Source organism: Acinetobacter sp. YH12117 (genome assembly GCF_013418865.1).
GTDB lineage: Bacteria > Pseudomonadota > Gammaproteobacteria > Pseudomonadales > Moraxellaceae > Acinetobacter > Acinetobacter indicus.
Genome location: NZ_VPBF01000010.1, coordinates 1 through 57,671, shown reverse-complemented (window position 1 = coordinate 57,671; position 57,671 = coordinate 1). Strand labels below are relative to the sequence as shown.

Sequence of the window (57,671 nt, the reverse complement as noted above, 5' to 3'; positions counted from 1 at the left end):
TGCAGCACCTTCGCTGGACTCCGAGCTGCAGGTCAATGCCGATAGCCAGCAGCCGATCATTCCGCGTCATGTCCGTCATCAGTTGCAGACTGAACCGGCCCAGCGCGTAGAACCGACTTTGGGCGATGCTGATCTTGCTGCCGCCGAGCCAAACAGCAAAATTGAGCCACAGGCCATGACTGAAACGCAGCTGACTGAGCCGAGCGAAACAGCGCAGGTGAAAACCGAAGCACAGGCCGCGACATCTGTAGATGCTGAACCTGCAGCCAAGACTGAGGTAGAAGCAAAGGCAGAAAATCTGGCAGAACAGGCCTCAACCGAAACTGCCCAAACTGAATCCGCTGCAGCTGCCGCGACTGCTGTAGCCCATGCTGCTGAATCTGCACCAGAATCAGCATTGACTGAACAGACTCAAGCTGGGGTAGATACCGAAAAAACGGAAACTGTGCCAGCTGAATTTAGCCTCAACAGCCAGATTGAAAAAGCCGATATTCGTGAATTTGAAGAAGAAAGCAGTATTCTGGATGCGCATCTGCATGAACAGCAACTGGTAGATGATGAAAGCGCTTTGGCCACTGCAGAATCATTTATTGCCCTGAATATTTTCCCGGAACGCCGGATTTTATCAGGGGAGAAAACCCTGAAAGTGCTGCTTAAATATGGTCTGCGCTTTGGTGAAATGTCCTGCTTCCACCGTTATAACGAAGATGGTTCCAAACTGCTGTTCTCAGTGCTGCAAATTACCGACAACGGCGCCGACGGTTTTGATCTGGAAACCCTGTCGAATGAACAGGTCAAAGGTCTGGCCTTTTTCTTGGCCCTGCCACATAGCGATGTGCAAAATGCCTTTGATACCATGATCAGCATTTCCGGTCTGATTGCCCGTGAAATTGATGGCACCGTGTATGACCAGAACCATCTGGAATTAACCCCGCAATTACGCGAACACTGGCGTCATCAGGCGATTGATTATCGCGCAGGTCAGGCTTCGCTGGCATAACTGAATTGAAACCACAGCCTCCGGTTTCTATAATACGGCCAAGCGACAAAATTTTTTAAGGGCGGGATCACCGCCCTTTTTTATGGTGAACATATGACTCAACATGCAGATGTGGTGGCGCAAATGCGCCAATTGATCCAGATTTTAGCCCAGCATAATCATGCCTATTATGTCTTGGATCAGCCCGTTATTGCAGACAGTGAATATGATCAGCTGTTTCATCAACTTAAAGCCTTAGAACAACAATATCCCGATCTGATTCAGGCCGATACCCCAACCAATAAAGTTGGCGGACAGCCCTTAAGCAAATTTGAAAGCGTCACCCATGCGGTACCAATGCTGTCATTAGGTAACGTGTTTAACCAGGATGAACTGTTTGCCTTTGCCCGCCGCGCCGAAGAGCGTTTACCCAACCAGACCATTCAATATGATGTCGAGCTGAAATTTGATGGGCTGGCGATTTCCTTGTGGTATGCCAATGGCGTGCTGGTGCGCGGCGTGACCCGCGGCGATGGCGAAACCGGTGAAGATATTACTCACAATGTTAAAACCATTCGCAACCTGCCGAAAATCTTATCTTCAGCGGAGTACAGCATTCCGGAGTTTCTGGAAGTGCGCGGTGAAGTGCTGATGCCCAAATCGGGTTTTGAAAAACTCAATGCCGCTAATCTGGCCAAAGGCGAAAAGACCTTTGCCAATCCGCGTAATGCTGCGGCCGGCAGCTTGCGCCAGCTGGATCCGAAAATTGCGGCCTCACGTCCACTGGCGTTTTATGCCTATGGCATTGCCCAGTGCGTGCCGCATCATGGCCTGAACACCATGTCCGAAAGCCTGGACTGGTTACATCAGCTTGGTTTTGCTGTGGGTGAGCGTCATTTTGTTTGTGACAGCATTCAGGCCGTGCAAGAAGTCTATGAGCAGATCAATCAGGAACGCTCGCAGCTGAGTGTTGAAATTGACGGCATGGTAATTAAAGTCAATGACCTGAAACAGCAGCAGCAGCTTGGCTTTTTAAGCCGCGAACCGCGCTGGGCCACTGCTTATAAATTCCCGGCAGTCGCCGCGCTGACTACAGTTGAAAATATTCACTGGCAGGTAGGCCGTACCGGTACTTTGACCCCGGTGGCGCGCCTGAATCCGGTGGCAGTGGGTGGGGTGACAGTGTCTAATGTCACCTTGCACAATATTGGTGAAATCCATCGTCTAGATGTGCGGATTGGCGATACGGTCAGTGTCTATCGCAGCGGCGATGTGATTCCGAAAGTTGAAAAAGTCTGGCCGGAATTTCGTCCGGCGGAGGCTGAAACCGTACAGCTACCTGCCTGCTGTCCGGTGTGTGATTCGCCGGTGGTGATGCCGGAAGGCGAAGCGTTGGCACGCTGTTCCGGTGGCCTGTACTGTGCAGCGCAGCGGATTGAGGCCATCCGTCACTTTGTTTCGCGTAAGGCCATGGATATTGAAGGTCTGGGTGATCGTTGGGTGGAATCATTACTGCATCTGAATCTGCTCAAAGATGTTTCGGACATTTACCATCTGCATGAACATCGTGAGGCCTTGCTCAAGATTGAAAAGATGGGCGAGAAGTCGGTACAAAACCTGCTCGATGCAATTGAACGCAGTAAAAAAACCACGCTGGGTGCCTTTATTTATGCCTTGGGGATTCGAGGTGTCGGCGAAACCACCGCGCGGATGCTGGCCAATACCTTCCAGACGCTGGATGCCTTACGTGTTGCCAATCTGGAGGCGCTCAAGAAAACCCCGGATGTCGGCGATATTACCGCAGAATGGATTCTGGACTTTTTCCAGGCACCGCATAACCTGGAAGTGCTGGACCGTTTACTGGCGGCCGGTATTCACTGGGATGCACCGCTGGCGCCGACCCGTCAGCCGTTAAATGGTGAAAGCTGGGTCATTACCGGTACTTTAAGCAAAATGGGCCGTGATGAAGCCACTCAAATGCTACAGGCGCTCGGCGCCCGGGTAAGTGGCAGTGTCTCCAGTAAAACCAAGTGTCTGGTGGCGGGTGAAAAAGCCGGTTCCAAACTGGAGAAGGCGGAGAAACTTGGTATTCCGGTCATGAATGAAGATCAGTTTCTGAGCCTGATGGCTGAATATGGCCAGACCCAGGGCTAACAGAACAGCAGGCAACCGCTCTCTAGATTGAGTGGTTGCTGCCTGAATCTGGTGATAGGTCAAAACAGAGAAAGCACAGCAGTAAAATCGTAAAAACCGCAGAAATAAGAACCGTTTTTGATAGTTACAAAATTCTAAATTTGCCGCTTTGTGTGTTTGGGCTGATGAAAAGTGAGACAAATGTGCGCAAGCAATTCTTTTTTATGTGGAAAAGTTTGAATCCAGAACTGTAAATGCACATGCTTCTCATTTTAATTATATAAAAATCATATATTTACACAAATTATCTTTTGCAACTTGGCTTGGCTTTCGCCATAATGAGCGTATTCGTAAGGGAGTAATGAAAATGCGTGGCAATCCAGAAGTCGTAGACTATTTAAATATGTTGATCGGTGGCGAACTGGCTGCTCGTGATCAATACCTGATTCACTCGCGTATGTATGAAGATTGGGGCCTGAGCAAGATTTATGAACGCATCGACCATGAGATGCAGGAAGAATCACAACATGCCGATGCCTTGATTCGCCGGGTTCTGTTCCTTGAAGGCACTCCGAATATGCAACGTGATGATATTGACGTCGGTACCGACGTACTATCCTGCTTAAAAGCCGATTTAAAGCTAGAATATGAGGTACGTGAAAAACTGGCCCAAGGTGTTAAGCTGGCAGAAGACAAGGGCGATTACATCACCCGTGACATGCTGCGTCAGCAAATGTCAGATACCGAAGAAGACCATACTTACTGGCTGGAAAAACAGTTGCGTTTAATTGAACTCATTGGTTTGCAGAACTACATTCAATCGCAAATGTAAGCCCAACCCAACATTGACCCGGCACTGGCCGGGTTTTTTATGGTCGAGATTTGGCGATTTTGATGCAGTGCAGGCGTCGCTATTTTTACTATACTGCGACTAGATGGAAACAAGGACAGCACAATGCAGCAGCGTATACTTTTGATCACCGGATGGGGCGGAGGAACCGGCCTGTTACAGCCTGTACAACATAGCCTAATGCAACACGGCATTCAGGTCGATGTCCTGAACATTTTTAATGCGGCGGATCCGGTACAGTTCCAGCAGCAGCTGGAACGGGCCAAAGGCTATAGCGTGCTGATGGGCTGGTCTCTGGGTGGGCAGCTGGCAACCTTACTGGCCGATGCACTGGCGCAATCCGGACAGGCGCCGCAAGCGCTCATTACTTTGGCTTCGAATCCGTGTTTTGTTGCGCAAGACGCGTGGCCCCACGGGATGGTTCCCGAGACTTTTCAGCAGTTTAAACAGGGCTTTGCCAAAGATGCGGCCGCGACCTTAAAACGTTTTGGTTATCTGGTCTGTCAGGGTAGTGCCCAGAGCCGGCAGGATTTACAGAAATTACAAAGTTTAATCCAGCCGCAATCTCTAACCTTGTTAAAACAGGGATTAGCTTTGCTGGAACAGCTTAATCTGGTGACCATCTTAAAAAATTATCCGGCTCCACAATATCATTTGCTGGCACATGAAGATCAGCTGGTTCCTTGCCAAGTTGCAGAAGATTTACAGGATTTAGCTGCAACAAATCTTCAGGTGGAAGTGATTTCTGGCTCGCATGGCATCCCGTTGTTTGAAACAGATGTGGTTACACAGAAAATTATTGACTATTTAAAGCAACTCTCCTGACCCTTCAGCGGAAATGATAATTCCCGCAATTTCTTTTTCTGTGTGGCGGGAGTAAGATCGAGCTCATGCATATTTTAAACCAGACAGGGAGTCCGGGATGACCGATTTATTTGACCAGCAACATCTTTGGCATCCTTATACTTCCATGACCCAGCCGCTGCCGACCTTCAAGGTAAAGCGGGCTTATGGTGCGACCATTGAACTCGCAGATGGCCGCTGTCTGATTGATGGCATGTCATCGTGGTGGTGTGCTATTCATGGCTATAACCATCCTGAACTGAATCAGGCTGTGACCGACCAGTTACAGCAGATGTCACATATCATGTTTGGCGGTCTGACCCATGATCCGGCCATTGAGCTGGGCAAATTACTGCTGCAAATTACTCCACCGAGTCTGGATAAGATTTTCTATGCCGATTCCGGTTCAGTGGCGGTTGAAGTCGCGTTAAAAATGGCGGTGCAGTACTGGACTGCGCAAGGCCAGCCACAAAAAACCAATTTTATTACTCCACGTTCCGGCTACCATGGCGATACCTGGAATGCGATGTCGGTCTGCGATCCGGTCACTGGCATGCATCAGATTTTTGGTTCAAGTCTGCCGAATCGCTTATTTGTACAGGCACCACAAACCCGCTTTGATGAAGACTGGAACCCGGACGATATGGCCGATCTGGAACAGGCTTTGGCCCAGCATCAGCATACACTGGCCGCACTGATTCTAGAGCCGATTGTACAGGGCGCGGGCGGTATGCGCTTTTATCATCCTGAATATTTGCGTCAGGCCAAGCGTTTATGCGAGCAGTATGGTCTGCTGCTGATTTTTGATGAAATTGCCACCGGCTTTGGTCGTACCGGCAAGTTATTTGCCTGGGAACATGCCGGAGTCGAGCCGGATATCATGTGTATTGGCAAAGGACTGACGGGTGGTTATATGACCCTGTCGGCAACTTTAACCAGCAAGCAGGTGGCAGACACCATCAGTCAGGGGGAAGCTGGCGTGTTTATGCATGGCCCGACTTTTATGGCCAATCCGCTGGCTTGTGCGGTGGCACTGAAAAGTACTCAAGTCTTGCTGGCACAGGACTGGCAGGCCAAGATTCAGCAGATTGAACAGCAATTGAAACAGGCTTTAACGCCACTGGCTCAGCTGAGCCATGTACAGGATGTGCGGGTGCTGGGCGCAATTGGGGTGGTTGAACTGACTACGCCAGTCGATATGCAAAGCCTGCAGCAGCAGTTTGTACAGCGGGGCATTTGGGTGAGGCCATTTGGCAAACTGGTTTATGTGATGCCGCCGTATGTGATTTCAGCAGATGAACTGCACTACTTGCTGACCCAGTTGACCGAGGTGGTTCGCCAGATGCAGGAGAATGCCGCATGAGTTTGCTCGACCATTATGCCCAGCAGCTGGAACAGTTAAAACGCACTGCCAATTTGCGCCAGTTTCAGTCCAATCTGCAACATGGCCGCACGATTCAGATTCACGGGCAGCGCATGCTGAATCTGTCCAGTAATGATTATCTGGGGCTGGCCAGCGATGTCAGCTTGCGTGAAGAATTTTTTGACTTAACCCCCGCAGCCGAGCGCCGTATGAGCGCCTCATCGTCGCGTTTGCTGACCGGGAACTTCCGGGAATATGAGCAGCTGGAAACGAGTCTGAGTCAGGCCTTTGGCCGTGCCGCCTTGCTGTTTAACAGTGGCTACCATATGAATATCGGGATTTTACCGGCACTGGCCGACAGTAAAACCCTGATTCTGGCCGACAAGCTGGTCCATGCCAGCATGATTGATGGCATCCGTTTATCTTCTGCCAAGGCGGTGCGTTACCGGCATAATGATCTGGCACATCTGGCCCGGCTGCTGGAACAGTATCATGATGATGCACAGATTGAACGGATTATAGTCGTGACCGAATCCATTTTTAGTATGGATGGTGATGAAACCGATCTGGCGGCGCTGGTGCAGTTAAAGCAGCGTTATCCGAAAGTGATGCTGTATGTTGATGAAGCACATGCCATTGGCGTACGTGGAGAGCAGGGACTGGGCTGTGCAGAGCAGTATGCAGTGCTGGAACAGATTGATTTTTTGGTGGGGACCTTTGGTAAGGCCTTGGCCTCGGTCGGTGGCTATCTGATCAGCCATCCGCTAATCCGTGACTATTTAATTAACCACATGCGCCCGCTGATTTTCAGTACCGCGCAGCCGCCGCTGAATATGGCCTGGACCCGGTTTATGTTCCAGAAGATGTTGCAGATGCAAGCCCAGCGCCAGCATTTACAGCAGATCAGCCAGGAATTAAAAGTGCAGGTTGAAGCCAAAGGCTATGCCTGTCCATCGACCTCGCAGATTGTGCCGGTAATTCTGGGCGAATCGGAAAAAGCCGTACAAAAGGCACAGCAGCTACAGCAGGCCGGGTTTTATATCATGCCGGTACGTCCGCCGACCGTACCGCAAAACAGTTCACGGCTGCGGATTTGCCTGACCGCGCAGATTCAGTCCAGTGAGCTGGCGCAATGCGTGGCGCTGTTATGATGGACAAGTCAGCGATGTCTGTAAATAAATCACAAGTGGCACGGCGTTTTGCCCAGGCGCATCACAGCTATTTGCAGCATGCGGTGATTCAGCAGCAGATTTGCCAGCAACTGGTTCGGCTGATGCAGTCGCATTTGCCGAGTCGAAAACTGGGACGGGTGTTTGAAATTGGCTGTGGTACGGGGGCTTTAACCCGTGCGCTGGAGCAGCACTTTCAGGTGCAGCAGTTGCTGCTTAATGATCTGTATCCGGAAGTCCAGCAGCAACCGTTTTCTACCTCCCGAACCGAATGGTGGATTGGCGATGCCGAGCAGATCGCTTTTCCAGAACAGCTGGATGTGCTGATCTCGAGTTCAGCCTTGCAATGGATGCAGAATCTGCAGCAGCTGTTTGCCAAAATGGCGCATGCCTTAAAGCCTTCGGGCTATTTGTGTTTTTCCAGTTTTGGTCCGGACAATCTCAAGGAAATTAAAGCCCTGACCGGGCAGGGGCTGGATTATTTCAGCCTGCCGGAACTGCGCTGCTGTCTGGAGTCACAAGGCTTCGAAATTGTGTATTTGTCTGAAACCGTCAAAACCCTGGCTTTTGAACATCCTCGCCAGGTGTTGCAGCATTTAAAAGCCACCGGGGTCACGGGTACCGCTTCCGGGCACCGCTGGACCAAACACAGTTTGCAGCAGTTTTATCAGGCCTATCGGCAGTTTTCCCGGCTGAATGTGGCCGGCCAGCAGGAATATTTACTCAGTTATCATCCGATTTATTGTATTGCACGGAGCACAGGCTAATGGCACAGATCTATTTTGTCAGTGGAATTGATACTGGAATTGGCAAAACCTATACCACCGGTTATCTGGCCAAGGCATGGAATGCTGAAGGGCAGCGAACCATTACCCAAAAGCTGATTCAGACTGGCAATACTGATATTTCGGAAGATATCCAGCAGCATCGGGAGATGATGGGCTGTGGCTGGTTGCCTGAAGATGACAGCAAACTGACCATGCCCGAAATTTTCACTTATCCGGCATCGCCGCATCTGGCCACCAAAATTGATGGCCGTGAGATTGATTTCAATAACATCCGCCAGGCGACAGAGCAACTGGCAGCGCGTTTTGATGTGGTACTACTGGAAGGCGCTGGTGGCCTGATGGTGCCGCTCACCACGGAAATGTTAACGATTGATTATATTGCCGAGCAGCAGTATCCGGTGATTCTGGTCAGTTCAGGACGTCTGGGTAGCATTAACCATACCTTATTAAGTCTGGAAGCGTTGATGGCGCGAGGGCTGTCGCTGTATGCGCTGGCCTATAACCTGAAAGATGAATCACAAGATCCGCTGATTTCTAAAGATACCGCTGAGTATTTAAAAACCTATTTGGCTCGGCATTTTCCAGAGGCAAAATGGATTGAGATTCCAGTTTTGGATTAAAACTGTGATAAAAAAAGCCACTCAATTGAGTGGCTTTTTGCTAGGCAGCTTAAAACTTTCTAAAGCTTTTGTTGCCAAATGGTTTGCGTGGCGCATGTTCATCACGCTCTTGACGGCCAAAGCTGTTGCCATTTGGGTTATCACGGCGGGCAAAGTGTGTGCCATTCTGGTTTTCACGACGTTCACGATTGCCAAAGTTATCATCACGCGGGCCGCGGGTCGAAGACGTTGGCGCTGCTTCATTGTCACGGCGCTGCTGACGCAAGAAACCACCGCGACGTGCTGCCATCGGTTTTTCCTGCATACGTTCATTACGGCGTTTGGCCATACCGTACAGACCGGTTCCCTGACGTGGTTTTAGCTCAACCGCTTTGGTCAGGTTGTCAATGTCGTTCTTGTCCAGTTCCATCCAGCGGCCGGTACGCAGTTCACGTGGCAGAATCACGGTGCCATAACGGGTACGTAGCAGGCGGCTAACTTTTAAGCCCTGAGATTCGAAAATACGACGTACTTCGCGGTTACGACCTTCTTTTACCACCACCTGATACCAGCGGTTGATGCCATCACCACCAATTTCAGAGAAGGATTCAAACTTGGCCGGGCCATCATCCAGTACCACGCCACGCAGCATGTTATTACGGATTTGTGGCGTGACTTCACCCATCACACGGACCGCATATTCACGCTCAATTTCATTGGATGGATGCATCAGGCGGTTGGCCAGTTCGCCATCATTGGTGAACAGTAACAGACCGGTCGAGTTGATATCCAGACGGCCGACCATGACCCAGCGATCATTGGCGATTGATGGTAAATGATCAAACACAGTCGGGCGTTGTTCCGGATCGTTACGTGAACAGATTTCACCTTCCGGTTTGTAGTAAATCAGCACACGGCGACGGATTTCATCTTCAATCTGGAAGCTGACTTTACGACCATCGATACGAAGCTCATCGCCTGGTTCAATACGCTCACCCACCTGGGCCACTTGGCCATTGACACTTACACGACCAGCGGCAATGACTTCTTCCATATAACGGCGAGAACCCAAACCAACGCGTGCCAGTACCTTTTGCAATTTTTCACTCATGACAGCATAACCTTAGAAATTATCATCAACAGTTCACCTATTCACGATCTCGGTGCCTGGGCATCGAGGTGCATGAAAGCTTCCTTGGCATCCTGCAGGGGAGGCAATTGACCGACAGAGGTCAGGCCAAATGCATTTAAAAATTGTGGCGTTGTGACTAACAACGCGGGTCTTCCAGGGAGTTCCCGGAAACCGGATTCCTTAATCCAGTTCCAGTCAAACAACGTTCTGAGAATCTGACTGTTGTTTGATACTCCGCGAATCTGTTCAATATCTGCTCGGGTCACCGGTTGATGGTAAGCAATCACAGCCAGTGTTTCGAGTAAAGACGGGGATAAACGGGTTGGTCGTTCCGGCCAGGCCTGTGCAATCAGGGTACGATATTTGGCCCGTACCTGAAAACGGAAACCTTGAGCAGTTTCAACCAGTTCAATAGACCGGCCATGTTGCAGCATGGCCAGTTGTTGTAAAAAGACTTTTAATTCTGCCTTACTATAGCGTGCCTGAAATGCTTCTTTCAGACGTGCCAGCGATACCGGTGCATCACTGGCAAAAATAATGGCTTCTAGCTGCATCAGCACTTCATGATGCTGTTCATCACTGGACATGTTAAGGGTTTGCTCTGACATTAGGCCTGTGCTCCCTGAATGGCCAGCGGTGCTTCGACACCACTGGCAACAATTGCCACTTTTTGCTGACGGGTCAGTTCCAGAATCGCCATAAAGGTCACGACCATGCCCATACGGCCCTGGCTCGGCTTGAGCAGCTCGGCAAACGCTAGCACTTCACCGCTTTGCAGCTTTGCTTCAATATAGGCAATCCGTTCTTCCAGTAACACCGGTTCCTGCTGAATTTGGTGAATCACTGGTTCGGGGCGGTTAAATACACAAAATAGCGCATCACGTAACAGGCTGGCCTCATGACCCTCATTGCTATACGCCACTTGGCCCAGACTGACATGGGTATTAAAGGTATCACGCTCTAACACCGGCATTTGCCCCAGACGTTCAGCCGCCTGTTTAATACGTAAATAATTTTCCAGCCGGTCAATCAGTTCCTGCTTTGGATCTTTTTCCAGCTCGCTGATGGCTTTGGGTTTCGGCAGCAGCAAACGCGATTTTAAATCGGCCAGCAGGGCAGCCATCACCATATAATCTGCGGTCAGCTCAATATTCAGGGATTTCATCGCATCCATATAAGCCAAATACTGAGAGGCAATCGGTGCGATATCAACCTGTAGCAGGTCAAAGCCGTTTTTTTGAATCAGGTAAATCAGAAAGTCGAGCGGGCCTTCGAAATGCTCTAACAGGATTTCAAATGCTGCAGGAGGAATATATAAATCCTCAGGAATCGTCTCTTGCCACTCATCCAAAACGCGGATGTGCGGGACTTGGTCCATAGCAGGATGCACAGATTGATTCATTACAGTTTTAGGCCACGCGAATTTTCAAAGGCATGAAAAGAGCTTTACATTCGATCTCACATCGAAAAGAAAGCATGGAGTTAATTGCGCGTAGTTTAATGGAAATTGACCATGAAATAAATTACTCAAATGACTAAAAGCGAAAAAAAGCAAAAGTAGATGGCAATTCTGCAGCGAAAAAGCAGGAAAAATCACGTTCAATACAGTAGAAGATATGGCCTAAAAGCGCATACAGATAAGGGTTTTAGCAAGAAAAACTCACCTCAGATCAAGCACGTGATAAAGCGGACTGCTCAAGCTGTTCTAGCAGTTGCTGACACCTTTCGCGGCTGCACAGGTTCTGGCGGCCTAATCTTAAGGACAAGATATAAGCCTCTTCAACACTCGACAACAGATGATATGCCTGCTGTCCGATAGAGAGCACGGCAGCCGGGTTGGGTATTGCATCCAGCAGTAGAACTTCAGCTTCCAGAGACCAGGGCTGAGTCGTATAGATTAGCTGGCTTTTGGGAAACTCGCGAAGGTTGAGCAACAGATAAAATAAATCCATACCGTTTCCTCCTGAGGTGGCGCTGAGCGCTGTTATTCAAACGCGCTCACATCACCAATACCACGGCGGATAATTTCCGGCTGATCACCAGATAAATCGACAATACTGGTGGTGGTTAAAGTCCCCAGGCCACTATCAATAAACACATCAATACGTTTACCAAGTTGCATTTCAATATCATAAGGATCATCCAGTGGATCATCCTGCCCCGGTAAAATCAGGGTGGAGGTCAAGAGCGGTTCATCCAGCTCTTTCAGTAACATTTGGCAAACCGGATTGCTCGGAATACGCAGGCCAATGGTTTTCTTTTTCGGGTGCATCAGACGGCGCGGCACTTCACTGGTGGCCGGTAAAATAAAAGTGGTTACTGCCGGGGTATTGTTTTTTAGCAGGCGATACATGGCATTATCGACCTTGGCATAAGTGGCAATATCGGACAGGTCACAACATAAAATTGCATATTGATGTTTAGGGCCAAGACCACGAATCTGGGCAATCCGTTCCATGGCTGCTTTATTCCCAATCTGGCAGCCAATCGCATAGGCTGCATCGGTAGGATAGACCACCACATCGCCGGCACGAATCCGTTCTACTGCCTGACTAATTAAACGGGGCTGAGGATTTTCAGGATGAACTCTTAAATGCAGCATATTCTTTTCTCCTGATCTGATGATGATTCGCTTTTCAGACCATTGTACAAAGCTCTGTATATCCAGAGCGTTGATTTATGTAATTTAATCAAGCATTTCTCTTGCAAATTCATCGCTATGTAAGCTTTTGCCATGCCGGGTACATAAACAGATACAGTCAATAAAGCGTTTGGCATCGCGTGGCAGTTTGGCTTCATCACGAAAATAACGCTGTACCTGGGCATAAACATTGTCTTTAAAGCAGGCACCATCGCCGCCTTCACCGGTCAGGTTATCTAAAGAAACCCGGAATTTGCGACCAAACGCAGTTGCAAACATCCATTCAATGGCCTGAGGTTTGATTTCCACTTGTTCAAAAAGTGCTTGTTGTTCTTTGGTGCGACCATCCGGAGCATACCAGTAGCCTAAATCGGGCTGTTTACGGCGTTCCTCACCGGCAATGGTCCAGTGACTGATTTCATGCAGGGCACTGTTAAAGAAACCATGCGCAAACTGGATGCGAGCAGGGGTGTCTGCGGTGGCGGGAAAATACTCCGGTTCAAAATCACCACGCACCAGGTTGACATTGTGGTGGGAAAACCAGTGATTAAAGTGTAAGATGAGCCAATCGACGTATTCTGATTCTGTCGATAATTTCAACCAGTCCGAGAGTTGCACTTGGTCAGGTGAAATGTCAGAATCGAGCGTTGAAAGTGTGCTAACGAGTGATGAAACATTCACTTCTGTTTGCGGCTGCAACAGATGCATGACTTAATTTACCCAATTGGTCTGTCTAAATAAGTACAAAATTGTATCTTAATCTTTGACAGAGTACTGATGAATTTGTAGAATTGCCGCCTTAATTATGTCAGCAAATACCTTTCCGGCACAGATTGAGCCGTTTAAATGGGCTGAACAGGGCTTTACATGGTCAGGTACCCTGCCATTGTCTCGCTTTGCTCGTATTGCTCGTGAAGCTGTTGGATCAATTGATGATCAATTGATTAACATAGACTGTAAGCTATCAATGGATGCCTATCATCGCATTGCATGGCTAGATGGTCACGTTGAAACACAAGTTCCAATGGAATGCCAGCGTTGTCTGGAAACCGTTGAGATTGAACTCGTTTCAGATTTTCATCTTGCCCTTGTGGATGACGAATCACTGATAGAGCGCTTGGATGAGGATGCTGATTTCATCGTCTTAGGTGAAAGTGAAGCAACGACGAAAGGTTCATATGATGCACCTGCCACCGCTGATTTACTGGCACTCATAGAAGATGAATTGTTATTGTTGATGCCGTTGTCTCCTAAGCATGATGTTTGTGAGCATAAGCACCAACCCGCTCAAGAAGAAGTTGTTGAAGAAAAACGGGACAATCCGTTTGAAGTTTTGGCAGCTTTGAAGGGTAAACTTAACTAATTTTTGTGTTATACTCATACGTATAAGACAATCGAATTTGTTCTGATCCATTTTTTCGATATTTGTAAGGAGCCATCATGGCCGTTCAGCAAAACCGTAAAAGTCGCTCTCGCCGTGACATGCGCCGTTCACATGACGCTTTAACTGAGAATGCATTAACTGTAGACCAAGCTACTGGTGAAACTCATCGTCGTCACCACGTATCTAAAGATGGTATCTACCGTGGTCGTCAATTATTCGCTAAAGCATCTGCTGAATAATTAATGATGTATTAAGCGTCAAGCTTGATAGAAAAATGGGAGCGTTAAGCTCCCTTTTTTGTTGTTTTTCGCAATTACTTCGCCCGAAAAATAGTGTTAAATTTTCGCACCAACGATCAGCTTACATAAAAAAGAACTGTTGAAGGGGCGTACCCTGTTTAAAACAGCTCTACACGAAAGGATTTTTATATGTCTGCTACACGATTCGAGCAAGCGACAAAAACTGCATTTGTGTTTCCAGGACAAGGTTCACAAAAAGTCGGCATGCTGGCAGAACTTGCAGAACAGTTTGCTGGTGTGCGTGAAACTTTTGCGGAGGCATCGGCCGCAATCGGTTTTGATTTATGGCACATTGCGCAAAGTGGTGAAGGTTTAGATCAAACAGAATTTACCCAGCCGGTTTTATTGACCGCCAGTATTGCATTATGGCGTGTCTGGCTGGAGCTGGGTGGTGTAGCACCCAAATATCTGGCTGGCCACTCTCTGGGCGAATACAGCGCGCTGGTAGCGGCTGGTGCGTTATCACTGGGTGATGCCGTGAAGCTGGTCAATCTGCGTGGCAAACTCATGCAGTCGGCTGTGCCACAAGGCCAGGGTGCTATGGCGGCCATTTTGGGTCTGGGAGATGCCAAAGTGATTGAACTGTGTGCGCAAGCTACCGCACAAGGCACCGGTTCAGTTGAAGCAGCCAACTACAATGCCCAAGGTCAGGTGGTAGTTGCTGGTGATAAAGCAGCGGTAGATGCAGTCATCGCACTCGCCAAAGAAAATTCAGCCAAAGCTATTGCGCTTCCGGTGTCAGTGCCATCGCACTGTTCACTGATGAAACCGGCTGCAGAACAGTTCGCACAAGCTTTGGAACAAACTGCCATTGAGCTACCAAGCATTCCTGTAATACAAAATGTGGGCGCAGCTGTAGCAACTGATGTTGCTCAATTGCGTCAGGCTTTGACTGCTCAATTGTATCAGTCTGTGCAATGGACAAACACCATGCAGTACCTGCAAGACCAGGGCATTCAGTACATTGTTGAATGTGGTCCAGGAAACGTATTGGCGAACCTTGCAAAACGCTTACCTCACATAGAAAAAGCATTCCCGATTGACAGTAACAGTCGTCTGGAGGATGCCTTAAATGCCATTTTAGTGGCTGAAGGGAAAATTGCATGACACAAGAACGCAAAGTCGCATTGGTGACAGGTGCAAGCCGAGGGATTGGTGCAGCCATCGCTCAGCAGCTTATTCAAGACGGTTATTTTGTGGTTGGGACAGCAACTTCTGAAGCGGGTGCAGAAAAACTGAGCACAGGCTTTGGTGAACAGGGTGCAGGTAAAGTCCTGGATGTACGTAATGGCGAGGCAATTGAGGCGCTCATTTCGGACATCGAACAAAACTATGGTCCGGTACTGGTCTTGGTGAACAACGCCGGTATTACCAAAGATAATTTGTTACTGCGTATGTCTGAAGATGACTGGGATGATATTCTCAACATCCATCTGAAAGCCGTTTACCGTTTGTCTAAACGTGTACTGAAAGGCATGACCAAAGCGCGTTTCGGTCGCATTATTAATATTAGTTCAGTGGTGGCACACTTTGCCAATCCGGGACAGGCCAACTACTCTGCGGCCAAAGCAGGGATTGAGGCATTTAGCCGCAGCCTGGCCAAGGAAATGGGCAGCCGTCAAATTACGGTCAACTCTGTTGCACCCGGTTTTATTGCAACAGAAATGACCGAACAGTTAAGTGAAGAAATTCGCAAAAAAATGAGTGAGCAAGTGGCATTAAACCGTTTAGGTGATCCACAAGATATCGCCAATGCAGTGAGTTTCTTGGCTTCTGATAAAGCAAGTTACATCACTGGTACAGTGTTACATGTAAATGGTGGTTTATACATGAATTAAGCTCATGTATAAACTTTCAAAAACTTATAGATTCAATTAAACTAACGGCATTAAAAACGCCACAAGCAATGAGGAGAATTCCTGTGAGCGATATCGAACAACGCGTTAAACAAGCGGTTGCTGAACAACTTGGTCTTAAAGCTGAAGAGATTAAAAACGAAGCATCTTTCATGGATGACTTAGGTGCAGACTCTCTGGACCTGGTTGAACTTGTAATGTCTTTCGAAAATGATTTCGACATCACAATTCCTGATGAAGATTCAAACGAAATTACAACTGTTCAATCTGCAATTGACTATGTGACTAAAAAACTTGGTTAATTAAAGATTTTTAGCAGATGCTAAGAAAAGCCACCCTTTTGGGTGGTTTTTTTATGGCCGGCCGAAATTACATAAGCTTACTTTTATCTAACCAAGCGCAACGCTCTCCTGTGTATTTTTTCGTTATAAAAAGAAAGCACGCAATTCCAAATGATTGATAAAAATCAATTGCATCAAATAAAAGCTGGAGAATAACAATGGGACTTTTTGATTTTGTAAAAGGTATTGGTAAGAAAAACACTGCCCCGGCAGAGCAACAACCGGCAGCACCGGCGGCGCCAGCAGAACCGTCTGCACAGGAAATGGCCAATAAATTATTGGGACATATTAAATCTTTAGGCTTACCAATTAAGGGCCTTTCTGTGAACTACAATGGCAAGACCGATTTAGCCACGATTAAAGGACAGGTACAAAGCCAGGCTGATCGTGAGAAAATTGTACTGGCGGTGGGAAATATTGATCATGTCGCGCAAGTGGATGATCAGATGACTGTGGCAACGCCAGAACCAGAAAGTAAATTCTATACAGTTAAATCAGGCGATACCCTGTCTAAAATCTCAAAAGAATTTTATGGTGATGCTAATCAGTATAATAAAATCTTTGAAGCCAACCGTCCTTTGTTAAAAGATGCGGATGATATTTTCCCTGGACAGGTGTTACGTATTCCGGCTTAAAGATTCAGAATTTTTATAAAAAGACGCGTATCGCATCTTTTTTGTATTCAAGAGGGTGCGAATTTATATTTTTTATTCGCAGATGAATTCAGCTTATTTATAGTGCTGAAAAAATTAAACCCTCTTCGGAGGGTTTAATCATAAACTTTTACCAGCTCAACGCACCGCCCGTCTGATAATCCGTTACACGCGTCTCGAAGAAATTCTTCTCTTTACGCAGGTCCATCATCTCAGACATCCAGGCAAACGGGTTGGTCACACCGCTAAACTGCTCAGGTAAGCCCAACTGGCTTAAACGGCGGTTACAGATGAACTTCAGATATTCTTCCATCATGCCAGCGTTCATGCCCAATACGCCACGTGGCATGGTATCACGTGCATATTCAATCTCAAGCATGGTGCCTTCAAGAATCATTTGAATCACTTCTTGCTGGAACTCGGCGGTCCACAGGTGCGGGTTCTCGATCTTGATCTGGTTGATCATGTCGATACCGAAGTTCAAGTGCATTGATTCATCACGCAAGATGTACTGGAACTGTTCCGCCACACCATTCATCTTGTTACGACGGCCCATTGACAGGATTTGCGTGAAACCGCAGTAGAAGAAAATACCTTCAAGTACGCAGTAGAATGCAATCAGGTTACGCAGCAAAATCTGGTCGTTTTCAGGCGTACCGGTTTTGAAGGTTGGGTCGCTTAAAGACTGGGTGTATTTCAAGCCCCAAGCTGCTTTACGTGCGACTGATGGTACTTCACGGTACATGTTGAAGACTTCGCCTTCATCCATGCCCAAAGATTCGATACAGTACTGATACGCATGCGTATGAATCGCTTCTTCAAACGATTGACGCAAGATGTACTGACGGCATTCCGGGTTAGTGATGTGACGGTAGATCGCCAGAACCAGGTTATTGGCCACCAGTGAGTCAGCAGTCGAGAAAAAGCCCAGTGAACGCATCACGATGGTACGTTCATCTTCAGTCAAGCCATTTTCAGACTTCCACAACGCGATATCGTGGTTCATGTTGATTTCTTGTGGCATCCAGTGGTTGGCACAACCATCCAGATATTTTTGCCAAGCCCATTCGTATTTGAACGGCACCAGCTGGTTTAAGTCAGCGCGGCAGTTGATCATACGTTTGTCATCAACCTGTACGCGTCCTGCACCCATTTCCAGCTCTTCCAGGCCAGGCGCCACGTCAAGCTGTTCTAGGGAAGCAGATGCTCTTGCCAGCGAATCGGTTGAATTTGCTGATCCGCTTCGAGGGGTTGCAGCGGGTTGTGCAGCTGCCACATGCGTCTGTGGTTGCTCTGCAGCAGGTACCACTTGCGGATTAGCCGCTTTTTGCGGTTCGACGGGCGTAGGCTGGTGTTCAGGAGCAGCCGGTTTTTGCGAATCATCTTCGAAATCGTCCCAACTTAGGATAGACATATCAATTCTCTCTTCGTTGCTTTATATCTTTTATTGGACATCTCACGACGAAGGGGAGATGTCTTACTATACGCTTAATTTGTGAAAGCAAAATTAAGTTTTGCCGATGCTTGTTCTAAAAATGTACGTAGAACACGATCCTCAAGACTTATTTTGCTTTCGCTTCTGTTTGCGAATGGCCAAAAAGGCATAGACCATCGGCGTGTAAAAGAAAATAAAGGAAAAGACCAGAACCGCGAGTCCTAACATATAGTTATGAGTCATATGAGGCATGGTCTTTTCCTGTGTTATTTTCAAATACTTTAAAATCCTCCCCAAACCCCTCCTTTAATAAAGAAAGGCCTTCCCGCGTATCAAATCTGATCTTGGGAAGTCCCCCTTTGGAAAAGGGGGATTTAGGGGGATTGAAAATATAATTCAACATTACATTTCTTTCTTAGCAGTAACTACCTCAGTATTTACTTGCTCTTCATTATCTGAGCTATGGAGATTGGAAGCTTGTCCAACAGGACTACCTGTTAGTAGATACATAACTAGTAATACTCGATATATCAATCTTTCAGCTTCTTCAAAAACCACACGTACTTTCTTTCGAAAATCTTTTAACTTCTTCGGCATGTTCACTCCTAACGGAATCAAGCATAACGAATTAGCAAAAGTGAGTTCTTATGCTAACCACTCATAAGAATCAACCATTGCTAATTCGCAATGAAGAGATAAATCTCGGTTGATTCCTAATCTGGCTAACTTATTGACATTCTGCTTATGTTAAAAATGTATACATTGGATAAATTTCCTAAATTACAATTAGATACAATAGTATCTACACTAAAAATAGTGAAAAAATGTATACATTTTTTCATGCCAATAAGTGAAGAAACTTTCTTTAATTAAAAAGCACCTTCTACCAACAAGCTTCAGTATCTTGTTTGGAACTAAATAGTGGTTCCATTGCATTGATTATATAGAACACATCATATGGTGTATAGGGTCTTGAAAAAAACTATATATTGTGTTGGTCGATAAATTACACTTTGAGAAAACAATTAAATAACTTGGGCAATGTAGAGTTTTAAACAACTTTCATATAGTAAGAAAGATACGGTGCTCAAATTGTGTCATCTCAAATAATGTATACGAATTGAAAAAACAATAAAAGTAGTAAAGTAATTAAAAAAAGCGATTGATTAAGAAATTTATAGCAATAAAAAAGGACATATTGTATGGGTTGATATGTCCTTAATTAGAATAATGATTTATTGGACACTATAGACCTCTTGCGAAAGTATCGTTTTACCAAATTTTTGAATTGGCTAAAACCTTATAAAATGTAGCTTTGGGCTGTTTAAATTTTGACTAACGCAAGAAGTCTTATGTATGCATCCTAAGCAAAATCGTCAGCTTAATTATTTTTACGATTGAAGCATAACAGTAGGTATATATTGCCTATCTATCCAATCATAAAGTTGAATATCACAAATCCCATTCAAACGATGTCCCAAGACCATCGCAAATACTGAGGGGGCTTTAATAAAGAGATGCAACTTGGACAATTGATTGTTGGATTTGAAAGAAACTAGAGCTGATTTAGTCTCTCTAACTGCAAGATTCAGAGTTTCAATGCTATCAATCACATTGGTGCTTTCTAAATTCAATCTAGGTAATCCTTTTACGTCAAGACTAGCAGATTCGATATCGTTACCTATAGCGGTAGGGAATCCAATAGTAATAATCGCTTCAGTTTTGCCTTGTTGTTCAAAAGGCTCTATTTTAGTAAAAAAATTTCCTTCATGATGCTGATGATTATTAGTGCGGTAAGAAGTACCGTTATGTTTTCTCCTCAAATTAGAATTCGTGTAAAGAAAATGATCTCAATTGCAAATTTGTTCCGCTTAAAGGAAATAAACGAAGCTGAAGCTTTAGATTCTCTTCTTTCAACGATAGATGGATTTAAGAAGTTCACATAAAACCAATCAGCCTTTGTTCTTCAGCTCAGATATGCGAGCGGGAAACGCCCAAAGCTTCTGATGAATAGCCACCGATTTTGTAGACACCATTTAGTTAGATAATGGCAGAGGACTTTTACAAGTTGGCTGCCTATAATGGATGCTTAACCTCTACTTTTAACTTCGGTTATTTATGGGAGGATTACCCAATTACACCTAAATACTTACTACTTCGATTATTAAATGCATTTAAAGTTCCTTCCAAAATATTAACAGCATGTTGATTTAACTCGTAACTTTCAATAGAACCAGATTTATAATGGATGGAGTAATTATTTTCCCTATCAAAATTAGTATAAATAATTTGCTCTGCATCACATACTATTGCTAGATTAGGGTTATGAGTAACCATAATAATTTGTCTAGTCTTTTTAGCTTCATTAAGAATAGGAACTAACGAGTTTACAACAGTATCGTTATCAAGGTTTTCTTCAGGCTGATCTAGAATGATAGGTGTTTTATCTTTATCTACCAATAAATAGAATATCAATAGCAATGCACCACGTTGTCCAGGAGATAACTTTTCAACTTCTACATTTTGAAAACGTAATGAGTATTTAGATTTAATAAAGTCTAATCCGTATATAAAATTATAAACATCTTTCGGAGTAATATTTTTTTTCACCATCTCAGAGATACCAATCTCCTCATTAGCTTCATTTAATTTATCAATAAGCTGTTCTATAAAATCAATGACTCCTTCCAGTTTTTCTAAATCTTTATCTTGAGATAATTCTTCTAAAGTATGTTTAATCCTATCTGGCGTAAAATCCAATCTACGTTGCAGAATATGAGAAGTTAAATTCTCAAGAAACTCTTCAAAAGAAAAATTTAATTTAGATACAAACTCGAACTTATTCTTTGTATTTATAAAATTATTTTTTTCAATTGATTTCTGAACAGGCTCATAAAGCGACTCTCTTAGTAACTTCTTTGACTCTAAGATTTTATATATTGAGCTTGCGATATTTTTACGCTCATTTTTTTTCTCTGCTAGTTGATTAGGCAAATTATTAAATATTGTAATTTGATGCTGTATCCCATGAAGTGAATCAGGTATAAGTTCATCACCTTCTAACTGTTTTTTCTTCACTTCCCAAGTTTTAAGCACCTCAAGGTAGCTATTATATTTCTTGAATGGCTCTGATAATTCACTATTTATTCTCTGGATAGTTTCATTACACTTCTTAATCGAGGACTCCAATGTACTAATTTCTTTTAATTTGTTAGGGATTTCTTTTTCTAATTCAGCTTTCATACCTAATACTCTTTCCAAATTTGTACTGAACTGAATGATGTTATTTTCAATTCCAAGATTTTCTAAATCTTTACTTATATCCTCATTAAAATCCTCAATATATTTTATTAAAGCATCATTTTTTTCTATTATCTTATTCGTAATTAATATTTTTGCTTGGCTTTCTTTGATATTATCTTTCAAAGTATCAATTTTTTTTGAGAATCCAAGTACTTTTGAATTGACAGATTCCATCTGAATTTTTAAAGCTGATTGCTCTGGAGTTAAGTTTTCACTAGGGCATGGAACTTCAACAGGCTTAATAGATTCATGATCTTGAAGTTCTTGTAGCTTCAATAATCTTTTGTTTTCCAAAAGTTTTCTTACCTTTGGCTGTGATTGAGCTTCGTACGCTTCAATTTCTGAATTTAATTTGTTTAATTTGGCTTTCAATAAAAATAATTGATCATTTAATGAACTTTCTTTTAATTTGATTAATTCTTCAAGATCCGAGCAACCATTTTTTTCTTCCTCTGTTAAATAAGAGAATATAACGGAATTCAATTCTTGTTGAAATTCATTATCTCCATTATCAGGATTACATAGTTTTTCAAAATAAGCTTGAGGTATGTAACGTACTCTTTCAGTACTTTCATGATCAATACTAGCATCTAAAGTTTTTGTATCTTTAGTACCGTTCAACCAAGTTAATGTAGCTTCAAAATCTGATGCAAAACCACCTTTGCCTTTAAATCGTCCTTCTTTAAGGAAGGAAAAGTAATTACTGCTAGATTTAGAGTTCCCTAATAACGAAATAATATCAGCAAGAGCACTTTTTCCACTTCCTTTTTTACCTATTATCGCCACTAAATCATGGCTTAAATTTAATTTAGTTCCATCAATCCACTTGTGATTACACACAGCTGTAGGTTTTTTTACAACTTCAATTTGATCAATAAAGTAACTACCTTTTCCTTTTTTTAACGATTCTTTTTCAGGGACTTCCCCCACATAAATACGATTTTGAGGCTCTAAGGTAGCTTGGATTAGACCAGTAAATGTTGGATCAGCTTTAATCCATGTAAAACAGTTTCCAATTCTATCTTTATCTGATGTTTTTTCTGAAAAATTATGAGCATCACTACAGTCAAGTAATAAATCATTGACGCCATGATCTTGTAATTTCTGCTTAGCTTTATCAAAAGCTTCATAAGATTCTGCTGAAGTGAAAACGATATTTGCCTGATTAATTAGATGTTTTTTGACAGCTATCGAAGCATCAGTCCACTTGAGCTCATCCCATTCTGTTTTTCCAATAGCAATTAAATATTTCCCTTTAAAACAACTTTTATCAAGTACCTCAAGAATTGACTCCGAATGTAAGTTTAAATTATTAAATCCTTCAATTAGATCTGACCCATATTTATGTAATTCTTCATGAGGAACTGATGACTTAATTTGTCGACCCAAATCTTCGACTGATTCTTTTGTAATACTTTGGTGCCATGGTTTTTGTTCTTTTTCTAAAATATATTTCGCTTGTAAGCTATTTAAAAATTGAGATTTTATTTGATCTAAAGGTAAATTTTGTTCATCTGAGAAGATGACATGTAAATTTATGCGATTAAGCTTTTTAAACTCTACACCTGCAAACTCATGTAATCTAAATTCAACTACTGGCAAAATTAAATCAATATTTTTTAGTCTTCCTGAATTTTTTTCTTTTAAAACACGTTCATATCCATCAATAAAGAAATAGTCATTAATACCTATAACTTTAAACTCTTCGGGTAAATTTTCTAAATCCGTTATAAATTTTTCCCAAGTTGCCTCATTATTACCACCATATTTTTGATCAAGAGAAGCAGGCGTGTGTATATGTAAATCCCATTTACGCCATTCTGATCCTTTATTAAACATATTTCCCCCTAAAAAAATAATTAATACAAATTTAAATCTATGCTACTGCTTTATTAAACGCTTCAACCACATTTAAAATATTATCAGCATCACCACCAGTAAACACACCATCAATCCCCTCAAAATGGATTTGACTAAAAGGTGGCTCGTAAAGCTGCTCTGGCTGTAGTGTTCCCCGAATGGTTAAGTGTTCAATGACCATTTCAACAAAACGAATCTGTTTTTCATTATAGGTTGTACCTTGCAAATACTTAGAGAAAGCCGCCTGTACAGCTTGGCGATCCAGTCCAACCAATGAACGAATAAATAATGGTAAACTTTGCTCTGTTCCGAAGCATTCTTCAAACTTTTCTTTGCTTTCAACTTCTTGAGCTTCAAAAACAAATCGCTCAAGCTCTTTTAAATCGGTTGGGGTTAAAGCTAAACCTCGTTTTAATTTGGCAATGGTAATGTGGTTTTCATTAGCTTTAATAAAACTCTCCACACGCTTGCGGTATTGCGCAATATTTACCCCACTTGAAACCACTGGAATATCAACTTCAGTTGCTTCACCGATTTCATCATCTAACATGGAATACACAATCGTAGAGGTTGTTTTTTCAATGAGTTTAACCAAGCCACGGATACGTTTACGCATCGACTCAAGCATAGGGACTGTAATTCCTTCCCAATAGGCTTCAGTTTGTATGTCCTGAATTAACTTAATCTGTGCTGCGACAACAGGAATATTCTCTTTGCTTTCCAGTTTAGAAGCGATTTCAATCACTTTATTCGCATAGGCAAGTACCGCTTTGGCATCCTTATTCAACACAGCAAGTTCAATGTTGTAGCACAACATATCAAACAGCTTGGCTTCTAGTGTTTCTGCTTCTAGTTCATTTGGAAGTTTAGAAATATGTTCTCGCAACGTACCAATAGCAAGATCATCTAAATTGTTCCATGCCTCATCTTTTTGGAATTGCTCAACATACTCAAGCTCATCACGAACAATAAAATTATCTTTGTTCATTGATTTCACTTCAGTTTGTAGGCTTTGTTGTATGTCTTGACGGACGGCTGCCAATTCTTCAGTTTGATAGTCTTGAGCATTCAACAAACTCAAAAGATTTAAACGTGCCTTAAATAGTCGTTGCCCCAAGGGTTCAGCAGTAGATACAGGCGCACCATCAGGATTTTCGTTGAAATACTCAAAGTTTGAGCAGTAATCAAAAATATAGAATTCTTTTTTGTCCATTCCTGGGGCAAAGAGGTCTTTGCAAAGCCGTGTACCACGACCAATCATCTGCATAAACTTCACTTTTGAGCGTACAGCTTTGAAAAAGACGAGGTTGACCACTTCAGGCACATCAATGCCTGTATCGAGCATATCGACAGAAATAGCAATTTGTGGATCAGCCAGCTCTTTTTTACTAAAACTATCAATCAGGCTTTGTGCGTACTTGGTTGAATGCGTGATCACACGGGCGAACTTACCATCATATTGCGGATAGTTTTTGTCAAAGCGTTCTGCAATGAAATTGGCGTGGTTCTGATTGACTGCAAAGATGATGGTTTTACCCAACATATCTCCACCTTCAACCTTGATGCCATTTTCCATCAAGTGCTGCAGCATTTTGTCTACTGTGCCTGTATTAAACAGTTCCTTATTAATTTTTGATGCATTTACTTCTTCAGGTGCGTCATCACCGCCCCAATCCAGCTCATTCCAGTGTTCTTTTTCTTCTTCGGACAACTCATTAAATTTCACACCTTCACGCATGAACTTTAAGGGGACTGAAAAGGCTTTAGGTGGAACTAAATAACCATCGGCAATGGCTTGGTCTAAATCGTAATAATCTGTTGGAACACCACTTTCCAAACCAAAGAGTGCATAAGTATCACGGTCTACTTCATCGCGTGGGGTAGCAGTTAAACCAACCAATAAGCTATCAAAGTATTTAAAAATCTCACCGAATTTTTGGTACACACTACGATGGGCTTCATCGACAATAATCATGTCAAACATGCCTGTACCGTATTTACGTGTGCCGTCTGCATTCACTTCATCAATCAGTCCCATCATGGTTTGATAGGTAGATAAATACACCCGTCCATTTTGATTTTTACTGTCTACTAAATTAACAGGTGCAGAGTCAGGTAAATTGGCTTTAAAGGCATTGGTGGCTTGTACGACTAATGAGGTACGGTCAGCGAGGAATAAAACCTTCTGAATAGCATTGGCTTTCATCAGTACATCAACCAACGCAATTGCGGTACGGGTTTTACCTGTACCAGTTGCCATGATCAGTAAACCTGCACGTTCTTTACGCTGAAATGCGGCTAAAATCGCTTTGATGGCACGGGTTTGATAATAACGCTCAACGATTTCCGCATTGATCGGAAAGCTACCCAAATCTGGATTATTTTTGCGTCTTTCAATTAGGCGTTTTAGTTCAGTTTGCGTGTAAAAACCATGTACCAAACGAGGTGGGCCACCTTGCACATCATTCCAGATACGGGTTTTATAACCGTTGGTGTAGAACATCACAGGACGTTGACCTGTTTGCTGTTCTAGACAATCTGCATAGAGTTTTGCCTGTTGTTGTCCCACTTCAGGATCAACCGATGTACGTTTAGCCTCTACCAAGGCTAAAGGCAAGCCATTGGCATCATACAGTACATAATCGACAGCACCTTTACCTGATGGGCTTGGCATACCTGTAACTGGAACTTCCTCTCTTGCAGTTACACCAATTTCCCAACCTGCTTCTTCTAGTAAAAGATCAATTTTTAGTTTACGAGTTTCGTCTTCTTTGTAGTCGGTATGATCAGGAATCTGACTATTGGCAAGTTTAGCCTGTTCAACTTCAGCACGTTTTTGAGCAAGTTCAGCGTCAATATTGGCAAGTAGTTTTTCGCGCTCTTCCAAACTTGCCGATAATTCAAACAGCTGTTGTTCACGTTCACGCAAGGCTTTGTGTTGTTCTGCAAATGCTTTTTCTTTGGCTTCAACTTCTTTTTGCAGTTGTTCCTGATTCGCTGCCATTTGCTGTGTTTGGTCAGCATTTGGAATCAGTCTAGGATTGAATAAAATGGTCTGAGAGCGATCTTTTGATGGTGAGCCATAATTACGTTCAAACCAGACATAGATCAGGAACAGATGGCTAATGTGTTTAACTGTTTCTTCAGTCGTCAGTTGTTTGAATTTTTTACCGTGTACCGCACTGTTACCCACCATGCGGATGTTATCCATTTTGTCCCAAATGTAGGGTGGGATAATTTCCTTGAATTTTACATCGGTGATGAGGTTATAGAGCGATGGGTCATAAGGCTGAGTGAGTTTTTTATCGTATTGATATAACCAAAGAACAAGGTTTTCCAGCGATGTTCTTGCTGCAGCAATGGCAAATTGTGGGGAAATATACACAAGCTTTTCAGCTTCTTTTGCAGTGAGTGCTAGCTTGCTAAACTCAGGCTCTAAAAACTGAAAGTTGCTCATGTATATACCCTCAAAATATTTTATAAATTTCCGCTAAATGCTTGGTTTTGTAATGATATAAATAACTGATTTTGTACATCTAGTTGTTTATAAAGCTTTTGTTTTTGATCTTCAATGCTTAAAGCAATTTTAGACCATTTTTCCTGTAACTCTTTTGGTGGAACAGGAACTTCAATGATACTTAGCTTTCCAAGATATAATCCTGCCTGTGCAGCTGTATTTCTGCTATTTAAAATCTTTTGTTGCATATAATCTGAAGCAAGGAGATGTAATAAATATTGCGAAATTACAGAATTATTATCAGGTTTTAAGAGCGCAACACTTCTTGCAAGAGAAAACTCTTCCATATCAGGAACAAGACATAGTTTACCTATTGTTGCTCCGACACATACAATCATTAGATCGCCAAATTCAGGTGAACATCTTTTATAAATTCGTTGGTGATCTTCTTCACTAATGTATGAAACTTCAGTTATATCTAAAGTCATATTTTTAGTGATGTTTCTTGCCATTAAATAAAGTTTTCCTGATTCTAAACGTTCAACAGTTCCATGCTCACCATCAGTAATTTTAGTACAAACTTGTTTTAAGGATTTAATTGGAAATCGATTTTGGTATGTATTAGGATCGCCAAACATATCAATAAACGTGGCTTGTAAAAGCTGATCTAACTTTTCAATCGCTTGCTGACGTTTTTGGCGTAACTCGTCCGCTTGATCTAAAATAGAGGTAATTCGGCGTTGTTCTTCAAGTGGTGGGAGTGGGATTTCTAATTCTTTGAGAAATTTAAAATGTCTACTATATCCAGCATCAGGAATTTTGGCATATCTTAAATAATGATATAAATATTTGGGATCACAGTCATCTTTAGGCTTCAAGACTTTGACACCATCTGCTCCCATTGCAAATGGAAAATCTACAAATTTAATAGCTTTCGTATGATCACCAAAAATTACTACAGGTAAATCAGTACTTTTTACCAAGTACTCTTGATCATTTATGTAACCTGCAATAAATTTTTTACCTTGATCAACAACAGGGTATTGCCCATCAAGCAAAAAAAGTTCTTGGGGAAGCTTTTTATTTCCACCTGATTTATCTTGAACAATATCAGTAAATTTTTTTAATCGTAATGTCACTTAAGCATCTCCTTAAGCGTAACCATTCCTTTTAAAATATCCTGCTCAAGTACTTCTAAATCCGCCAAAATTTTACTTGGTGCTTCATATTCCACTTGCTCATACACCACTTCTTTATAACGGTTAATCGACAAGTCGTAACCATTGGCAGCAATATCGGCTTTATCCACCAAAAAACTTTGCTCAGTCGCTTTACGATCTGCTTCAGCATCCAAATTTTTAAAACGGGCAAGAATGTCAGGAATATTATTATTTTCGTGTTTAGAGGCATCTAGCTCATTACGCTTATCATCTAGCGAATAACCATCTGCCTGCATATCGTAGAACCAGACTTTATCTGTACCACCAGATTCAGTTTTGGTGAAAATCATAATTGCAGTAGAAACACCTGCATACGGCTTGAACACACCAGAAGGCATAGAAATAATCGCCTCAAGCTTTTGTTCTTCTACAATCTTTTTACGTAAATCCTTATGTGCTTTAGATGAGCCGAATAACACCCCATCAGGCACAATAATTGCTGCACGACCACCTGTTTTCAGCAAACGTAAGAACAATGCTAAAAATAGCAATTCAGTCTTTTTGGTTTTAACAATCGCCTGAATATTTTTAGCACAGCTTTCATAATCCAAACTGCCTGCAAATGGAGGATTGGCAAGAATCAAACTAAACTGACTTTCAATATGTGAATGTGCTTCGCTTAAAGAATCACGGTTTTCAATACTTGGATTTTCAACACCGTGCAGCATCATATTCATAGAACCAATACGAAGCATGGTGCTATCAAAGTCATAGCCAAAGAAAGTTTCTTCACTAAAACGCTTTGCTGCTTCAGGTGATGCAAAAATTTCTGTGCTGTGATGTTCATTTAAGTATTCACTTGCAGCAACGAGGAAGCCTGCTGTACCACAAGCAGGGTCGCAAATGGTATCGGTTGGTTTTGGCTGCATCAACTCCACAATCATCTTGATGATATGGCGAGGTGTACGGAATTGACCGTTCTGACCTGCAGATGCAATTTTACCAAGCATGTACTCGTAAATATCACCCTTAGTATCTTTATCATCCATCGGCACTTCAGCCAAGAGATCGACCACTTTCGTTAAAAGTGCAGGTGTAGGAATAGTGAAACGGGCATCCTTCATGTGATGGCTGTATGTGGTGTCATCTTCATTGCCAAGATTTTTAATAAACGGAAAAACTTCATTGGCAATAATATTGTAAAGCTGAGTAGGATCACCCAAGGTAGTGAACTTTGACCAACGCAGATGATCTTGCTCTGGTTTGAACACTGGTTTTTCTATTGTTATTTTTAGACGATTGGCTTTGCGCTCTTTTGTAATCTGAATTTCATCAAGTCGGCGAATGAATAACAAATAGGTCATCTGCTCCATCACTTCGAGTGGGTTAGAAATACCCCCACTCCAAAATGCATTCCAGATTTGGTCAATTTTGCTTTTAATTTCGCCTGTAATCACACTGATGACTCTCAAATTTCTTTGAGGATATTGTGGTAGATATTAATAGAAAAAGCTATTGTAATTAAACGGGATGCGACATGGTTTGGCGTGAGAAAAGTTAAGGCAATAACTCTTTAGCATCAATCTGAAGTACAGAAGCAAGCTCATAGAGTTTTAAGACAGTGATGTTTACTTCACCACGTTCAATACGACCTAAATAACTACGATCAATTCCACATTGTAATGCTAATGCTTCTTGGGTAATTTTTCTCTCCACTCTTTTTTTTCGTAATAATCGACCAATTTCAGTAGATAATTCTGACATTTGAAAAATTTCTCAAAAAACAGAAATATCACCAATTGAGGATTAAACATCCACGGCTTATAATCCTCATTTTCATTATGAAAGAGGTCTAAAATGTTGAAATTGAATATTCCCTTAGCCGAAGATTTCGTTGAAATAATAAAAAACAATGAAATTAAAAATTGGGAATCAAAATGCTTTTGGTTAATTATTAAACAATCAGATCGACCACGCATTTTAAGTATGAAGAGATTACGTGAGCGCATGTACACAGCAATTCAAGTATTACTGAAAAATGATTTTTTGGTAGCACAAAGATCACTATGTAATAAAAGATTATATTTATATAGTGAAACGCCAAAATTAAAAGAACTGCGAAAAAAACTGATTGATATTGATGAAAACAACCCACTATTTACCCAAAAAAACACTATAAACAAAGAGTTAAGCTTTCTAAAAAATCAGGTAGATTTTATTAATGAATTGGCAGTTTCTTACCCTGAATTTTGTGATTCAATTCAAAAATATAAAGAAGAAATTGATTATCAGATTAATTTTTGTGAAGTAAAGATTAAAACAATAAATAACATTATAAAAATATATAATGGATGATTATAAAAACCATTATACATAATATTAATATAATAAAAACAATAACTTACAATAAAAAAGTGATTGATTAATCCTGAAAAATATTCTATTTTTTCGTCAACATCATTCAAAATTCACCCGATATGATCAAATCGATTCAGCAAGTTAGAGAAGAGTTTTCAGCAAATGGAATTTCCATTGCTGAATGGGCAAGAGATAATCATTTTTCTCCAGACCTAGTTTATCGAATTTTAAAGAACAATAGAGTTCCGAAACGCGGTGAAAGCCATAAAATTGCAGTGAAATTGGGTATTAAGGAGCAAAAAAATATGAATTAATTTTAACTTTTAATTATTCTTTTTTAGTGCAGAAAGTATAAAGACCCATGCTGTAACATGAGCCTTTATGGATTTGTCTTTTACTTGAAGGTGCAAGACAAATCAATTCTAAAAGACATTGATGCTTTTATCAATGTTTAGGGTGCTTTCTGCTTTTAATTTTTACTTGATTTTCATTTAAGTGAATTAATATGTGCAGTGTAAAAGTAGTTGCAAAAGTTGTAGATGATGATTCAGGTATTCGTACAGAAATACCAATATTACTTGATCATAATAAAGAACCAATAAAGCCTATAGTTCGATTTCAGACTTACTGCAAAAAAGTGAATTTAAAGTTTAATTATTAACGAAAATTTTTCGTAGAATTGGTTGGTATTGGTCTATCTAGTTCCTCTAGAGTGATTCCCTTATTTGCAGCATTTGTAGCCCAAACAACAAATTTTTCGTTGAGTAGGTTATTGTCATTTTCTAATCTGTTTATGGTTGCTTCTAATTTTTTAATTTTTTCTAAAGCTACTTGTAGTCCCTGATTACTGAAATTGCTATTCCCATCTCTGTCAGGATTTTCTGTCCATCTTCTTTTATCCCAACTATCTTTGAACCTCGGATGTCTAAGTAAAGCCGCTTTTGTATACTTATGGCCAAGATCTATTTCAAGCATGGCTAAAAATCGGGGCCAGGTCAGTTTTCCAGTCCATCCATCAAGTAACTTTAAAGCAATATCAATTCTTTCTTTAGTTAAACGAGGTGCAGTAGTCATATGATATTTTGATCCTGGGAGATAATTTTAAAATTAGGATTTTAATTTTGCTCTAACGTTCTTACTGCGAAAGCTAAACCAACTTTAGTTTGATGATAGTCTGATGAATCTGCTAGGGTGAACATAGTGTTATTTGGCACACTATCATCCTCCAAAAATGCTTTAATTTTCTGCCAACGCTCTAGTTTAGGTTCATTGACATCAATCCATCTTCTTGCACCTGTATGCCCATCTTGTTCAGCTTCTTTTGCATCAAGTAAGGCTTTTTCAAGTATTTGTACTTGATAAGATGCCTCTCTTCTATGTTTCTCATTACCTTTCATAACGGAAAATTCACCGCAATTTCCACAGTCTTTATCTTTAGGACAGGGGGTGAGAGAATAGTCATGCCGACAGATACCATACTGAGTTATGTGAATTGATCCTAATTCTATTTTTAGGGCTTCCTCGTAACTAATAGAGTTTATTTTGGCAATAGCTTGTGCTTTTTCTTCTAAGCTCCCTGTTTGCTTGATCGCCTCAACCTGATTCTCCAGATCTGTAAAAGCTTCAATAATCGCTTCTTGAGATAAATGATTATAAACATCATTTTGCTTAACACTTTTTCTTCCTGACCAAAATGCAATGAGTTCCTGAGAGAGTGCTTTTGCTTGTGCTAGGGTATTAAGCAAGTGTCTAAATTGGTGTGATGTAACATACATCGGTTTTTCATTAGGAAATTTCTTATCATTTCTACTGAAGATTGTGCGACCGTCAGGGTTGCTTCCTAGTTGTTTATTAATCCTATCAATATCCATGGATTCAGGTACATTCAGAAGTGAATCAGCGGTGGGGCTTAAGATATTTTTAGGTAAAACAAATAATGACTCATGCCAATATTGCTGTGATCTGCCATCAAATATCGGGAATGTTTGAGGTAGTTTGCTAATTATAAAGTGTTCTATTTCATCAAAACTATAAAGATTTATCCAAGGACTTTTTACAAACATTCTACTTTTATCAGTAGTCCGTCCTATTGGTTTAGAAAATCCATATCTATAAGCATGACATGCTTTAATGGTATTTTCCTTTCCTAGAATTTTGGCAACCTCCCATAAAGTAATTGACTGATTTCTTAAATGTTCAAGATGAGGCGGAAGGTATAATTTATTTGGATTGTCTTTATACCATCGCGCAGCTTCGCGAGCAGGTTTGCCAATTTCAATTAAGTAATTCACAGCATCAGTAGCTAATTCTTCGTATTCTTTATTTACAGCAAATTTGGTTAATGGATCTCCACCTTTCAATGGACGCCATTTTAAACCCATAATTTCTATATCACCTTGAGAAGCCTTTGTGATGCAATCTATGGATAGGGATAATATTTCCGAGCCTCGACTTGGGGCAAACATTGCTAAAGCGACAAAGCAGGTTACTATTTTATCTGGGATATGGTTACTTGAATGATGGATTTCAGCGAGTGCCAAAATTTCCTCTAAATGAGGTATTTTTGATTTACTGCCTTCAGTATGATCTTTCTGTGTACGATCACTCCTTGCAGGTGCTGTATATGTAATTGTTGTAGACCAATTATAGATCTTTGTATTTATCTGTTTTTTTACAACAATATTATTAATAATCGATTCTAAATTTTTTGCAAAAACCCATGGATCTTTATATTTAGAGCGTAGATAAGATTCTGCCAAGTTTAAAGTATCACTATTTATTTCACTTACACATACAGGATTATTTTGTTCTATTAAGGCAAATTCTAAAGCTTGAATAGCATAAATAATTCGTTTGTATTCGTATAGTTTTTTTTCTCGCATAATTTGGCAAAATACTGCTTTAGCAAAATCAATTAGTGGCTCTGACATGGAAATGTTGATTTCATTTTTAGATGTTGCGTGGTCAGTGACAGAGCGGAAATAAACTTTCTTTGATTTATTATCGTGAATTTTATCTTTTAAAAAACTTGTAATATCCCAAATGTTATCATTCCAGTCATTGTTAGGAAATATAAAGTTTTTTTTGTTTGTTGAAATAAAAAACTCTAAATTTTTTTGAGACTCTGTGTCCTGAGCAGACTTAAAATTTATAACAGTTGTCATTATTTATATCCCGCTTCTACTAGATTAATAATATCTTTAACAGCCTTGATAGCTTGTATATTGATTTCCTTAATTCTTAAGGTCTGCTCTTTGGCTTGGTCTTCGACTAAGTAATCTAAAAGCTTTTCCCATGGTGCATCTATTAATGGCTCAAAATAGGGACACGTTAAACAAGCAATAGGAGCATTTTGATAGCATTTAGCTTGTGTACCACATGAACCGATTGTTTTGCCTGCTAATCTGAAAAAATCAGCAATTGCTGAGTCCTGAAATTTTGCATCATCTAGAGAGGGGATTAATTTTCCCTTGAATGCGTTAGCAAAAAAACTCATCTCTTCATTTAGGGTATCTTGTATTGGCTTTTGTAGCTCTGGCATGGATGCACGGTAGAAACGGATGCAACTTAAAGAACGGTGTGTCAGCAGTCTTGCAACTTCTTGGTCTGAAGCACCACTTGCTAAAGCTCTTGTTGCAAGCGTATACCTGAATCTATATGCATTTACAGGGATTTTTCCTTCTAACCTTGAAGAATAAGTGTTTAGATCTTCGAAAATCTGTGTAGTTTTATTACTAATTTCGGTTGGATTTAGTTTGAAGAAATTTGAATTTTCATCAGAGGAGGAATACTGCTCTAGATATTTAATTATACAGTCAGCTAAAATTGTTGGTGCTTTCCTAAGAAAATAACCTTGCTCGATTATTCCTTCTCCTTTGGCGAGAGGCATTTTAATCATTACATCTTTATCAATAACTTGTATGTCCTCAAATTTTAAGCGTGATAGTTGGACTGGTCGTGCTCCTGTTGCGATCATGAACCAGCCTAGTGTGTAATCTTTTAAGCTGATAGTATTTTTACTGAATGCTAAGTTGAATTTTGAATGTATGCTTTCTAACTCTTGTAAGGTAAACGCACCTTTTTCTGGATCATTTACTATTAGTTTAAAATAAGCAGGATTTTTTTCTTCCCATTTAATTGTATTTTCTAAAAAATCTTTGAATTCAGTATCTATTAAATTGGGATAATATTTTGATAAACGTCTAAGTATCGGCGTTATAAAAGCAGGATAACTGGGATTAATCATCTGAAGTGATTGTAAGGATGAAAAACCTAATATTTCATGATTAACATTAATATCAATATTTATCCAATCTTCAAATGCATATAGAATAGTTGAAACATATTTTATTGAGTGAGTTGATAATAGATCTGTAATAATATTTGATAAAGCATGATGAACTGTTGATTTTTTAGAAAATATACCAAAATTCAACTTGATTATAAGTTTATCATGATTTTCTAGTTCATAATTAGAAAATAGTTTTGTATTTACTTGTCTTCCATCAAGTAGTATTACAGTTCGTTCTGTAATTGGATTTTCTTTTTCAATGAGATTGTTTTGCATAATTAATGCTCTAATTTAGTATTAATACTATTTGCCAGTAGTTCGCCAAGTTCATCCGCTTTTTCTCTGATTGATCTGCGTGCATACCGACTACTCATTTCTGATATTGAACTCCACCCCATTAATCTATTTCGAATTTGCTTCTCCTTTTCTTTATCTGGTCTCCGATCTTCTGGAATGTTATCTAACATCTCACTAAAAACATCATTCCAGGTTCTTCTCATTGTGTGGGGAGTGAGCTGCGCATAGATATTGGCATGTTTCCTTAATGTTCTGAACATTAGATTGATTGCATCATTTGATAAATGTTGACCTGTCTCGGTTGTAAATAGATAACCATGTTTTCTATTTTTGAACGGGATTTTATTTAAATGCTTTGTAATATAGTTATGAAAATATTCACAGGCCTTGGAGGAGCACTTAACGTCACGTTCAACTGTTTTAGAAACTCGAATAGTGATGGTGTGATTACTATAATTAAAGTCTTCTATCTTTAGATATCTCAGCTCACTTCTTCGCATTCCTGTACTTAGTAGAATTTCATAAATCAACTGATTTCTATGTTTTAAGAATTCATTTCTGAAAAGATTATCTGGGTGTTCTGGATCTATGATCTCTAGGATTATATTTCGTTCGTTAGATGAAAGTCCCTCAGGGGCATCTTGATCACCTTTATTAGAAACTCTTGGTGCTAGTGAATTAAAGTAATTTAAACGTTGCTCAATGTCATTGTATTTATCTTTGTTAAGGCGATGTTTTGATCTTTGGAGCAGGAACTTGAGATAATTAAAAATTGTCTTTATGCGATATGAGCCTTCTTCTGCTGAAGTTGAGGCTTTTGATTCTTGTTTTAATTTAGGCATGTAGATGAGATTTTCAATTTTTTTTGCAATATTCTTCGAATTTATTGATGGTTGTTCATTTTTCTGGGCCATCATTCGATCTTGATGTTTTCGATTTAGTCTAAGAAAAAAAGCTAAATCTTGAAGTTGTTCTATGGTTAAAAAATCTGAATATAAGATGCTATCTTCTAAAACTATATTATTTAATGATGCCCATAAATGAGCAACACCAATACATCTTAATGCTTTATCCGTTGTGCTAACTGCACGTCCTAAACTTCTAAACTTAGTCATGGCATAAACATTTGGATAGAACAAAGGAATTCTATCTTCATCAATGAGTACTACCATTGGTTGTTCATCACTTGCAACAAACTCTTTAGTGCTTCTTTTTATCATAAAGTATACGTTTTCTGATTATCATCTCCCATAACTTTATTAAATATAAAAATATACCCTTTGTAAAGAGCTTAAGCCTAAGATTTACAAAGGGTATTATTTAATTATATATACATTTCAATATATATCACTGTCACTGACAAGCCTCACAATCTGGGTTGTCAATTGAACATGCCATTGGCACGGGTGCCGCCTGTTCAAAACCTTCTTCTGCTGCTGAAGCTGCCGCAGGTGCATTTTCCTGTGCCACTGCTGCAACCGGCGCTGCAACTGTCGCAGGTTTAACTGCATTCAATGCACCAGTATTAATGGTTGATTTCTCAGCCGATGTTGCACCTAAAGCACGCAGGTAATACGTCGTTTTCAGACCACGTAACCAAGCCATCTTATAGGTGATGTCCAGTTTCTTACCATTTGCACCAGAGATGTAAAGGTTCAGTGACTGTGCCTGATCAATCCATTTCTGACGACGTGACGCAGCATCCACAATCCAGCGTGGCTCAACTTCAAACGCAGTCGCGAAGATGGCTTTCAGCTCTTCAGGAATACGCGAGATCTTTTGTACTGAACCTTCGAAGTGTTTCAGGTCGTTGACCATTACCGCATCCCATAGGCCGCGTTCTTTCAATGCACGTACCAGGTAAGGGTTGATCACAGTGAACTCACCAGACAGGTTCGATTTCACATACAGGTTCTGGAAGGTTGGCTCAATCGATTGAGACACGCCACAGATGTTAGAAATAGTTGCTGTTGGTGCAATGGCCATCACGTTCGAGTTACGCATACCGTCTTTTTGAACTTTGGCACGTAAAGTGTCCCAGTCCAGACGTTGGGTACGATCAACTTCAAACATGCGCTCAGGACGGGTTTTCGCTACCAGCTCTAAAGAGTCGATTGGTAAAATACCCTGATCCCATAATGAACCTTTGAAGGTTTCATAGGTGCCACGTTCAACCGCCAGATCACTTGAAGTTTGAATTGCGTAGTAAGAAATCACTTCCATTGATTCATCAGCAAAATCAACTGCTGCATCAGAACCGTAGGCGATGCCCATTTCGTACAGTGCATCTTGGAAGCCCATGATCCCCATACCTACCGGACGGTGACGCAGGTTCGAGTTTTTCGCCTGTGGTACCGCGTAGTAGTTGATGTCAATCACGTTGTCGAGCATACGTACCGCAGTTTTGATGGTACGTGCCAGTTTTTCATGATCCAGCTTGCCACCTTGAACGTGCTGTACCAGGTTAATTGAACCCAGGTTACAGACCGCGATTTCATCTTTGCTGGTGTTCAGGGTAATTTCTGTACACAGGTTAGATGAGTGCACCACGCCCACATGTTGTTGTGGTGAACGCAGGTTACATACGTCTTTGAATGTAATCCACGGATGGCCGGTTTCGAACAGCATCGACAGCATTTTGCGCCATAAGTCTTTGGCACGTACTTTCTTATGCAGCAGGTTCTGCTCTTTCGCTACCGCTTCGTAATGCGTATAGCGCTCAGTGAAGGCCTGTCCAGTCAGATCATGCAGGTCTGGTGTTTCAGATGGCGTGAACAGGGTCCATTCAGCATCTTCAAACACACGTTGCATGAATAAGTCCGGAACCCAGTTCGCTGTGTTCATGTCATGGGTACGACGACGGTCATCACCGGTGTTCTTACGCAGTTCCAGGAATTCTTCAATGTCTAAGTGCCAGGTTTCAAGATAGGCACACACCGCACCTTTACGCTTACCACCCTGGTTCACCGCAACCGCAGTATCGTTCGCGACTTTCAGGAACGGTACCACACCTTGTGATTTACCGTTGGTCCCTTTGATGTAAGAGTTCAGGGCACGAACTGGAGTCCAGTCATTACCTAAACCGCCTGCCCATTTAGACAGCATTGCGTTATCACGCATTGCGCCATAAATATCGTACAGGTCATCACCAATGGTGGTGAGGTAACAGCTAGATAACTGCGGACGTAGCGTACCTGAGTTAAACAGGGTAGGCGTAGAAGCCATGTAGTCGAAGCTCGACAACAAGTTATAGAACTCAATTGCACGTTCTTCTTTGTTGTCTTCGTTCAGCGCCAGACCCATAGAAACGCGCATGAAGAACAATTGCGGCAATTCGAAACGGATACCATCTTTATGGATGAAGTAACGGTCGAATAACGTCTGTAAACCAAGATACGTAAACTGGTTAGAACGTTCTGGCTGAATGGCAGCGGCCAGTTTTGCCAGATCAAAGTTCAGCAGGTCTTCTGACAGCAGCTCCAGCTCGATACCTTTTTTCAGGAAGGTTTCCAGAGCTTCGCCTTCAGGGGTTTCTACTGGTAGACCCAGGAACTCCAGGCCTGTTGCCACTAAGTCATTACACAGCAGGCGCGCAGTAACGTAAGTATAGTTTGGTTCCTGTTCAATACGGGTACGCGTCGCCATCATCATGGTGGTTGAGATGTCTGACTCTTTTACGCCGTTGTACAGGTTTTTCACGGTTTCATCGACAATGGCCTGAACATCAATGCCTTCAAGACCTTCAGCTGCAGTGGTGACGGTTGCTGTCAATGCACTTAAATCCAGTGGCTTTAACTGGCCCTGGCTGTCAGTGATCTGTAAGGTCGGATGATGGTTGGCACCCATCTGCTTACGTGCTTCAGAACGTTGTTCGCGATAGATGACATAAGCACGAGCAACTTTCTGTTCGCCAGTACGCATAAGCGCAAGTTCAACCTGGTCCTGAATTTCTTCAATGTGAATGGTGCCGCCTGATGGTAAACGACGCTTAAACGTGTTCAGAACCATTTCAGTCAGTTGTTCGATACGGTCATGAATACGGCTGGAATCGGCGCTTTGCTGACCTTCAACCGCCAGGAAAGCTTTACCAATCGCTACAGAGATTTTTTCTGCATCGAAAGGGGCCACTTCACCGGTGCGTTTAATCACCTGAAGTTGACCGGGTGTGGATGTGATTACGCTCATGTCAGCATAGCTCCATTGTCATCTATTGTTATGTTTATAGACCATTGAACCGGGCAAAAAATAGGCCACAGTGTTTGAGGAATAAACACAAGACTTAGTGGTTTAAAATTGAATTGAACACAAGATACGGGAAATTTTAGGGTAGATCAATATTGACTTTTCTTTAAAATTTTTGGCGTTTTTTGGATAAAATCTTTTGCAAAAAAATCCCCGATTTGTCCATTCGGCTATAAGCCTTATCGGACACGGGCATAGCATAACAAAGCCGGCATAATCTGCTTATAGATAAACTTGTGGATAACTAAAAATCTCTTTGAACAGTCAGTCACATTCTGATCAATGGCCAAAAGCTGCAAAAAAATTGTACATTTTAAAAAAGATTTATGTTGTTGAATTCATGGAATTCAGTTAAAAAGAGAAAAGTATAAGGAATTCAATAATTAATAAAAATATAACAAAAAGCTACTTTGATGTATCAGTTTAGTGAATAGCATCTTGTTTACAATGTAAACGTGTGTATATTGCAGAATATATTTCGACGTATCTCCCGGATTTTAAAAGGATAGAATACGTTTAATCAAATAAAGGGGCAGTTCATGAGCCAAGAAGAAAAGTTACCAAAAATTTTAATTGTTGAAGATGATGAGCGTCTGGCACGTTTAACCCAGGAATACCTGATCCGTAACGGACTGGAAGTGGGTGTTGAGCCAGATGGGAACCGTGCCATCCGCCGTATTATCGCGGAGCAGCCAGATTTAGTGGTGCTGGATGTAATGCTGCCGGGTGCAGACGGTTTGACCATTTGCCGCGAGGTTCGTCCACATTATCATCAACCGATTCTGATGCTCACTGCACGTACCGAAGATATGGACCAGGTTCTGGGTCTGGAAATGGGTGCAGATGACTATGTCGCCAAGCCGGTTCAGCCACGTGTTCTGCTGGCGCGTATTCGTGCCTTGCTGCGCCGTACTGACAAAGCCCCTGAAGATGAAGTGGCACAGCGTATCGAATTTGATGACCTGGTCATCGACAATGGTGGCCGCTCAGTAACCTTGAATGGTGAACTGGTCGATTTCACCAGCGCAGAATATGACCTGCTCTGGTTACTGGCTTCGAATGCTGGCCGTATCCTGTCGCGTGAAGATATTTTCGAGCGCCTGCGCGGGATTGAATATGACGGTCAGGACCGTTCAATTGACGTACGTATTTCGCGCATCCGTCCAAAAATTGGCGATGACCCGGAAAATCCAAAGCGTATTAAAACTGTACGCAGCAAAGGATACTTATTTGTCAAAGAAACGAATGGTATATAATCGTCGCGCGTATCTGATATAGGACGGTTTTTCGTGTTCAAACACAGCATATTCTTGCGGATTTATGCAGGATTGGTGATTCTGGTGGCATTGGTGGCCGTGTTTGGCTATCTGCTGGTTCAGATCATTAACTATCAGCGCGCGCAAGAATATCGTGAATCCCTGACCGATGGTATGGCTTATATCATTAGTGAAGGGGTGGCGCGACAACCCAATGAGCAGCAAAAGCAGGACTGGATTTCAGATGCCTCGGATTTGCTGGAACTGCCCATCTATTATATTGCTGCCGATAAGGTCGAGCTGTCACGGGCCGAACTGAAACGGATTAAAGAGCGCAAGGCTGCGGTACGTTACGATGCAGAAACGACCACAGCCTATATTATTATGGGCCTGAAAAATGACCCGGAACATTATCTGTATATCAAGGCCGATGAAATTACCGAACGGCAAATGAAGGCATTGCCGATCTTTATTCTGGATTATCTGGTCTATTTCCCGGGACAGGAAAAAGAATATCTGGCCCGTATCCAGGATCAGTTCTCTTATCCTATCGACATTCAGAACATTGCCGATTTACCGCTCGACTCCGAGCAAATTGGCCGTTTAAGGCTGGACCACAGCATTATCCTGTATCGGGATAATGCCAGCGTACGTGGCACCACCATCTCCATTATTTCACCAATGCCGAATTCACCATCCGAGGTGCTGGTACTTGGTCCGGTCCCGCTGTTTAACTGGATGCCATTCCAGCTGGCGGCCGGGATTACCTTGCTGAGTCTGTTTATTCTGAGTCTGGGCATTTATGGTCTGATTCTGCCGATGCAGCGCAAAATCCGTGAAGTAAATTTCGCCTTGAACCGTATGAAAACCGGCGATTTAAACCTGCGTTTACCCATTGACGGTTCAGATGAAATGGCCAGTCTGGCCTCCAGCTATAACAGCATGTCCGATCATATCCAGCGTTTAATTGAAGCCCAGCGCGAACTGATGCGCGCGGTATCGCATGAACTGCGTACCCCGGTGGCGCGGATTCGTTTTGGGATGGAAATGCTGGCCGAAGAAGATGATTATGAATACCGGATTCAGCAGCTGGACATGATTGATAAAGACATTGAAGCGCTGAATACCCTGATTGACGAGATCATGACCTATGCCAAACTGGAGCAGGGCATGCCATCGTTAGAAATTGAAAAAGTGGTGCTGTTTGATGTATTGGATCAGGTGGTCAATGAAACCGACGCACTGAAAACCGGTAAGGACATTCAGCTGCAAACCATGTCGACCAGTCTGGAAGTTGATGCCGAGCGCCGTTATTTACACCGCGTGGTGCAGAACTTGGTCGGGAATGCGGTGCGTTATTGTGACCACAAGGTACTGGTCAGTGGTGGCGTGACTGCACAAGGCGTGGCTTATGTCTGTGTGGAAGATGATGGGCCGGGCATTCCTGAAGAAGACCGGAGCCGCGTATTTGAAGCCTTTGCCCGTTTAGATGACAGCCGGACCCGTGCTTCTGGGGGGTATGGTCTGGGCCTGTCGATTGTTAGCCGGATTGCCTACTGGTTTGGCGGCAAGATTGAGGTGGATCAGAGCACCACTTTGGGCGGTGCACGTTTTATTATGTCCTGGCCGGCGCAGCGCTTTAGCAAGTCGCGTAAAAAGCAGGGCAATAAAGAAGGGCTGGAATCTTAAACGCTGCTTCAAAGATTCAGCTAAAGAACAGCAGCAAGGGGCGTTTGCTGTTCTTTGGTGGGATGGTTGGGGCAGAGGTTATCAGCCATTGTCACCATCCAAAATGGTCCGCGTACTCTCTTACTGTCCAGTCTTTGAATTGATCAATTAAGTTGCTAAAAAAATAGCCAGTGATGTCACTGGCTATTTTGTTTTTGCATGGAGCAATTATTGAGTCTGTTGTTTGTACAAGCGGTCTGCTTCATCAAAACGCTCAGTAATGCTGCTGCTTGGCGCTTTGCCCAGCAAGCTCACCACAATAATGGCAATGAACGAGCAGACAAAGCCCGGAATAATTTCATAGATACCGGTATCGCCCCAGACATTTTTCCAGAGAATCACCATCACCGCACCCACGATCATGCCGGCGAGTGCGCCATTTAAAGTCATGCGTTTCCAGAATAAAGACAAAATAATCAGTGGACCAAAGGCGGCACCAAAACCAGCCCATGCATAAGCCACCAGGCCCAGCACTTTCGACTCAGGATTACCGGCCATCCATATTGCCAGCAGGGCAATCAGTAATACCATTAAACGGCCAACCCAGACCAGCTCTTTTTGTGAGGCAGATTTTCGCAGGAACGATTTATAAAAGTCTTCAGTCAGAGTACTTGAACACACCAGCAGCTGACAGCTTAGGGTACTCATCACCGCAGCCAGAATTGCCGCCAGTACAATACCAGCCACCCACGGGTTAAACAGGATTTTGGTCAGCTCCATAAACACGGTTTCAGGGTTGGCATTCACCACCCCGGCCAGTTCCGGATGTTGCTGGAAGTAGGCAATACCAAAGAAACCGGCCGCCACCGCACCACCTAAACACAGGATCATCCAGGTCATGCCAATACGGCGTGCATTTGGAATTGACTTCACCGAATCTGCCGCCATAAAGCGCACCAGAATGTGCGGCTGACCGAAATAACCCAGGCCCCAGGCCAGTAACGAGATAATCGCAACAATACTTAAATCACCGACCAGATTCATGGCTTGCGGACGCGCAGCTTCCAGTGCCAGCGTCACTTGAGATAAATCAGAAAAGGTCAGCAGGGTGACAATAGGCGTCAGGATTAAGGCAAAGATCATCAGGCCAGCCTGAATGGTGTCTGTCCAGGACACCGCCAAGAAGCCGCCAATAAAAACATAGCTGATGGTGGCAATGGCACTGATCCATAAGGCCGTGCTATACGACATTTCAAACATACTTTCGAACAAGCGCGCACCGGCCACCATGCCAGAGGCACAGTAAATCGCAAAGAAAATCAGAATCACAAAGGCGGATACAATACGCAGCACTTTTTTCTGGTCATTAAAGCGATTGGAGAAATAATCCGGTAAGGTCAGGGCATTGTGCTGCACTTCGGTATGTACCCGTAAGCGGCCCGCAACCAGTAACCAGTTCAGCCAGGCACCAATAATCAGACCAATGGCAATCCACACCTCAGATAAACCGGACAGATAAATTGCTCCCGGTAAACCCATCAATAACCAGCCACTCATATCCGATGCGCCAGCAGACAGGGCCGTGACAAAGCTGCCTAAACGGCGGCCACCCAGAATATAGTCTGAAAAGTTGGTGGTTGCGCGATAGGCCATCAGACCAATCGCGATCATGGCGACAATATAAAACAGAAAGGTGATTAAGGTCGGATTTAGGGAGCTCATACGGTATCCATATAGTATGTTGGACAGTAAAGGACTTATGGCCTCAATGCGTTCCATGCAAATTCTTGATGGATACTCACAAGTCCTGAAAGATTCAAAAAATGAAGGCGAAATTTAACCATAATTTTGCATGAAATACTGATTTTTCTTTCAGGCAATAAAAATAGACAGCATCCAGGCTGTCTATTTTTGGCTAAAAAGGTGCTTAGTTTTGTCGGCCCATGACCCCACGAATGGTATTCAGAATATCGGCCGGTAATACCACCGTCTTGGCATTTGGCGACTTCGACATATCCTGCATGGCTTTCACATATTGTTCACCAAGCAGATAGGCCACCGGAATTTCTTTATCGCCGACTGCTGTCGTGACCATTTCAATAGCACGTTGCGAAGCTTCGGCCAGCACCACTTGTGCTTCGGCATCACGGCGTGAAGCTTCAAGACGGCCTTCGGCTTCCAGAATGGCTGCCTGTTTTTCACCATCGGCTTTGGTTACGGTGGCACGACGCTGACGTTCTGCTGCCGCCTGTTCTTCCATTGCTGACTGCATTGTGTTGGATGGTTTAATATCTTGAATTTCAACGGTTTTAAGGGTAATACCCCAGTCCGCAATATCATCTGAAATCGAGGCTTTTAAACGTGCCTTAATATGGTCACGTGAGGACAGCGCATCATCCAGATCCATTTCACCGACAATAGAACGCAACGAGGTTTGTACCAGGTTCTGAATGGCCCAAGAATAGTTTTCAATCCCGTACACCGCTTTTTCTGGCGTGGTCAGGTTAATGTAGGCCACCGCGTTCATGAGCAGAACGGCGTTATCGCGGCTGATGACTTCCTGAGATGGAATGTCCAGTACAATGTCTTTGGTGGTGACTTTATAGGCCACTTCATCGACATAGGGAATTACGAAGTTCAGACCCGGACTTAGGGTAGTGTGGTATTTACCCAAACGTTGCACAATCCATTTATAGCCTTGTGGAACAATACGCACCCCTTTAAAAATGGTGATGGCCACAAAGGCCAGCAGGGCTAAAACAATAATGGAGCCAGCATTCATTTTATATTACTCACTGTTTTTCGTTGTCATTCTGCAGGCTATGCAACTGCACAACCAGATCATTGCCAAGAATATCGACCACACGCACACGATCACCGACCTGCACCGGACTTAGAGTGCGGCAGTTCCATTCATCAGAACCGAGCACCGGCATCGGAAAACGGACTTTCACTTCGTCATGCTCCAGATTGGTCTGGATGACCATACCAATCTGGCCGATGGTGGCTTCCCGTGACAGGCCGGCTTTGGTTTTATCAATCGACAGCGGTTTAATAAATTTAAACCAGAGCAGGGTACACAGCACCGATAAAATGATCCACATCACCAGCTGCGTGGTGGTGCCCATCATCGGGAACAGCAGATATAAAACGCCCACCATCAGCGCGCCCACGCCAAACCAGAGCGCAGCAAAAGCCGGCAGCAGCAGCTCGGAAAGAATCAGCAAAATGCCTAAAACAAACCAGTGCCAAGGTTCAAGAACAAATTCCATACATCGACTCGTCGCGAATGATTGTAAAAAGAATCATTGATATAGATCAATCTGTATGCTGTTCAATGTAGCAGATGACAACCGACTTGGATATGAAAAAATCCCCGATGTTAAAATTTGGCTTTAGGTGGTGGCGCCAAAGCGGCTGGAGATTTTTTAAAGTCGCTGATGGCTTTTTCAATGGCGCGGATTTTCAGCTGGGCAGCTTTTTCACCTTCTAAAATGGTCTGGTTGCTGGCTTTTAAATCCAGTGTGCCAATATGACCAACTTTAGGCTGAATCACCACATTGGCCTGGCGCAGTTCTTCATGAATACTCTGCTGGCCCATAATGTTGATGGTCTGATCGAGCAGGCCCCACATATTCATGGGCGTATTACCGGTTGGACGCGCGGAAATATCCACCGCAATGACCAGATCGGCGCCCATATCTTTGGCAGTTTTGACCGGAATCGGGCTGACCAGGCCGCCATCGACATATTTGGTGCCAGCAATAGTCGCCGGCACAAACACATTTGGAATACTGCAGGAGGCACGTACCGCCTGACCGGCATTGCCTTTAATAAAGTCGGCTTTACGGCCATTGTCCAGACGGGTAGCGACTGCAGCAAAACGAATCGGGAACTGCTGGATGGCTTTGTTACCGACCTGCTGATTGACATAGTCCTGCAGTTTCTGGCCCAGCACAAAGCCCTGACGGTTCAGGGTTAAGTCGCGAATATCAGATTCTTTAAAGTTTAGGGCCAGTTGCTGTAACTGATACGGTGATTTACCACTGGCATACAGACTGCCGACAAAACTGCCGGCACTGGTGCCGGTTACAATTTTCGGTTTAATGCCGTGTGATTCTAAAACTTTCAGTACGCCAATATGGGCAAAACCTTTGGCACCGCCACCCCCTAAGGCAATGGCCACCACCGGTTCACGCGCCTGAATAGGCGTTGGAGTCACTGGGGTTTGTACCGCCCGATCACAGCCGGAAAGTGCCAGCAATAACAGGCCGGCTGTCGAAAATTGCAGTAATTTCATGATTCGATAGGAGATTAATTCAACAAAATATGCGCACATCTCAGCAAAAAAATACGGTTTTGGCTAGTCTTTGGGCCAGCGTTTTTGTAACGGCTTGGCCAGCCAGTGCGGATTTTTGGCAGAAAACTTGCCTTCATAATGCTGATAAATCGCGTCTAAATCCTGTTCATAATGCCCGGTCGGATGAAACACACCAAGAATATGAATGGTCTTATGCGCATAATCAAAAGAGAACATCACAATCGGAATTTGTGCGCCATAGGCAATATGATAAAAACCGCTGCGAATCTGCTCGGCCTGTTTGCGCGTGCCTTCCGGCGCCATGCCGACCCAGATCTGTTCACGTTGCCGGATAATTTCAATAATCTGCTGGGTATGGCCCTGCGGCGCATGGCGAATTACCGGCACCACCCCAATCCACTCCAGCAGCGGTTTTAACGGTGTATTAAACAGGGTATGTTTGCCAAAAATGGTGACTTTTAGCCCCAGTCCGAGCAAAGCAGCGAAGCCATGCCAGGCATCAATATTGGAGGTATGCGGGGATATAATTGCCACCGCTTTGGGAAGGTTGGGAAATTCGCCTTTCAGCTGCCAGCCTTGGGCCAAAAAGAGCGATTTAAAAAAGCCTCGACTCAGGGCGCTGCCGCGGCCAGGTACTTGATCAGGTAAAACAGGAAATTGCTTGGTCATTGTTTTTATGTATTATCCTACTGAAACTCAGCCAAGTTTTACAAAATATTGCGACTTTATTCAATGGGGAAGCAGAGCAAAAATACGCTTTTGTTTGAGCAGTTTTGCCTGGAGCCATCCGCTTGGCCTGAAATAAAAAGGAATGTCCGCTGCTATGCCGAATCTTTATCTGTTGCTGTTTTCCCTGTATTGGGCGCAAGGTCTGCCGGTGGGCTTTATGACCCATGCCTTGCCGGTGATCTTAAGGGCGCAAGGGGTATCGCTGGCGCATATTGGCGGTTTTGGCCTGTTAATGTTGCCCTGGTCGATTAAAATTTTCTGGGCGCCGTGGGTGGATCGCTTTGGCCGCAGCGCTCAGGGCCATTACCGTTCCTGGATTATTCCGACTCAGTTGCTGAGTGTCGTGGTGTTAATCGGGCTGTCATTTATCCCGATTCAGGCCCTGAATGAACCGCTGTATTTGTTTGGCTTTTTTTTCGGGCTGTTGCTGATGAATCTGGTTGGGGCCACGCAGGATATCGCCACCGATGGACTGGCGGTGAATATTTTAACTGGCCAGCAGCAGCACTGGGGCAATACCTTTCAGGTGATTGGTTCACGGCTGGGCTTTATTGTTGGTGGGGGCGCCATGCTCTGGGCTTTGGACTGGCTGCACTGGCAGGCCACGTTTCTGATGCTGGCACTGCTGGTATTTTTAAATACCTTGCCAATTTTACTGTATCGAGAACCGCAACATTCAGCCAAAACAGCGCAGAAGACCACGCCTTTTTCCTGGCAGGTCGTGCGCCAGTATCTGGGTTATTTTCGCCAGAGCCGCAGCTTGGCACTGTGGTTATGGGTGCTGCTCAGTTTTAAAATTGCCGATGGTCTGTCTGGTCCATTACTCAAACCGTTAATGGTCGATTTGGGCTTAAGTTTTTCCCAGATTGGTATTTATGTGACCATGCTAGGGGCGTTTGCGGCGTTACTGGGTGCAGGTGTGGCCGGCTTATTGCTCCGGGTGATGTCACGTGCTCAGGCTTTAGTGCTGTTTTCAGTGTTGAAAGTGCTGGCTTTAACTGCCTATAGCTGGCTGGCCTATCAGTATGAACAGCAGCAGGCGGTAGCGCTGTGGCTGATTTATCTGATTAATGCGCTGGAAGATGGTATTTCGGCGATGCTGCTGGTGGTGATGCTCACTTTGGTGATGCACTATAGCCGCAAACAGCTGGCCGGTACCGATTTTACTTTTCAGGTGGCGCTGATGGCTACCGTCAGTGGTGGGCTGTATAGCCTCAGCGGCATACTGGGCGATCAGCTTGGTTATGCACGCTATTTAATGATGATTAGCGGGATTGCGCTGCTGTGTCTGCTTCCGATTCTGGTCTGGGCCAGAAGCCTGCCCAAAGATGAGGCGGTTCAGCACAAATAAACCCTTAAAAAAGAAAAAAAGCGATCCTGGAGGGAATCGCTGGAGTCGTAACTGGTTTATTAAAAATAATGGCCTTCCACCTTGACCCACAGCCGTTTGCTGAATGAATAGTGGCTGTGCTGATGTTATACAGTGAGGAGGGCACTTTCTTGGAATTGACCCTGAATATGGGCAGGGAGTGGTGTGCGATCCCGATGACAAGCAGTGTAGTGGCTGTTTATGACATATTTAAGACAGATGCAGGCGCTGACGTGCTGACTGTCGAATTCCTGTTCAATCAACTCATAGATCGATGCTCCTGATCAGAAAGACTGACTTTTGAATAAGCAAGATACTCATCAGCTGGTTTGGTTTAGATATTCCATTTTTAGTGATGAATCCTGTGATCAACTCGTCAATGACAAGTGGCGTTGGCTAAATCACAACGTCAATCATGCTTCATGCTGGTGCAGCTAAAATTCGAGGCCAATCCATCCCGGTAGAAAACTTAACATACCTAGTAAGACCGCGAAAATTCCATGCTAAAGCTGAGCTAAAAAATCGGCCAGCGCCAGCAGAATCGCTGATCTACTTCTTCAATACCTCATGTTGTTGCCGGTTGATTTAAGCAAAGCGTCATCAGTTTTATAAGTCGCTGATCCAGCAGCCAGAAAACTGTTAGTACCGGACTTATAAAAAAGCATCACCATCGAACTGGAAACCAAGGTGGGTTTGGGCGGCAACGTCGTGATTGATCAGTACAACTTGATAAGTCGATGCACCGGACAAGTCATTATCAGGCCATCAGGCTGAATTATAACGCTCAAAAACCGCTCCAATCAGATACAAAAGCAATAAACAGTTGGAAGATTTGGTTTTGTCCTGCCGGCGCAGGTTACGGATGATCAAGGCTCTTTTGATGATGTGTTTTCAAGGTTGAAGAATGAAACGGAGTATTTTTGCAGCGACTGCACTTTTGAGTATGAATATGGCTTTTGCTGCCGAGGGCAGTCATTTTGACTGGAGCTATGCGGCACAGACTGCGCCGGATAAATGGAGCCAGTTAAAACAGGAATATCAGGCCTGCGCTGGCATGAATCAGGCGCCCATTAATATTGCCCAGACCACACCGGCGCAGTTGCCGCCGTTAAAACTGAACTATGCGGCCAAGGCCAAAACCATTGTGAATAACCAGCGCACGGTTCAGGTCAATTTTGAGCAGGGTAGCCATTTAGAACTGGACCAGAAAATCTTTGAACTCAAGCAGTTCCATTTGCATAGTCCAAGTGAAAACACCATTCAGGGGCAAAGTTTTGCGATGGAGATGCATCTGGTACATGCCACACCTGCGGGTGAGCTGGCGGTGCTGGCAATTATGTTTCAGGAAGGTCAGGAAAATCCGAAGCTGAAACAGCTGTGGCAGGAGTTACCGCAGCAACCCGGTGAGGCCATTATTTTAAACCATCAGGATGTAGCCGCGGCATTTTTACCGGAGCAACGGGATTATTATCGTTTTAACGGCTCTTTAACCACGCCGCCGTGTACCGAAGGCGTGCGCTGGATTGTCTTCAAACAGATTCAGCAGGCCTCGAGACAGCAGATTCAGGCTTTTTCACAGCTGATGGAACATCCGAATAACCGGCCGGTACAGCCGACCAATGCACGTCTGGTGCTGGAGTAATCGAATATGAAAAAAAGCAGATCGTTTGATCTGCTTCTTAATTTAGGGTGTTCGTATGGATTAATGCAGGATTTTATCCAGGAACTGCTGGGCACGTTCACCGCGCTGGGTATTAAAGAATTCATCTTTGGTGCAGTCTTCGACAATCTTGCCCTGATCCATAAAAATCACCCGGTTGGCGACTTGACGGGCAAAGCCCATTTCATGAGTCACACACATCATGGTCATGCCTTCACGCGCCAGCTCGACCATCACGTCCAGTACTTCGGTAATCATTTCCGGGTCCAGCGCCGAGGTTGGTTCATCAAACAGCATGGCAATCGGGTCCATACTTAAGGCCCGGGCAATGGCAACCCGCTGCTGCTGCCCACCAGAGAGTTGCGCCGGAAATTTGTTGGCCTGCGAACTTAAACCAACCCGATCCAGATAGGCCAGCCCTTTCTGTTTGGCTTCAGCTTCCGAGCGGCCCAGTACCTTGACCTGGGCGATGGTCAGGTTTTCGGTAATGCTTAAATGCGGAAACAGCTCGAAATGCTGGAACACCATGCCAACACGGCTGCGCAGTTTGTTCAGATTGGTTTTCGGATCGCTAATTGAAATCCCATCAACCAGAATCTGGCCTTTTTGAAACGGTTCCAGACCATTTACGGTTTTAATCAAGGTCGATTTTCCCGAACCCGATGGTCCACACACCACCACCACTTCTCCCTGACGAATCTGGGTGCTGCAATCGGTCAGGACCTGAAAATCCTTATACCATTTGCTGACATTCTGGAGGTCAATCATAATCTTGGGTTCGGTCATACCGTCAGCCTCCTTTGTAGTTTTTTCACTGCATAGGTGGCGATTAAACTCACGCTAAAATACACCAGCCCGGCAAATAGAATATATTGGGTCAGCAGCGCCATTAAATCGCCGCGGACATAATTGGTGCGGAAGAAATCCAGCAGGCCAATGGCATAAACCATGGTGGAGTCCTGAAACAGGATGATGGTCTGCTGTAACAGCAGCGGGGTCATTTTGCGAAAGGCCTGCGGTAAGATAATCAGCCGCATCGACTGGCCATAAGTCATGCCCAGCGCATAGGCAGCCGCAGTCTGGCCTTTGGGAATGGACTGAATCCCGGCACGGACAATTTCAGAAAAGTAGGCCGCCTCAAATAGCATAAAGGCCACGATACTCGACACCAGTGCAGTATCAATGGTCAGGTAATTCCCGGTGAGGGCGGTGTAGAAAAATGGTACCGCAAAATAGAACCACATTAGCACCAGCAGCAAGGGAATCGAGCGGAACAGATTGACATAGCCTTGTGCAAACAGATTCAGTACGCGAATAGAAGACAGGCGCATTAACGCCAGCAGGGTGCCAATTAGAATACCGCCAATGGTCGCCATGACCAGCACTTTTAAGGTAATGGTAAAACCATGCCATAGCGCTGGCCCGGACAGTTGTAAATCATTTAAAAATGCAGTGAGCCATTCCATTATTTTTCTCCTGCAATCAGGCCGGGAACACGTAAACGTTTTTCCAGCAGGTTCATGCCCTGAATGAGGCAAATATTAATCACAATAAAAATAACGGTGACAATGGTATAAATTTCAATGGTGTTTTGCGTGTACTCACTGATGGTTTTCATTTGCGAGATAATTTCCGCCACCCCGACCAGAGAGGCGACCGAGGTGTTTTTAACGCAGTTGGTCAGCTCCGAGCTTAACGGCGGCAAAATAGTGCGAAATGACTGCGGTAAAATTACATAGCGATATAACTGCGCGGTACTAAAACCCATGGCATAACCGGCATTGATCTGTCCGCGTGGCAGGGCTTCAATACCGGTGCGCACCTGTTCACAGACCCGCGCCGCGGTAAACAGTCCCAGTCCAATACTGGCTGAAATCAGCGCTGAAGTATGCGCGCCTAGATCATTCATCCACCAGCTTTTGATGGGCGCTGGCAGGAAATTGGGCACCACATAGAACCAGATAAACAGCTGGATCAGCAGCGGTACATTACGAAAAATGGTGACATAGGCGGTGCCAATCGTGCGGGCGGTTTTGCTGGGCAGGGTTCGCATAATCCCCAAAATGCTGCCCAGTAGCATGGCAATACTCCAGGCCACAATGGCAATCACCAGCAGCCAGCCCAGACCGGCGAGAATCCAGTGCAGATAGGTACTGTCGCCAATGCCGGTAGACTGAAACAGGACACCCCAGTTCCAACTATAATTCATACGTCCTCCTCAAAAACTCAGGTAAAGCATCCGTGTTTACCTGAGCCGGTTTATGTTGGAGTGTTACTGATCACGATCGTGCGGATTGGCAATCAGGTCTTTCAGCTGATCGGACATTTCAAAGTTCAGGTTGATGTTCTTCGGTGGAATTGGCTGCTGGAACCATTTGTTATACATCTGGTTGATTTCACCCGAGCTATAGGTGGCTTTAATGGCATCATCCACCACCTGTTTAAATTCAGTATCGCCTTTACGCAGCATACACCCGTAAATTTCCTGAATTGGCGCCGTACCGACAATCACCCATTTGTCTGGATCGGTGGCTTTGGATTTTTCACCGGCCAGCAGAATATCATCCATCATAAAGGCAGCGGCGCGGCCACTTTGTAGCATCAAGAAGGATTCGGCATGGTCTTTGGCTGAAATAATTTCGCCAATACCGAGTTCTTTTTCATGCTGGCGGATATAACGTTCAGAAGTGGTACCGGCGGTGGTGACCAGTTTTTTGCCTTTTAAGTCAGCAAAATCCTGAATACCGGAATCTTTGGCCGTAAGTAAACGTGAACCCACCTGGAAGAAACCGACCGAGAAAGCCACTTGCTGCTGGCGTTCCTGATTGTTGGTGGTCGAGCCACACTCTAAATCGACCGTCCCGTTAGAGACCAGTGGAATCCGGTTCTGGCTGGTAACCAGGTTATAGCGGATTTTCAGATCTGGCATCTCCAGTTTCTGTTTTAGCGCTTCCACCACTTTCAGTTGCAGGTCATGCGCATAACCGACCGGCTGATTTGGCGTATCGGCAATATAGGAGAAGGGAATGGATGAGTCACGATAACCCAGCACAATGGTGCCGGACTTTTTGATTTTCTCTAAGGTGCCCGAACTCGAGGCAGCGGCATTGGTGTTGCTATTGGCATCAGCTGGAGCTTTATTGTCACTACAAGCACTGAGGCCAAGCATGAATGCGCTGGCACAAAACAGGGAGGTGAGGGTGTGTTTAGAGGTCATGTACAAAACTCCTTTTGTATTGATTATTGGTCATTTGCTGTTATTCATGGCAATTCCAATCCTGGAACTGATTTATCAGGTAATGAAGCAAATGAGATTGTTTTAATTATCTCTGCACAACGGCATAGCTTCATCTTAAGCGAGATTTCCAGCATTGCTCAAGCGAAATTTTTAACCGTTTTGTTAATGATAAATCGTTATGAAATAACCACTTTTTAGATAAATAGCAGCAAAAAGCATGAATAAAATACAGCAGGAACTGTGCCAGTCTTGGGCCATTAAAGACCAAGATATGACCAAAGTTGAGATAAAAAGTTAGGCGAAGGTAGATGAACCGGCACAGAGATTTAAATCACGCGATTAATCTACCCGCAGGGTATTGATGGCTTCAGTCCAGTGACAGCTGTCACAACGCGGGCAGATCTGCTCGGCACTTTGCAAAAAATCGGTATAGCCACAGTATACGCAGGCGTAATGGGTATGCGGTTTGACTTCGGTAATTTCCTGACAGGCTTTGGGAAACAGGGGCAAACCGTAACGCACCTGATCATTGGAAAAAAACAGGATGCTAAACTTGCCATCATTTTCGAGTAAACCGACTCGTACCTGTCCCAGATGTTCGACCCCTTGCTGGCGCATTTCGGCAAAGAATTCATCGTGCGACATTTTACCGCGTTTAATCTTTTCTAAGACCAGCTCGCCATCTTCGACAATATACAGCGACTTGCCTTCCAGCAGATCTTCAAAGGGCTGGTATTTCATCATTAACCAGGTCACCAGACGATACAGGAAAATCACGATGCTCATGATTAGCAGGGCCTGAATCAGCGGCAGATCTTCGGTGAACATCGGGTCGCCGGCAATTGAACCCAGCGATAGAATAATCGCCAGTTCAAAAATTGACAGCTGGCGCACACCACGTTTTCCAGTCAGACGTAAAAAGATAATGATCATGCTGAACATGAGGATGGCACGCACGCTAATTTCAGCAGCAAAAGCCCAAGTGGTGTCATGAATAAAAATACTGGCCCAATCCATGTGAATGTCCTTTTTATAATCTGTTGGTCTTTGTTGATACTATGCATGAATTGCGGCGGCTGAATGTTTATAGTTGCGTAATGAACTGCAATGATTTGAGTGACTTGGTTAATTCAAAAAATTACCTGATCTGAAGCCATGTAATGTTAAGGCTTATTTGCTCAGGATTTTGCTTTGCTTCAGTTTTACTGAGATGAGTCAAAAAATACTTTCACATAAATCAGGTATAATTTCTCTTTTGCTTTTATCTTCCCTATGCCTTTTGCGCTGAAAACCATGCCAAACATGGTGCTTGAAGTCTCACCACAGCATCAGAAGCTGAATCGTTTAATTGATGAGATTGAACAGCAGAAACAGTTATTGCTTGCATGGCAACATGCCCAAGATGACATTCGTGCCTATAGTCAAAAGGCGCTGATGCCTGCGTATCGTGAGTTATATAGCACTTTGTATGAACAGATGAAGACACTTTGGAATGGTCTAAGTAGTTATAGTTTCACGAAATCAAATACAGCATTGGTGGAAGATAAAATCCAAACTTTAGCACGGTTACTACAAGGTTCACATTTGCTGAGTCAAAAGCAGTTAGATGAAGTGGAAAAAATGCATGTCTATTATCAGCAGGCAGATGAATACAGCAAGAAAAAAAACAAGAAGAAAAATATAGACACTTTTGATGAGCCTGAAACTGAAACAGTCCAAGCCGATGATGTATTTGAAGATTGGAATAATGATCAATACCAACAAGCACGTGAGCAAGCCAAGTTAAAACGTCAGCAAGAAAAACAAGCGCAAGCTGAAAAGATGGTGAATCAATCACTCAAAACTGTGTATCTCAAGATTGCTTCCATCATTCACCCTGATCGTGAGCCCGATGAAGCTAAAAAAGAGGAAAAGACCGAGCTTTTACAACGTGCCAATGAAGCATACGAACAGGAAGATTTATTCTTTTTACTGAAACTTCAGCTTGAAGTTGAGCAAAGTAAAAACGGTTCACACAAAGGTTTAAGCACAGAACAATTCAAGTTTTACCAACAGGCGTTAGAAGCACAAAGCCAGTCCTTAAAACAGCAGATGCAGGAATTGATTAACTCGCTTGTATGGTCAAATAAAGCCAAAATTGCGGTGCAAAAGTCCAAAGGGCAGCTCAATATTGAGCAGTTGTATAAACAGATTGATGCGGATGTGTCGAACGTGAAGCATCAGTTAAAAGCGGAGAAGCAACGGCTGAGTTTTATGGGGAAAGAGAGTGGGCTAGGGATGTTGTTGGAGCATGGGGTTTTGTAAAGAATATAGTTTTTTTGAACTAAGCAAAAAGTTTGTATGCTATTCATTATGCTAAAATATTACAGAAATTGAGATTAGCGTTGAAGTCAGTGAATGAGCAATTTAGATTTAAGCATTTATCAAACGAGTGAAAAATTATCGGCACAACAAAAAAAGTTTAATCGATTGCTTAAGAAAATTGAGCAATTACAAATGGTATTGGCGGACTGGCAACAAGCGCAAAAACAAGTTCAAGAGGATGCAAGAGATGAGCTATTACCTTTATATCGTCAGTGGCACCACGTTTTGTTCGCTCAATTAGAGACGCTTTGGCAATATAAAAATACGCATAAAATCGCAAAAACATATTTAGTGCGTTTAGATGAAAAAATTTCAATTTTAGCGAGTCAGCTGCTTAATAATCCGAATCTTTCTGAACAACAACATGAGTTGACGCTTATCATTGCTCAACATTATGAGCTGATAGAAGAAAGTGCTGATGCTGAAGAAGTCAGCTCTCATGTAAATGATCATTCGCATCAAGCGCATGATGCTGATGAAATGATGCAAAAACAAGCCATAAAAGAAATGATAGCAGACCAAATCGGGGTACCCGTAGCTTGGCTTGACTTTGATTTGGATCTCAATAATCTCGACGCGTTTATGGAAAAAGTAAAAGATAAATTAGATCGAGAAGAAGCAAATTTTATTCAAAATCAGCTTAATGAAGATGAGCGTGATGAATATCAAAAGTTTGCTGAAAAGGAAAAAAAGAAAATTTTAAAGAAGCAAACACAGCTTGAAGAAGCGAAAAAAATGGCAGGGCAATCTCTAAAAAGCATTTATTCAAAAATTGCTGCCTTAATTCACCCTGATCGAGAGCAAGATGAACAAAAGCGCATTGAAAAAACCGAATTATTACAGCAAGCAAATGCTGCATTAGAGGAAAAAGATTTGCTTACTCTTTTGAAATTGCGTGTTTTTACAGCGCAAGGTGATCAGGAACAGGCAACAAAAATCGCGAATGAGCATTTGAAATCTTATAATTTATTGTTGGAAGAGCAAGTAGAGAAATTACAATTTGAAATAGATGATATTATTTATTCATTTGATTGGATCGGCTCTGGTTTTTACAAACAGCGTTTTAAACCTGTTGATTTGATAAAAAAATATCAACGCGATTTAGCAGATATTCAAGCAAAACTGTTAAGAGATGAAAAGCGTTTAAATGATTATAAGGATTTTGATTACTTAAAAATTTTACTGAAAAGCAGAGCATTTAGTTGGTCATTTGAGTAATTTTTAGCATTGATTGTCATTCAGAGCATCGTCATTTTGACGATGCTTTTTTATGCACGGCGAATTCAAACATGAGGTGCGACAGTTTCAAAAGCCTTATGATAATCAACAAGCTGAGCAAACTTCTCTAATGGTGTAAGCCAATCTAACGCTTTTCTAGGACGAGTATTCAGTGACATGGCAACTTGATTTAAATAATGCTGATCTGCCTGATTTAAATCAATCCCTTTAGGTAAATATTGCCTAATTAAACCATTCATATTTTCGCATGTGCCTTTTTGCCATGGTGAATGTGGGTCACAGAAATATACATCTATGCCTAAATCTTCTTCGAGTATTTTATGTTCTGACATCTCACGTCCACGGTCATAGGTCAACGTTTTACGCAGTTCTGCAGGTAAATATTTCAGAGCTT

General features: G+C 43.1%; 53 protein-coding genes and 1 pseudogene (1 of these 54 running past the window's edge). 23 read left to right on the top strand and 31 right to left on the bottom strand.

All coding sequences use genetic code 11. The annotated features are described in order from the left end of the window. The 8 genes from FTU55_RS05635 to bioD form a co-directional block, all read left to right on the top strand. Positions 1-1,000 carry the 3' portion of a cell division protein ZipA C-terminal FtsZ-binding domain-containing protein gene (locus tag FTU55_RS05635; protein ID WP_160243492.1) on the top strand. 86 nt of this gene lie to the left of the window's left edge, so 1,000 of the gene's 1,086 nt are visible here — the last part of the coding sequence; the start codon falls outside the window, past its left edge; the stop codon is at positions 998-1,000. Between the two features lie 93 nt (positions 1,001-1,093). Further along, positions 1,094-3,133: an NAD-dependent DNA ligase LigA gene (gene ligA, locus FTU55_RS05630; protein WP_104495122.1), complete on the top strand. Its 2,040-nt coding sequence runs from the start codon at positions 1,094-1,096 to the stop codon at positions 3,131-3,133. Positions 3,134-3,479: 346 nt separating this feature from the next. Then, positions 3,480-3,944 carry a bacterioferritin gene (bfr, locus tag FTU55_RS05625; RefSeq protein WP_005175934.1) on the top strand — a complete coding sequence of 155 codons (465 nt, stop codon included), beginning with the start codon at positions 3,480-3,482 and terminating at the stop codon, positions 3,942-3,944. Between the two features lie 123 nt (positions 3,945-4,067). After that, positions 4,068-4,787: an alpha/beta fold hydrolase gene (locus FTU55_RS05620; RefSeq protein WP_180046432.1), complete on the top strand. Its 720-nt coding sequence runs from the start codon at positions 4,068-4,070 to the stop codon at positions 4,785-4,787. Between the two features lie 97 nt (positions 4,788-4,884). Next, on the top strand, positions 4,885-6,168 hold the full coding sequence (gene bioA / locus FTU55_RS05615; RefSeq protein WP_180046430.1) for an adenosylmethionine--8-amino-7-oxononanoate transaminase: 1,284 nt from the start codon (positions 4,885-4,887) through the stop codon (positions 6,166-6,168). Next, positions 6,165-7,319 (top strand): 8-amino-7-oxononanoate synthase, encoded by a 1,155-nt coding sequence (locus tag FTU55_RS05610; RefSeq protein WP_180046429.1) that lies wholly within the window; start codon positions 6,165-6,167, stop codon positions 7,317-7,319. The genes bioA and FTU55_RS05610 overlap by 4 nt, the downstream gene beginning before the upstream one ends. Beyond that, a complete protein-coding gene (gene bioC, locus FTU55_RS05605; protein WP_257222835.1) occupies positions 7,301-8,104 on the top strand; it encodes a malonyl-ACP O-methyltransferase BioC in 804 nt (267 codons plus the stop codon). Before FTU55_RS05610 ends, bioC begins: the two co-directional genes overlap by 19 nt. Then, positions 8,104-8,745, top strand: coding sequence for a dethiobiotin synthase (gene bioD / locus FTU55_RS05600; RefSeq protein ID WP_168407302.1), 642 nt, complete (start codon positions 8,104-8,106; stop codon positions 8,743-8,745). Before bioC ends, bioD begins: the two co-directional genes overlap by 1 nt. A 49-nt stretch (positions 8,746-8,794) precedes the next feature. Here bioD and rluB read toward each other — a convergent pair whose 3' ends face one another. The 6 genes from rluB to FTU55_RS05570 all read right to left on the bottom strand — a co-directional run bounded on the left by rluB (position 8,795) and on the right by FTU55_RS05570 (position 13,205). Beyond that, complete coding sequence (rluB, locus tag FTU55_RS05595; RefSeq protein WP_005175954.1) at positions 8,795-9,835, bottom strand: 23S rRNA pseudouridine(2605) synthase RluB; 1,041 nt, start codon at positions 9,833-9,835, stop codon at positions 8,795-8,797. A 41-nt stretch (positions 9,836-9,876) separates the two neighbouring features. Beyond that, complete coding sequence (scpB, locus tag FTU55_RS05590; RefSeq protein ID WP_370459243.1) at positions 9,877-10,443, bottom strand: SMC-Scp complex subunit ScpB; 567 nt, start codon at positions 10,441-10,443, stop codon at positions 9,877-9,879. Positions 10,444-10,463: 20 nt separating this feature from the next. After that, the gene (locus FTU55_RS05585) at positions 10,464-11,258 is read right to left on the bottom strand and encodes a ScpA family protein (RefSeq protein WP_016659867.1); all 795 of its coding nucleotides are present in this window, start codon (positions 11,256-11,258) and stop codon (positions 10,464-10,466) included. 268 nt (positions 11,259-11,526) lie between these two features. Beyond that, positions 11,527-11,808: a hypothetical protein gene (locus tag FTU55_RS05580; protein ID WP_180046426.1), complete on the bottom strand. Its 282-nt coding sequence runs from the start codon at positions 11,806-11,808 to the stop codon at positions 11,527-11,529. Positions 11,809-11,840: 32 nt separating this feature from the next. After that, a complete protein-coding gene (locus tag FTU55_RS05575; RefSeq protein ID WP_016659869.1) occupies positions 11,841-12,458 on the bottom strand; it encodes an L-threonylcarbamoyladenylate synthase in 618 nt (205 codons plus the stop codon). A gap of 84 nt (positions 12,459-12,542) precedes the next feature. Next, complete coding sequence (locus FTU55_RS05570) at positions 12,543-13,205, bottom strand: elongation factor P hydroxylase (RefSeq protein ID WP_180046424.1); 663 nt, start codon at positions 13,203-13,205, stop codon at positions 12,543-12,545. A gap of 97 nt (positions 13,206-13,302) precedes the next feature. On the opposite strand from FTU55_RS05570, the gene FTU55_RS05565 reads away from it, so the two are divergent. From FTU55_RS05565 to lysM, 6 genes are all read left to right on the top strand, one after another. Next, complete coding sequence (locus FTU55_RS05565; protein ID WP_168391218.1) at positions 13,303-13,860, top strand: DUF177 domain-containing protein; 558 nt, start codon at positions 13,303-13,305, stop codon at positions 13,858-13,860. Between the two features lie 77 nt (positions 13,861-13,937). Continuing rightward, positions 13,938-14,120 carry a 50S ribosomal protein L32 gene (rpmF, locus tag FTU55_RS05560; protein WP_004279227.1) on the top strand — a complete coding sequence of 61 codons (183 nt, stop codon included), beginning with the start codon at positions 13,938-13,940 and terminating at the stop codon, positions 14,118-14,120. 189 nt (positions 14,121-14,309) lie between these two features. After that, positions 14,310-15,287, top strand: a complete 978-nt coding sequence (fabD, locus tag FTU55_RS05555) for an ACP S-malonyltransferase (protein WP_163142659.1) — start codon at positions 14,310-14,312, stop codon at positions 15,285-15,287. Then, positions 15,284-16,018, top strand: coding sequence for a 3-oxoacyl-ACP reductase FabG (gene fabG / locus FTU55_RS05550; protein ID WP_168391219.1), 735 nt, complete (start codon positions 15,284-15,286; stop codon positions 16,016-16,018). Before fabD ends, fabG begins: the two co-directional genes overlap by 4 nt. 83 nt (positions 16,019-16,101) lie before the next feature. Then, positions 16,102-16,338: an acyl carrier protein gene (gene acpP, locus FTU55_RS05545; protein WP_001279871.1), complete on the top strand. Its 237-nt coding sequence runs from the start codon at positions 16,102-16,104 to the stop codon at positions 16,336-16,338. 197 nt (positions 16,339-16,535) lie between these two features. Next, positions 16,536-17,012 carry a peptidoglycan-binding protein LysM gene (lysM, locus tag FTU55_RS05540; protein WP_180046423.1) on the top strand — a complete coding sequence of 159 codons (477 nt, stop codon included), beginning with the start codon at positions 16,536-16,538 and terminating at the stop codon, positions 17,010-17,012. 148 nt (positions 17,013-17,160) lie between these two features. On the opposite strand, the gene FTU55_RS05535 is transcribed toward lysM, so the two are convergent. The 9 genes and pseudogenes from FTU55_RS05535 to FTU55_RS05500 form a co-directional block, all read right to left on the bottom strand. Continuing rightward, entirely contained in the window at positions 17,161-18,444 is a 1,284-nt protein-coding gene (locus FTU55_RS05535; RefSeq protein WP_005175999.1) for a ribonucleotide-diphosphate reductase subunit beta, read from the bottom strand. A 141-nt stretch (positions 18,445-18,585) separates the two neighbouring features. Further along, positions 18,586-18,717, bottom strand: coding sequence for a preprotein translocase subunit YajC (locus FTU55_RS15120; protein WP_081407111.1), 132 nt, complete (start codon positions 18,715-18,717; stop codon positions 18,586-18,588). 150 nt (positions 18,718-18,867) lie between these two features. After that, positions 18,868-19,062 carry a hypothetical protein gene (locus tag FTU55_RS05530; RefSeq protein ID WP_168416552.1) on the bottom strand — a complete coding sequence of 65 codons (195 nt, stop codon included), beginning with the start codon at positions 19,060-19,062 and terminating at the stop codon, positions 18,868-18,870. A 794-nt stretch (positions 19,063-19,856) separates the two neighbouring features. Continuing rightward, a pseudogene (locus tag FTU55_RS05525) lies at positions 19,857-20,282 on the bottom strand (SAVED domain-containing protein); the annotation flags it as partial. 310 nt (positions 20,283-20,592) lie between these two features. Further along, entirely contained in the window at positions 20,593-23,607 is a 3,015-nt protein-coding gene (locus FTU55_RS05520; protein ID WP_179990863.1) for a TrlF family AAA-like ATPase, read from the bottom strand. A 37-nt stretch (positions 23,608-23,644) separates the two neighbouring features. Continuing rightward, the gene (locus FTU55_RS05515) at positions 23,645-27,085 is read right to left on the bottom strand and encodes a DEAD/DEAH box helicase family protein (protein WP_180046421.1); all 3,441 of its coding nucleotides are present in this window, start codon (positions 27,083-27,085) and stop codon (positions 23,645-23,647) included. A gap of 20 nt (positions 27,086-27,105) precedes the next feature. Further along, positions 27,106-28,224 carry a restriction endonuclease subunit S gene (locus tag FTU55_RS15290; protein WP_179990865.1) on the bottom strand — a complete coding sequence of 373 codons (1,119 nt, stop codon included), beginning with the start codon at positions 28,222-28,224 and terminating at the stop codon, positions 27,106-27,108. Continuing rightward, a complete protein-coding gene (locus FTU55_RS05505; protein ID WP_179990866.1) occupies positions 28,221-29,702 on the bottom strand; it encodes a class I SAM-dependent DNA methyltransferase in 1,482 nt (493 codons plus the stop codon). Before FTU55_RS05505 ends, FTU55_RS15290 begins: the two co-directional genes overlap by 4 nt. Before the next feature lie 100 nt (positions 29,703-29,802). Further along, positions 29,803-30,009: a helix-turn-helix domain-containing protein gene (locus FTU55_RS05500; RefSeq protein ID WP_180046419.1), complete on the bottom strand. Its 207-nt coding sequence runs from the start codon at positions 30,007-30,009 to the stop codon at positions 29,803-29,805. A 93-nt stretch (positions 30,010-30,102) separates the two neighbouring features. On the opposite strand from FTU55_RS05500, the gene FTU55_RS05495 reads away from it, so the two are divergent. Both FTU55_RS05495 and FTU55_RS05490 read left to right on the top strand, forming a co-directional pair. Continuing rightward, complete coding sequence (locus tag FTU55_RS05495; protein WP_180046417.1) at positions 30,103-30,600, top strand: hypothetical protein; 498 nt, start codon at positions 30,103-30,105, stop codon at positions 30,598-30,600. Positions 30,601-30,722: 122 nt separating this feature from the next. Further along, entirely contained in the window at positions 30,723-30,917 is a 195-nt protein-coding gene (locus FTU55_RS05490; RefSeq protein ID WP_179996868.1) for a DNA-binding protein, read from the top strand. Between the two features lie 343 nt (positions 30,918-31,260). On the opposite strand, the gene FTU55_RS05485 is transcribed toward FTU55_RS05490, so the two are convergent. The 5 genes from FTU55_RS05485 to FTU55_RS05465 all read right to left on the bottom strand — a co-directional run bounded on the left by FTU55_RS05485 (position 31,261) and on the right by FTU55_RS05465 (position 39,376). Further along, the gene (locus FTU55_RS05485; RefSeq protein ID WP_179990870.1) at positions 31,261-31,677 is read right to left on the bottom strand and encodes a hypothetical protein; all 417 of its coding nucleotides are present in this window, start codon (positions 31,675-31,677) and stop codon (positions 31,261-31,263) included. Positions 31,678-31,718: 41 nt separating this feature from the next. Then, positions 31,719-33,767: a hypothetical protein gene (locus FTU55_RS05480; RefSeq protein ID WP_180046415.1), complete on the bottom strand. Its 2,049-nt coding sequence runs from the start codon at positions 33,765-33,767 to the stop codon at positions 31,719-31,721. Next, the gene (locus tag FTU55_RS05475; RefSeq protein ID WP_180046413.1) at positions 33,767-35,170 is read right to left on the bottom strand and encodes a tyrosine-type recombinase/integrase; all 1,404 of its coding nucleotides are present in this window, start codon (positions 35,168-35,170) and stop codon (positions 33,767-33,769) included. The genes FTU55_RS05480 and FTU55_RS05475 overlap by 1 nt, the downstream gene beginning before the upstream one ends. 2 nt (positions 35,171-35,172) lie before the next feature. Continuing rightward, positions 35,173-36,411 (bottom strand): tyrosine-type recombinase/integrase, encoded by a 1,239-nt coding sequence (locus FTU55_RS05470; RefSeq protein WP_180046411.1) that lies wholly within the window; start codon positions 36,409-36,411, stop codon positions 35,173-35,175. A 133-nt stretch (positions 36,412-36,544) separates the two neighbouring features. Then, positions 36,545-39,376, bottom strand: a complete 2,832-nt coding sequence (locus tag FTU55_RS05465; protein ID WP_180046409.1) for a ribonucleoside-diphosphate reductase subunit alpha — start codon at positions 39,374-39,376, stop codon at positions 36,545-36,547. A gap of 596 nt (positions 39,377-39,972) precedes the next feature. Here FTU55_RS05465 and bfmR point away from each other — a divergent pair. Both bfmR and bfmS read left to right on the top strand, forming a co-directional pair. After that, positions 39,973-40,689: a response regulator transcription factor BfmR gene (gene bfmR / locus FTU55_RS05460; RefSeq protein ID WP_005176018.1), complete on the top strand. Its 717-nt coding sequence runs from the start codon at positions 39,973-39,975 to the stop codon at positions 40,687-40,689. A 33-nt stretch (positions 40,690-40,722) separates the two neighbouring features. Beyond that, complete coding sequence (gene bfmS / locus FTU55_RS05455; protein WP_045795835.1) at positions 40,723-42,378, top strand: sensor histidine kinase BfmS; 1,656 nt, start codon at positions 40,723-40,725, stop codon at positions 42,376-42,378. 207 nt (positions 42,379-42,585) lie between these two features. Here the strand turns inward: bfmS and putP are convergent, their stop codons facing one another. The 5 genes from putP to FTU55_RS05430 all read right to left on the bottom strand — a co-directional run bounded on the left by putP (position 42,586) and on the right by FTU55_RS05430 (position 47,347). Then, the gene (putP, locus tag FTU55_RS05450; protein WP_075167564.1) at positions 42,586-44,079 is read right to left on the bottom strand and encodes a sodium/proline symporter PutP; all 1,494 of its coding nucleotides are present in this window, start codon (positions 44,077-44,079) and stop codon (positions 42,586-42,588) included. 205 nt (positions 44,080-44,284) lie between these two features. After that, positions 44,285-45,139, bottom strand: coding sequence for an SPFH domain-containing protein (locus FTU55_RS05445; protein ID WP_005176027.1), 855 nt, complete (start codon positions 45,137-45,139; stop codon positions 44,285-44,287). Between the two features lie 10 nt (positions 45,140-45,149). Then, positions 45,150-45,629 carry an NfeD family protein gene (locus FTU55_RS05440; protein WP_005176030.1) on the bottom strand — a complete coding sequence of 160 codons (480 nt, stop codon included), beginning with the start codon at positions 45,627-45,629 and terminating at the stop codon, positions 45,150-45,152. A gap of 110 nt (positions 45,630-45,739) precedes the next feature. After that, positions 45,740-46,657, bottom strand: coding sequence for a patatin-like phospholipase family protein (locus FTU55_RS05435; protein WP_016659878.1), 918 nt, complete (start codon positions 46,655-46,657; stop codon positions 45,740-45,742). A gap of 63 nt (positions 46,658-46,720) precedes the next feature. Next, positions 46,721-47,347 (bottom strand): 1-acyl-sn-glycerol-3-phosphate acyltransferase, encoded by a 627-nt coding sequence (locus FTU55_RS05430; RefSeq protein ID WP_005176034.1) that lies wholly within the window; start codon positions 47,345-47,347, stop codon positions 46,721-46,723. Positions 47,348-47,501: 154 nt separating this feature from the next. Between FTU55_RS05430 and FTU55_RS05425 the strand changes: the two genes are divergently transcribed. Together FTU55_RS05425 and FTU55_RS05420 are read left to right on the top strand one after the other, a co-directional pair. Further along, a complete protein-coding gene (locus tag FTU55_RS05425) occupies positions 47,502-48,758 on the top strand; it encodes an MFS transporter (protein WP_180046407.1) in 1,257 nt (418 codons plus the stop codon). 922 nt (positions 48,759-49,680) lie between these two features. Further along, on the top strand, positions 49,681-50,418 hold the full coding sequence (locus tag FTU55_RS05420) for a carbonic anhydrase (RefSeq protein WP_180046405.1): 738 nt from the start codon (positions 49,681-49,683) through the stop codon (positions 50,416-50,418). 60 nt (positions 50,419-50,478) lie between these two features. Here FTU55_RS05420 and FTU55_RS05415 read toward each other — a convergent pair whose 3' ends face one another. The 4 genes from FTU55_RS05415 to FTU55_RS05400 form a co-directional block, all read right to left on the bottom strand. Continuing rightward, the gene (locus FTU55_RS05415; RefSeq protein ID WP_171304276.1) at positions 50,479-51,204 is read right to left on the bottom strand and encodes an amino acid ABC transporter ATP-binding protein; all 726 of its coding nucleotides are present in this window, start codon (positions 51,202-51,204) and stop codon (positions 50,479-50,481) included. A gap of 14 nt (positions 51,205-51,218) precedes the next feature. Continuing rightward, entirely contained in the window at positions 51,219-51,902 is a 684-nt protein-coding gene (locus FTU55_RS05410; RefSeq protein ID WP_005176046.1) for an ABC transporter permease subunit, read from the bottom strand. Continuing rightward, complete coding sequence (locus tag FTU55_RS05405; protein WP_005176049.1) at positions 51,902-52,645, bottom strand: amino acid ABC transporter permease; 744 nt, start codon at positions 52,643-52,645, stop codon at positions 51,902-51,904. The genes FTU55_RS05410 and FTU55_RS05405 overlap by 1 nt, the downstream gene beginning before the upstream one ends. Before the next feature lie 63 nt (positions 52,646-52,708). Next, on the bottom strand, positions 52,709-53,653 hold the full coding sequence (locus tag FTU55_RS05400; RefSeq protein WP_104509882.1) for a transporter substrate-binding domain-containing protein: 945 nt from the start codon (positions 53,651-53,653) through the stop codon (positions 52,709-52,711). On the opposite strand from FTU55_RS05400, the gene FTU55_RS05395 reads away from it, so the two are divergent. After that, positions 53,639-53,872: a hypothetical protein gene (locus tag FTU55_RS05395; protein WP_158650840.1), complete on the top strand. Its 234-nt coding sequence runs from the start codon at positions 53,639-53,641 to the stop codon at positions 53,870-53,872. The genes FTU55_RS05400 and FTU55_RS05395 overlap by 15 nt on opposite strands. Positions 53,873-54,013: 141 nt before the next feature. On the opposite strand, the gene FTU55_RS05390 is transcribed toward FTU55_RS05395, so the two are convergent. Next, complete coding sequence (locus FTU55_RS05390) at positions 54,014-54,691, bottom strand: DUF421 domain-containing protein (RefSeq protein WP_016659883.1); 678 nt, start codon at positions 54,689-54,691, stop codon at positions 54,014-54,016. Positions 54,692-54,946: 255 nt separating this feature from the next. Between FTU55_RS05390 and FTU55_RS05385 the strand changes: the two genes are divergently transcribed. Both FTU55_RS05385 and FTU55_RS05380 read left to right on the top strand, forming a co-directional pair. After that, the gene (locus FTU55_RS05385; protein ID WP_180046403.1) at positions 54,947-55,978 is read left to right on the top strand and encodes a molecular chaperone DnaJ; all 1,032 of its coding nucleotides are present in this window, start codon (positions 54,947-54,949) and stop codon (positions 55,976-55,978) included. Between the two features lie 93 nt (positions 55,979-56,071). Then, positions 56,072-57,256 carry a molecular chaperone DnaJ gene (locus tag FTU55_RS05380; protein ID WP_180046401.1) on the top strand — a complete coding sequence of 395 codons (1,185 nt, stop codon included), beginning with the start codon at positions 56,072-56,074 and terminating at the stop codon, positions 57,254-57,256. A 65-nt stretch (positions 57,257-57,321) separates the two neighbouring features. Here the strand turns inward: FTU55_RS05380 and FTU55_RS05375 are convergent. Further along, positions 57,322-57,671: IS30 family transposase (locus FTU55_RS05375; RefSeq protein ID WP_180046399.1), on the bottom strand; the 350-nt coding region annotated here is incomplete at its 5' end.

Coding starts and splice junctions, on each gene's coding strand:
- fabD (WP_163142659.1), top strand. CDS start 14,310: ATGTCTGCTACACGATTCGAGCAAGCGACAAAAACTGCATTTGTGTTT.
- FTU55_RS05575 (WP_016659869.1), bottom strand. CDS start 12,458: ATGCTGCATTTAAGAGTTCATCCTGAAAATCCTCAGCCCCGTTTAATT.
- FTU55_RS05410 (WP_005176046.1), bottom strand. CDS start 51,902: ATGGAATGGCTCACTGCATTTTTAAATGATTTACAACTGTCCGGGCCA.
- putP (WP_075167564.1), bottom strand. CDS start 44,079: ATGAGCTCCCTAAATCCGACCTTAATCACCTTTCTGTTTTATATTGTC.
- bioC (WP_257222835.1), top strand. CDS start 7,301: ATGCGTGGCGCTGTTATGATGGACAAGTCAGCGATGTCTGTAAATAAA.
- FTU55_RS05420 (WP_180046405.1), top strand. CDS start 49,681: ATGAAACGGAGTATTTTTGCAGCGACTGCACTTTTGAGTATGAATATG.
- FTU55_RS05520 (WP_179990863.1), bottom strand. CDS start 23,607: ATGTTTAATAAAGGATCAGAATGGCGTAAATGGGATTTACATATACAC.
- FTU55_RS05465 (WP_180046409.1), bottom strand. CDS start 39,376: ATGAGCGTAATCACATCCACACCCGGTCAACTTCAGGTGATTAAACGC.
- FTU55_RS05500 (WP_180046419.1), bottom strand. CDS start 30,009: ATGTCAGAATTATCTACTGAAATTGGTCGATTATTACGAAAAAAAAGA.
- FTU55_RS05585 (WP_016659867.1), bottom strand. CDS start 11,258: ATGAATCAATCTGTGCATCCTGCTATGGACCAAGTCCCGCACATCCGC.
- rluB (WP_005175954.1), bottom strand. CDS start 9,835: ATGAGTGAAAAATTGCAAAAGGTACTGGCACGCGTTGGTTTGGGTTCT.
- FTU55_RS05445 (WP_005176027.1), bottom strand. CDS start 45,139: ATGAATGCTGGCTCCATTATTGTTTTAGCCCTGCTGGCCTTTGTGGCC.
- FTU55_RS05480 (WP_180046415.1), bottom strand. CDS start 33,767: ATGACAACTGTTATAAATTTTAAGTCTGCTCAGGACACAGAGTCTCAA.
- FTU55_RS05490 (WP_179996868.1), top strand. CDS start 30,723: ATGATCAAATCGATTCAGCAAGTTAGAGAAGAGTTTTCAGCAAATGGA.
- bioD (WP_168407302.1), top strand. CDS start 8,104: ATGGCACAGATCTATTTTGTCAGTGGAATTGATACTGGAATTGGCAAA.
- FTU55_RS05580 (WP_180046426.1), bottom strand. CDS start 11,808: ATGGATTTATTTTATCTGTTGCTCAACCTTCGCGAGTTTCCCAAAAGC.
- FTU55_RS05485 (WP_179990870.1), bottom strand. CDS start 31,677: ATGACTACTGCACCTCGTTTAACTAAAGAAAGAATTGATATTGCTTTA.
- FTU55_RS05385 (WP_180046403.1), top strand. CDS start 54,947: ATGCCTTTTGCGCTGAAAACCATGCCAAACATGGTGCTTGAAGTCTCA.
- bfr (WP_005175934.1), top strand. CDS start 3,480: ATGCGTGGCAATCCAGAAGTCGTAGACTATTTAAATATGTTGATCGGT.
- FTU55_RS05570 (WP_180046424.1), bottom strand. CDS start 13,205: ATGCATCTGTTGCAGCCGCAAACAGAAGTGAATGTTTCATCACTCGTT.
- FTU55_RS05405 (WP_005176049.1), bottom strand. CDS start 52,645: ATGAATTATAGTTGGAACTGGGGTGTCCTGTTTCAGTCTACCGGCATT.
- FTU55_RS05380 (WP_180046401.1), top strand. CDS start 56,072: ATGAGCAATTTAGATTTAAGCATTTATCAAACGAGTGAAAAATTATCG.
- bfmR (WP_005176018.1), top strand. CDS start 39,973: ATGAGCCAAGAAGAAAAGTTACCAAAAATTTTAATTGTTGAAGATGAT.
- rpmF (WP_004279227.1), top strand. CDS start 13,938: ATGGCCGTTCAGCAAAACCGTAAAAGTCGCTCTCGCCGTGACATGCGC.
- FTU55_RS05535 (WP_005175999.1), bottom strand. CDS start 18,444: ATGTCTATCCTAAGTTGGGACGATTTCGAAGATGATTCGCAAAAACCG.
- bioA (WP_180046430.1), top strand. CDS start 4,885: ATGACCGATTTATTTGACCAGCAACATCTTTGGCATCCTTATACTTCC.
- lysM (WP_180046423.1), top strand. CDS start 16,536: ATGGGACTTTTTGATTTTGTAAAAGGTATTGGTAAGAAAAACACTGCC.
- FTU55_RS05475 (WP_180046413.1), bottom strand. CDS start 35,170: ATGCAAAACAATCTCATTGAAAAAGAAAATCCAATTACAGAACGAACT.
- FTU55_RS05400 (WP_104509882.1), bottom strand. CDS start 53,653: ATGACCTCTAAACACACCCTCACCTCCCTGTTTTGTGCCAGCGCATTC.
- fabG (WP_168391219.1), top strand. CDS start 15,284: ATGACACAAGAACGCAAAGTCGCATTGGTGACAGGTGCAAGCCGAGGG.
- FTU55_RS05610 (WP_180046429.1), top strand. CDS start 6,165: ATGAGTTTGCTCGACCATTATGCCCAGCAGCTGGAACAGTTAAAACGC.
- FTU55_RS05430 (WP_005176034.1), bottom strand. CDS start 47,347: ATGACCAAGCAATTTCCTGTTTTACCTGATCAAGTACCTGGCCGCGGC.
- FTU55_RS05620 (WP_180046432.1), top strand. CDS start 4,068: ATGCAGCAGCGTATACTTTTGATCACCGGATGGGGCGGAGGAACCGGC.
- FTU55_RS05565 (WP_168391218.1), top strand. CDS start 13,303: ATGTCAGCAAATACCTTTCCGGCACAGATTGAGCCGTTTAAATGGGCT.
- scpB (WP_370459243.1), bottom strand. CDS start 10,443: ATGTCCAGTGATGAACAGCATCATGAAGTGCTGATGCAGCTAGAAGCC.
- FTU55_RS15120 (WP_081407111.1), bottom strand. CDS start 18,717: ATGCCTCATATGACTCATAACTATATGTTAGGACTCGCGGTTCTGGTC.
- FTU55_RS05495 (WP_180046417.1), top strand. CDS start 30,103: ATGTTGAAATTGAATATTCCCTTAGCCGAAGATTTCGTTGAAATAATA.
- FTU55_RS05425 (WP_180046407.1), top strand. CDS start 47,502: ATGCCGAATCTTTATCTGTTGCTGTTTTCCCTGTATTGGGCGCAAGGT.
- ligA (WP_104495122.1), top strand. CDS start 1,094: ATGACTCAACATGCAGATGTGGTGGCGCAAATGCGCCAATTGATCCAG.
- FTU55_RS05435 (WP_016659878.1), bottom strand. CDS start 46,657: ATGAAATTACTGCAATTTTCGACAGCCGGCCTGTTATTGCTGGCACTT.
- FTU55_RS05530 (WP_168416552.1), bottom strand. CDS start 19,062: ATGCCGAAGAAGTTAAAAGATTTTCGAAAGAAAGTACGTGTGGTTTTT.
- FTU55_RS05470 (WP_180046411.1), bottom strand. CDS start 36,411: ATGATAAAAAGAAGCACTAAAGAGTTTGTTGCAAGTGATGAACAACCA.
- FTU55_RS05415 (WP_171304276.1), bottom strand. CDS start 51,204: ATGATTGACCTCCAGAATGTCAGCAAATGGTATAAGGATTTTCAGGTC.
- FTU55_RS05440 (WP_005176030.1), bottom strand. CDS start 45,629: ATGGAATTTGTTCTTGAACCTTGGCACTGGTTTGTTTTAGGCATTTTG.
- FTU55_RS05390 (WP_016659883.1), bottom strand. CDS start 54,691: ATGGATTGGGCCAGTATTTTTATTCATGACACCACTTGGGCTTTTGCT.
- FTU55_RS05515 (WP_180046421.1), bottom strand. CDS start 27,085: ATGAGCAACTTTCAGTTTTTAGAGCCTGAGTTTAGCAAGCTAGCACTC.